Origin of the sequence: Georgenia ruanii (genome assembly GCF_009193175.1) — a bacterium.
GTDB classification, from domain to species: domain Bacteria; phylum Actinomycetota; class Actinomycetes; order Actinomycetales; family Actinomycetaceae; genus Georgenia; species Georgenia ruanii.
On the sequence record NZ_VUKE01000005.1, the window covers coordinates 172,783 to 228,499 of the forward strand.

General features: G+C 73.3%; 52 protein-coding genes, 1 tRNA gene, 1 other RNA gene and 1 pseudogene (2 of these 55 running past the window's edge). 26 read left to right on the forward strand and 29 right to left on the reverse strand.

Features of this window, described 5'->3' with window-relative positions; translation table 11 throughout:
- On the reverse strand, window positions 1-1,169 hold the start of the coding sequence (gene aceE / locus GD880_RS07400) for a pyruvate dehydrogenase (acetyl-transferring), homodimeric type (RefSeq protein WP_152230981.1). The gene continues 1,576 nt to the left of window position 1, outside the view; the window shows 1,169 of its 2,745 coding nt (coding positions 1-1,169); its start codon is at window positions 1,167-1,169; its stop codon lies off the left edge, out of view.
- Between the two features lie 452 nt (window positions 1,170-1,621).
- Between aceE and GD880_RS07405 the strand changes: the two genes are divergently transcribed.
- From GD880_RS07405 to GD880_RS07415, 3 genes are all read left to right on the forward strand, one after another.
- A complete protein-coding gene (locus GD880_RS07405; RefSeq protein ID WP_226909454.1) occupies window positions 1,622-2,044 on the forward strand; it encodes a DUF3052 domain-containing protein in 423 nt (140 codons plus the stop codon).
- Window positions 2,045-2,539, forward strand: a complete 495-nt coding sequence (locus tag GD880_RS07410; protein WP_226909455.1) for a peroxiredoxin — start codon at window positions 2,045-2,047, stop codon at window positions 2,537-2,539. It begins immediately after the preceding gene.
- A gap of 101 nt (window positions 2,540-2,640) precedes the next feature.
- Window positions 2,641-2,717, forward strand: a tRNA-Val gene (locus GD880_RS07415).
- Between the two features lie 119 nt (window positions 2,718-2,836).
- Here GD880_RS07415 and GD880_RS07420 read toward each other — a convergent pair.
- Window positions 2,837-3,652 carry a CPBP family intramembrane glutamic endopeptidase gene (locus tag GD880_RS07420; RefSeq protein WP_152230983.1) on the reverse strand — a complete coding sequence of 272 codons (816 nt, stop codon included), beginning with the start codon at window positions 3,650-3,652 and terminating at the stop codon, window positions 2,837-2,839.
- A 357-nt stretch (window positions 3,653-4,009) separates the two neighbouring features.
- Here GD880_RS07420 and GD880_RS07425 point away from each other — a divergent pair, with 357 nt between their 5' ends.
- The 3 genes from GD880_RS07425 to GD880_RS07435 are packed head-to-tail and all read left to right on the forward strand — an operon-like array spanning window position 4,010 to window position 7,160.
- Window positions 4,010-5,182, forward strand: coding sequence for a Nif3-like dinuclear metal center hexameric protein (locus GD880_RS07425; protein ID WP_152230984.1), 1,173 nt, complete (start codon window positions 4,010-4,012; stop codon window positions 5,180-5,182).
- On the forward strand, window positions 5,179-5,919 hold the full coding sequence (locus GD880_RS07430; protein ID WP_152230985.1) for a zinc ribbon domain-containing protein: 741 nt from the start codon (window positions 5,179-5,181) through the stop codon (window positions 5,917-5,919). The genes GD880_RS07425 and GD880_RS07430 overlap by 4 nt, the downstream gene beginning before the upstream one ends.
- Window positions 5,916-7,160, forward strand: a complete 1,245-nt coding sequence (locus GD880_RS07435; protein WP_226909456.1) for a bifunctional RNase H/acid phosphatase — start codon at window positions 5,916-5,918, stop codon at window positions 7,158-7,160. The genes GD880_RS07430 and GD880_RS07435 overlap by 4 nt, the downstream gene beginning before the upstream one ends.
- A gap of 18 nt (window positions 7,161-7,178) precedes the next feature.
- On the opposite strand, the gene GD880_RS07440 is transcribed toward GD880_RS07435, so the two are convergent.
- The gene (locus GD880_RS07440) at window positions 7,179-7,682 is read right to left on the reverse strand and encodes a hypothetical protein (RefSeq protein WP_152230986.1); all 504 of its coding nucleotides are present in this window, start codon (window positions 7,680-7,682) and stop codon (window positions 7,179-7,181) included.
- Between the two features lie 186 nt (window positions 7,683-7,868).
- A complete protein-coding gene (locus GD880_RS07445) occupies window positions 7,869-8,666 on the reverse strand; it encodes a YaaA family protein (RefSeq protein ID WP_152230987.1) in 798 nt (265 codons plus the stop codon).
- A 129-nt stretch (window positions 8,667-8,795) separates the two neighbouring features.
- Here GD880_RS07445 and rnpB point away from each other — a divergent pair.
- The 4 genes from rnpB (at window position 8,796) to GD880_RS07465 (ending at window position 12,387) form a co-directional block, all read left to right on the forward strand.
- Window positions 8,796-9,178: RNase P RNA component class A (gene rnpB / locus GD880_RS07450), an RNA gene on the forward strand.
- A gap of 159 nt (window positions 9,179-9,337) precedes the next feature.
- The gene (locus tag GD880_RS07455; protein ID WP_152230988.1) at window positions 9,338-10,015 is read left to right on the forward strand and encodes a hypothetical protein; all 678 of its coding nucleotides are present in this window, start codon (window positions 9,338-9,340) and stop codon (window positions 10,013-10,015) included.
- A 15-nt stretch (window positions 10,016-10,030) separates the two neighbouring features.
- Entirely contained in the window at window positions 10,031-11,770 is a 1,740-nt protein-coding gene (locus GD880_RS07460; RefSeq protein ID WP_152230989.1) for a sensor histidine kinase, read from the forward strand.
- Window positions 11,767-12,387, forward strand: coding sequence for a response regulator (locus GD880_RS07465; RefSeq protein ID WP_226909457.1), 621 nt, complete (start codon window positions 11,767-11,769; stop codon window positions 12,385-12,387). Before GD880_RS07460 ends, GD880_RS07465 begins: the two co-directional genes overlap by 4 nt.
- A 21-nt stretch (window positions 12,388-12,408) precedes the next feature.
- On the opposite strand, the gene GD880_RS07470 is transcribed toward GD880_RS07465, so the two are convergent.
- The 3 genes from GD880_RS07470 to map form a co-directional block, all read right to left on the reverse strand.
- Window positions 12,409-12,612 carry a PspC domain-containing protein gene (locus tag GD880_RS07470; RefSeq protein WP_226909458.1) on the reverse strand — a complete coding sequence of 68 codons (204 nt, stop codon included), beginning with the start codon at window positions 12,610-12,612 and terminating at the stop codon, window positions 12,409-12,411.
- A 226-nt stretch (window positions 12,613-12,838) separates the two neighbouring features.
- On the reverse strand, window positions 12,839-13,642 hold the full coding sequence (gene ppgK, locus GD880_RS07475; RefSeq protein ID WP_319593253.1) for a polyphosphate--glucose phosphotransferase: 804 nt from the start codon (window positions 13,640-13,642) through the stop codon (window positions 12,839-12,841).
- Window positions 13,639-14,526, reverse strand: coding sequence for a type I methionyl aminopeptidase (gene map / locus GD880_RS07480; RefSeq protein WP_152230991.1), 888 nt, complete (start codon window positions 14,524-14,526; stop codon window positions 13,639-13,641). Before map ends, ppgK begins: the two co-directional genes overlap by 4 nt.
- Before the next feature lie 66 nt (window positions 14,527-14,592).
- Here map and GD880_RS07485 point away from each other — a divergent pair, with 66 nt between their 5' ends.
- Window positions 14,593-14,787: an SPOR domain-containing protein gene (locus tag GD880_RS07485; RefSeq protein WP_152230992.1), complete on the forward strand. Its 195-nt coding sequence runs from the start codon at window positions 14,593-14,595 to the stop codon at window positions 14,785-14,787.
- Between the two features lie 39 nt (window positions 14,788-14,826).
- Here GD880_RS07485 and panB read toward each other — a convergent pair whose 3' ends face one another.
- A complete protein-coding gene (panB, locus tag GD880_RS07490) occupies window positions 14,827-15,708 on the reverse strand; it encodes a 3-methyl-2-oxobutanoate hydroxymethyltransferase (protein ID WP_152230993.1) in 882 nt (293 codons plus the stop codon).
- 68 nt (window positions 15,709-15,776) lie between these two features.
- Window positions 15,777-17,498, reverse strand: a complete 1,722-nt coding sequence (locus GD880_RS07495) for an NAD+ synthase (protein WP_152230994.1) — start codon at window positions 17,496-17,498, stop codon at window positions 15,777-15,779.
- A gap of 175 nt (window positions 17,499-17,673) precedes the next feature.
- On the opposite strand from GD880_RS07495, the gene glnA (GD880_RS07500) reads away from it, so the two are divergent.
- Complete coding sequence (gene glnA, locus GD880_RS07500; RefSeq protein WP_152230995.1) at window positions 17,674-19,011, forward strand: type I glutamate--ammonia ligase; 1,338 nt, start codon at window positions 17,674-17,676, stop codon at window positions 19,009-19,011.
- Between the two features lie 31 nt (window positions 19,012-19,042).
- Window positions 19,043-22,096, forward strand: a complete 3,054-nt coding sequence (locus GD880_RS07505) for a bifunctional [glutamine synthetase] adenylyltransferase/[glutamine synthetase]-adenylyl-L-tyrosine phosphorylase (protein WP_152230996.1) — start codon at window positions 19,043-19,045, stop codon at window positions 22,094-22,096.
- An 83-nt stretch (window positions 22,097-22,179) separates the two neighbouring features.
- On the opposite strand, the gene GD880_RS07510 is transcribed toward GD880_RS07505, so the two are convergent.
- From GD880_RS07510 to GD880_RS07520, 3 genes are read right to left on the reverse strand one after another with little or no spacing between them, the layout of a single operon-like run.
- Window positions 22,180-22,944, reverse strand: coding sequence for an amino acid ABC transporter ATP-binding protein (locus GD880_RS07510; protein ID WP_152231054.1), 765 nt, complete (start codon window positions 22,942-22,944; stop codon window positions 22,180-22,182).
- Between the two features lie 5 nt (window positions 22,945-22,949).
- Window positions 22,950-23,912, reverse strand: a complete 963-nt coding sequence (locus GD880_RS07515; RefSeq protein ID WP_152230997.1) for an amino acid ABC transporter permease — start codon at window positions 23,910-23,912, stop codon at window positions 22,950-22,952.
- On the reverse strand, window positions 23,912-24,832 hold the full coding sequence (locus GD880_RS07520) for an ABC transporter substrate-binding protein (RefSeq protein ID WP_152230998.1): 921 nt from the start codon (window positions 24,830-24,832) through the stop codon (window positions 23,912-23,914). The genes GD880_RS07515 and GD880_RS07520 overlap by 1 nt, the downstream gene beginning before the upstream one ends.
- Window positions 24,833-25,054: 222 nt before the next feature.
- Here GD880_RS07520 and GD880_RS07525 point away from each other — a divergent pair.
- A pseudogene (locus GD880_RS07525) lies at window positions 25,055-25,938 on the forward strand (aldo/keto reductase).
- Window positions 25,939-26,056: 118 nt separating this feature from the next.
- Here the strand turns inward: GD880_RS07525 and glnA (GD880_RS07530) are convergent.
- Window positions 26,057-27,478, reverse strand: a complete 1,422-nt coding sequence (gene glnA, locus GD880_RS07530; RefSeq protein WP_152230999.1) for a type I glutamate--ammonia ligase — start codon at window positions 27,476-27,478, stop codon at window positions 26,057-26,059.
- 216 nt (window positions 27,479-27,694) lie between these two features.
- Here glnA (GD880_RS07530) and GD880_RS07535 point away from each other — a divergent pair, with 216 nt between their 5' ends.
- Entirely contained in the window at window positions 27,695-28,057 is a 363-nt protein-coding gene (locus tag GD880_RS07535; protein ID WP_152231000.1) for an RDD family protein, read from the forward strand.
- Between the two features lie 134 nt (window positions 28,058-28,191).
- Here GD880_RS07535 and GD880_RS07540 read toward each other — a convergent pair whose 3' ends face one another.
- The 4 genes from GD880_RS07540 to lipB form a co-directional block, all read right to left on the reverse strand.
- Entirely contained in the window at window positions 28,192-28,917 is a 726-nt protein-coding gene (locus GD880_RS07540; RefSeq protein WP_152231001.1) for a DUF4191 domain-containing protein, read from the reverse strand.
- 32 nt (window positions 28,918-28,949) lie between these two features.
- A complete protein-coding gene (locus GD880_RS07545) occupies window positions 28,950-30,170 on the reverse strand; it encodes an MFS transporter (protein ID WP_152231002.1) in 1,221 nt (406 codons plus the stop codon).
- A gap of 1 nt (window position 30,171) precedes the next feature.
- Window positions 30,172-31,197, reverse strand: a complete 1,026-nt coding sequence (lipA, locus tag GD880_RS07550; protein WP_152231003.1) for a lipoyl synthase — start codon at window positions 31,195-31,197, stop codon at window positions 30,172-30,174.
- Between the two features lie 105 nt (window positions 31,198-31,302).
- Window positions 31,303-31,974, reverse strand: a complete 672-nt coding sequence (gene lipB / locus GD880_RS07555; RefSeq protein ID WP_152231004.1) for a lipoyl(octanoyl) transferase LipB — start codon at window positions 31,972-31,974, stop codon at window positions 31,303-31,305.
- A 93-nt stretch (window positions 31,975-32,067) separates the two neighbouring features.
- On the opposite strand from lipB, the gene GD880_RS07560 reads away from it, so the two are divergent.
- Entirely contained in the window at window positions 32,068-33,420 is a 1,353-nt protein-coding gene (locus tag GD880_RS07560; protein WP_193314402.1) for a protein kinase domain-containing protein, read from the forward strand.
- A gap of 60 nt (window positions 33,421-33,480) precedes the next feature.
- Here GD880_RS07560 and sucB read toward each other — a convergent pair whose 3' ends face one another.
- Together sucB and lpdA are read right to left on the reverse strand one after the other, a co-directional pair.
- Window positions 33,481-35,295, reverse strand: coding sequence for a 2-oxoglutarate dehydrogenase, E2 component, dihydrolipoamide succinyltransferase (gene sucB / locus GD880_RS07565; protein ID WP_152231006.1), 1,815 nt, complete (start codon window positions 35,293-35,295; stop codon window positions 33,481-33,483).
- Window positions 35,296-35,319: 24 nt separating this feature from the next.
- Window positions 35,320-36,699, reverse strand: a complete 1,380-nt coding sequence (gene lpdA, locus GD880_RS07570) for a dihydrolipoyl dehydrogenase (RefSeq protein ID WP_152231007.1) — start codon at window positions 36,697-36,699, stop codon at window positions 35,320-35,322.
- Window positions 36,700-36,948: 249 nt separating this feature from the next.
- On the opposite strand from lpdA, the gene GD880_RS07575 reads away from it, so the two are divergent.
- Entirely contained in the window at window positions 36,949-37,197 is a 249-nt protein-coding gene (locus tag GD880_RS07575) for an oxidoreductase (protein ID WP_319593255.1), read from the forward strand.
- Window positions 37,198-37,300: 103 nt separating this feature from the next.
- On the opposite strand, the gene GD880_RS07580 is transcribed toward GD880_RS07575, so the two are convergent.
- A complete protein-coding gene (locus GD880_RS07580; RefSeq protein ID WP_152231009.1) occupies window positions 37,301-38,776 on the reverse strand; it encodes a leucyl aminopeptidase in 1,476 nt (491 codons plus the stop codon).
- A gap of 45 nt (window positions 38,777-38,821) precedes the next feature.
- On the opposite strand from GD880_RS07580, the gene GD880_RS07585 reads away from it, so the two are divergent.
- The 4 genes from GD880_RS07585 to GD880_RS07600 all read left to right on the forward strand — a co-directional run bounded on the left by GD880_RS07585 (window position 38,822) and on the right by GD880_RS07600 (window position 41,152).
- Entirely contained in the window at window positions 38,822-39,175 is a 354-nt protein-coding gene (locus GD880_RS07585) for a hypothetical protein (RefSeq protein WP_152231010.1), read from the forward strand.
- A gap of 26 nt (window positions 39,176-39,201) precedes the next feature.
- Window positions 39,202-39,666: a hypothetical protein gene (locus tag GD880_RS07590; RefSeq protein WP_152231055.1), complete on the forward strand. Its 465-nt coding sequence runs from the start codon at window positions 39,202-39,204 to the stop codon at window positions 39,664-39,666.
- Between the two features lie 104 nt (window positions 39,667-39,770).
- Window positions 39,771-40,670, forward strand: coding sequence for an ornithine carbamoyltransferase (locus GD880_RS07595; RefSeq protein WP_152231011.1), 900 nt, complete (start codon window positions 39,771-39,773; stop codon window positions 40,668-40,670).
- Window positions 40,671-40,753: 83 nt separating this feature from the next.
- A complete protein-coding gene (locus GD880_RS07600; protein WP_152231012.1) occupies window positions 40,754-41,152 on the forward strand; it encodes a DUF2695 domain-containing protein in 399 nt (132 codons plus the stop codon).
- Between the two features lie 66 nt (window positions 41,153-41,218).
- On the opposite strand, the gene GD880_RS07605 is transcribed toward GD880_RS07600, so the two are convergent.
- The 4 genes from GD880_RS07605 to GD880_RS07620 all read right to left on the reverse strand — a co-directional run bounded on the left by GD880_RS07605 (window position 41,219) and on the right by GD880_RS07620 (window position 44,778).
- The gene (locus GD880_RS07605) at window positions 41,219-42,142 is read right to left on the reverse strand and encodes an RNA polymerase sigma-70 factor (RefSeq protein ID WP_152231013.1); all 924 of its coding nucleotides are present in this window, start codon (window positions 42,140-42,142) and stop codon (window positions 41,219-41,221) included.
- Complete coding sequence (locus tag GD880_RS07610; protein ID WP_152231014.1) at window positions 42,139-43,053, reverse strand: NAD-dependent epimerase/dehydratase family protein; 915 nt, start codon at window positions 43,051-43,053, stop codon at window positions 42,139-42,141. The genes GD880_RS07605 and GD880_RS07610 overlap by 4 nt, the downstream gene beginning before the upstream one ends.
- 166 nt (window positions 43,054-43,219) lie before the next feature.
- Window positions 43,220-44,365 carry an RNA polymerase sigma factor gene (locus GD880_RS07615; protein ID WP_152231015.1) on the reverse strand — a complete coding sequence of 382 codons (1,146 nt, stop codon included), beginning with the start codon at window positions 44,363-44,365 and terminating at the stop codon, window positions 43,220-43,222.
- Between the two features lie 5 nt (window positions 44,366-44,370).
- On the reverse strand, window positions 44,371-44,778 hold the full coding sequence (locus tag GD880_RS07620) for a YciI family protein (protein ID WP_152231016.1): 408 nt from the start codon (window positions 44,776-44,778) through the stop codon (window positions 44,371-44,373).
- Between the two features lie 412 nt (window positions 44,779-45,190).
- On the opposite strand from GD880_RS07620, the gene GD880_RS07625 reads away from it, so the two are divergent.
- The 3 genes from GD880_RS07625 (at window position 45,191) to GD880_RS07635 (ending at window position 47,968) form a co-directional block, all read left to right on the forward strand.
- The gene (locus tag GD880_RS07625) at window positions 45,191-45,796 is read left to right on the forward strand and encodes a carboxymuconolactone decarboxylase family protein (protein ID WP_152231017.1); all 606 of its coding nucleotides are present in this window, start codon (window positions 45,191-45,193) and stop codon (window positions 45,794-45,796) included.
- A gap of 399 nt (window positions 45,797-46,195) precedes the next feature.
- Window positions 46,196-47,029, forward strand: coding sequence for a sulfurtransferase (locus tag GD880_RS07630; RefSeq protein ID WP_152231018.1), 834 nt, complete (start codon window positions 46,196-46,198; stop codon window positions 47,027-47,029).
- Window positions 47,030-47,476: 447 nt separating this feature from the next.
- Window positions 47,477-47,968, forward strand: a complete 492-nt coding sequence (locus GD880_RS07635; RefSeq protein ID WP_152231019.1) for a GNAT family N-acetyltransferase — start codon at window positions 47,477-47,479, stop codon at window positions 47,966-47,968.
- Window positions 47,969-47,991: 23 nt separating this feature from the next.
- On the opposite strand, the gene GD880_RS07640 is transcribed toward GD880_RS07635, so the two are convergent.
- From GD880_RS07640 to GD880_RS07650, 3 genes are read right to left on the reverse strand one after another with little or no spacing between them, the layout of a single operon-like run.
- On the reverse strand, window positions 47,992-49,512 hold the full coding sequence (locus tag GD880_RS07640; RefSeq protein WP_193314403.1) for a recombinase XerD: 1,521 nt from the start codon (window positions 49,510-49,512) through the stop codon (window positions 47,992-47,994).
- Window positions 49,502-49,840 carry a helix-turn-helix domain-containing protein gene (locus GD880_RS07645; protein ID WP_152231020.1) on the reverse strand — a complete coding sequence of 113 codons (339 nt, stop codon included), beginning with the start codon at window positions 49,838-49,840 and terminating at the stop codon, window positions 49,502-49,504. The genes GD880_RS07640 and GD880_RS07645 overlap by 11 nt, the downstream gene beginning before the upstream one ends.
- Window positions 49,837-50,937, reverse strand: a complete 1,101-nt coding sequence (locus tag GD880_RS07650; RefSeq protein WP_152231021.1) for a tyrosine-type recombinase/integrase — start codon at window positions 50,935-50,937, stop codon at window positions 49,837-49,839. Before GD880_RS07650 ends, GD880_RS07645 begins: the two co-directional genes overlap by 4 nt.
- A 384-nt stretch (window positions 50,938-51,321) precedes the next feature.
- Between GD880_RS07650 and GD880_RS07655 the strand changes: the two genes are divergently transcribed.
- The gene (locus tag GD880_RS07655; RefSeq protein ID WP_152231022.1) at window positions 51,322-52,218 is read left to right on the forward strand and encodes a hypothetical protein; all 897 of its coding nucleotides are present in this window, start codon (window positions 51,322-51,324) and stop codon (window positions 52,216-52,218) included.
- Here GD880_RS07655 and istB read toward each other — a convergent pair.
- On the reverse strand, window positions 52,210-53,040 hold the full coding sequence (gene istB, locus GD880_RS07660; RefSeq protein ID WP_152231023.1) for an IS21-like element helper ATPase IstB: 831 nt from the start codon (window positions 53,038-53,040) through the stop codon (window positions 52,210-52,212). The two genes, GD880_RS07655 and istB, sit on opposite strands and share 9 nt — an antisense overlap.
- Window positions 53,037-54,401: an IS21 family transposase gene (istA, locus tag GD880_RS07665; RefSeq protein WP_152231024.1), complete on the reverse strand. Its 1,365-nt coding sequence runs from the start codon at window positions 54,399-54,401 to the stop codon at window positions 53,037-53,039. Before istA ends, istB begins: the two co-directional genes overlap by 4 nt.
- A gap of 392 nt (window positions 54,402-54,793) precedes the next feature.
- On the opposite strand from istA, the gene GD880_RS07670 reads away from it, so the two are divergent.
- On the forward strand, window positions 54,794-55,717 hold the 5' portion of the coding sequence (locus GD880_RS07670; RefSeq protein ID WP_152231025.1) for a S41 family peptidase. Its footprint extends 60 nt past the window's final position; only the first 924 of its 984 coding nucleotides appear in the window; it begins with the start codon at window positions 54,794-54,796; the stop codon falls past the right edge of the window.

Below are 55,717 nucleotides of genomic sequence, written 5' to 3' on the forward strand. Positions count from 1 at the left end.
TTGTAGGCGGCGTAGATCTTGCGGTAGTCGTGCCCGCCGCGCTTGAGCGCCCAGATCTCGTCGTCGCTCATGTTGGCCACGAGCGCCTTGGTGCGCGGGTCACGGCCGAAGAAGTGCTCGCGGACGTACGCGCCGTCGTTGGCCTTGTAGGTCTGGTAGTCCCCGTCCGGCGTCTCGTTCATGAGGTTGACGAGCGCGCGGTCCTTGTCGGCGTTGAGCAGGGCGTCCCACTCGCGGCCCCAGATGACCTTGATGACGTTCCAGCCCGCGCCGCGGAACTGCGCCTCGAGCTCCTGGATGATCTTGCCGTTGCCGCGGACGGGGCCGTCGAGGCGCTGGAGGTTGCAGTTGACGACGAAGGTGAGGTTGTCGAGGTTCTGCCACGAGGCGAGCTGCAGCATGCCCCGCGACTCCGGCTCGTCCATCTCGCCGTCGCCGAGGAACGCCCACACCCGCTGCTGGGAGGTGTCCGTGATGCCGCGGTCGTGCAGGTAGCGGTTGACCCACGCCTGGTAGATCGCCTCGGCCGGGCCCAGGCCCATGGAGACGGTCGGGAACTCCCAGAAGTCCGGCATCCGGCGCGGGTGGGGGTAGGACGGCAGCGGGCGGCCGGCCGGGTCGTGGGAGTACTCCTGCCGGAAGCCGTCGAGGTCCTTCTCGGTCAGGCGGCCCTCGAGGAAGGCCCGGGCGTAGTTGCCGGGGGAGGCGTGCCCCTGGAAGAAGACCTGGTCCCCGCCGCCCGGGTGGCCCTTGGCCCGGAAGAAGTGGTTGAAGCCGACCTCGTAGAGCGTGGCCAGGGAGGCGTAGGAGGAGATGTGGCCGCCGACGGCGACGCCGGGCCGCTGGGCGCGCGTCACCATGACGGCGGCGTTCCAGCGGATCCAGCCGCGGTACTTGCGCTCGACCGCCTCGTCGCCCGGGAAGTACGGCTCCTCGTGGACGCCGATGGTGTTGACGTACGGGGTCGTGACGGGGTTCGGGATGGCCACGGACCGCTCGCGGGCGCGCTTGAGCAGGTTGAGCAGGATGTACCGCGCGCGCGGGCCGCCTCGCTCGTCGATGAGACCGTCGAGCGACTCGAGCCACTCCCGGGTCTCGTCGCTGTCGATGTCCCCTACCTGGCTGAGCAGTCCGTTGATCAGGGGCGAGGACTCGGTTCGTGCACTCACGCGTTCCCTCTTCTCACTTCTGGCGGCGACGGTGGCGCACGGTGCGGCGCACCGCCGTTCAGGGTAGGACTATTGTCCGCCCTTGACCTCGCAAGAGGCCAACCTTGGGCAGGCGTGGGGGTGTGAGGCTGCCGACATCAGGCCCGTACGTCGGTGCGCCTGCCGAACCGGGTGGTGCCGGGACCCGGCGGCCGGCCACGGGACCCCCGAGGGCGCGCACCGCCGACCTGCACCGCCGGGCACCGTCGCCCCGGGCCGCCCGAGATCCGGCGCACCGTCGCCGCGGGCGCACGGCCCCCGGGGCGCCGACGCGACGCCGGCGTGGGTGCACGGACATGTGCGCTTGCGCGCCCTGTCCCCGCTACGGTGGGCTAGACCACACACACGCGGTCCCGGGCGCCCGCCCGGACCGCCGGGACGGGGCCGTGGCCCCAGGGAAAGGCAGGACACACGTGGCAGTCAGCGCGGCGGGAGCCGGCAGCAAGTTCGGCTTCGCCACCGGGCAGGTGATCCAGGAGTTCGGCTACGACGACGACGTCGACCCCCGCGTCCGTGAGGAGATCGAGGAGGTCACCGGCAACGAGCTCGTGGACGAGGAGTACGGGGACGTCTGCGACGGCACCCTGATCTGGTGGCGCGAGGACGACGCCGAGCAGGAGGACCTCACCGACCTGCTGGTCGACGCCCAGGCCAACCTCGAGGACGGCGGCGGCCTCATCTGGGTCCTCACGCCCAAGCCGGGCCGCCCTGGGCACGTGCGCCCCTCCGACATCGAGGAGGCCGCCCGCACCGCGGGGATGCACGCGACCTCGGCCGCGGCGGTGGCCGACGCGTGGTCGGGCATCCGCATCGCCTCGCGCAGCCGGGTGCGCTGAGTGGCGGCGACGACCCCGGACGGCGCGGCGGACCGGACCGCCGCAATCGTCCCCGGGCGCGCGGCGCCGGACTTCGAGCTGCCCGACATCCACGGCACGCCGGTGCGCCTCAGCGCCCTGCGCGGCACGCCGGTGACGCTGGTGTTCTTCCCGTTCGTCTTCTCCCGGATCTGCACCAGCGAGCTGTGCGAGCTGCGCGACAACCTCGGGGACTTCACCGCCCACGGTGTGCGGCTGCTCGGGATCTCCACCGACGCGATGTTCGCCCAGCGCGCCTGGGCCGAGGCGGAGGGGTTCGGCTTCGACCTGCTCTCCGACTTCTGGCCGCACGGTCAGGTGGCCCGCGCCTACGGGGTGCTCGACGAGCACAGCGGGCACGCGCTGCGCGGCAGCTTCCTGATCGACGCGGACGGCGTGGTGCGCTGGAGCGTGGTCAACCCGCGCGGGCAGGCCCGCGACCTGGCGGCCTACCGCGAGGCGCTGGCGGCCCTGTAGCCCCGCGCGGTGCGCGGGCGGGCCGCGCCGGGTGCTCTACGCTGTCCGGGGCGTACCCCGGCGCGCGACCGCGCCGGTGCGCCACGGGCGCACGCGCCCAGGGGCCTGTAGCTCAGTTGGTCAGAGCGCCGCGCTTACACCGCGGAGGTCGTCGGTTCGAGACCGGCCGGGCCCACCATCGGCTGGCTGCGGGCATCGGACCCCGCCGACGGCAGGGGTGCGCTGCTCCCGTCGGCGGCCGCGAGCCCGCACCTGGCCGGACCCCGACGATGCCGGCGAGATGCGGCCGCTCGGCCATCAGGGTTCGCCTGTCACGGGAGCTCGCCGGCGGGGCGCCAGAGCCGGGCCGAGCCCGGCGCGACCCGGGCCGACCCGACCGCCGGGCAGGGCGAGCACCACGAGCAGCAGGAGGGCGTTGCCCGCGACACCGACCCAGCTGCTCCATCCGTCCCAGCCCTCGGGCAGCGAGCCGGCGAGCCGCAGCAACGCCGGGTCGCCCTCCCGGAGCAGGTAGGCGCCGGCATTCCAGCCGGCGTGCAGCCCCATGCCGAACCACAGGGAGCCGGTGCGCACGTAGGCAACGGCGAAGGCCAGCCCCGCCAGCAGAAGGTGCAGCGCGTACGGCCCGGCCATCAGCTCCCGCCACCGGGGGGCGTGAAACAGCACGAACAGCGCGGTGGAGACCGCGATCGCCGACCGGACGGGCGCGTCCGGCACCAGGAGCGTGAAGACCGCCCCGCGGAAGACGACCTCCTCGGAGAAGGCCTGGTAGCCGGCCACGAGCAGGCCGGTGGCCAGGACGAGCCAGACCTCGTCGCCGTGCACCTCGACGACCAGCCCGCCCCCGCCCCACCACCGGATGCTGAAGACGGCCAGGTACACCAGCGCGCCGACGGCCAGGCCGGTCAGGAGGAGCGGGCCGGCGGGGCGGGCTGAGGACAGGCCCCACGTGGGCCGGATCTGAGGCGGGGTGCGCCGGATCGCCCACCACAGCACGGCGGCGAAGGCCGCGACCCCGGTGACCGCTGGGACCGGTCCTCCGACCAGGCCCGTGAGAATCCACGGCGCCCACTGGCTGACGGCCAGTGCCGCGAACAGGATGAGGCGGTGCATGCTCTGCTCGTTCTCCGGGCCGGCTACTGCACCGATGCGGCGAGCCGGGTGGGCTCACCGGCGCGACGCATGGCCGGGCAGCGGTCTGCGCGCGGCCGCGCGGGGGTCCGGAGGTTCGCCACGATCACAGCGATACCGTAGGGGACGCTGCCACCGCAGAAGGGCACGCGGGTCGGGATGTGTCCCGGGCCGCCCCCTTCCCCCGTCGCGGTGACGATCTCTCCCGCCGGCCGTGGTCGGCAGACGTGCTGGTCAGGTTCGTCAGGTTTGTGATGCACCGGGGAGCTGTCGCAGCGTCGCTCCAGGGCCCCGGCGCCCCCGGTCCCCGGCCCCTCGGGCGCCGGTAGGCTCGCCGCCATGCCCCTCACCCTCGCCGACGTCGTCGGCCTCCTCGAGCGCCGCTACCCGCCCGCCACCGCCGAGGACTGGGACGCCGTCGGCCTGGTGGCCGGCGACCCGGGCGCGCCGGTCCGCAAGGTCATGCTGGCCGTCGACCCCACCGAGGAGGTCGCGGACGAGGCGCTCGCGTGGGGCGCGGACCTGCTGCTCACCCACCACCCGCTGTACCTGCGGGGGACCTCCACCGTCGCCGCCACCACGCCCAAGGGCCGGGTGGTCCACCGCCTCCTCGCCGGCGGGTGCGCCCTGTACACCGCCCACACCAACGCCGACGCCGCCGCCGACGGCGTCGCCCAGGCCCTGGCCGACGCCGTCGGGCTGGGCGACACCCGGCCGATCCAGCCCCTCGCCGGCAACGCCCTGGACACCCTCGTGGTGTTCGTGCCGCGCGCGCACACCCAGGCGCTGCTCGACGCCGTCGCCGACGCCGGCGCCGGGCGCCTGGGCGACTACGAGCGGGCGGCCTTCACCTCCCCGGGCACCGGCACCTTCCGCCCCCTCGACGGCGCCCGGCCCGCGATCGGGCGGGTCGGGCAGGTGGAGGAGGTCGCCGAGGACCGGCTCGAGATCGTGCTGCCGCGCGAGCGGCGCGCCGCGGTGCTGGCCGCGCTGCGCGCCGCCCACCCCTACGAGCAGCCCGCCTACACCCTCGTCGCCCAGGCCACCGAGGAGGCCCCCACCGGCACCGGCCGCATCGGCGACCTGCCCGAGGCGATGACCCTGCGCGCCTTCGCCGAGCGGGTGGCCGCCGTCCTGCCGGCCACCCCGCAGGGGATCCGCGTGGGCGGCGACCTCGATGCCCCGGTGCGAACGGTGGCGGTGTGCGGGGGCGCCGGGGACTCCCTGCTCGGCCAGGTGCGCCGGCTCGGCGCGGACGTCTACCTCACCGCCGACCTGCGCCACCACCCCGCCTCCGAGCATCTCGCCGACGGGCGCCCCTACCTCGTCGACGCCACCCACTGGGCCAGCGAGTGGCCGTGGCTGCCGCGCGCCGCGGACGGCCTGCGCGCCGACGCGGCGGCCCGCGGCGCTAGGTTGGACCTGCGGGTCTCGACCCGGGTGACCGACCCGTGGGCCCTGCACCTGACCCAACAGCACAGCGAGCACACGCACGAAGGAGCACGCCCGTGACCACCGCCCCCGTGAAGGACCAACGCCGGCTCCTCGACCTCCAGGCGCTGGACACCCGCGCCGCCAAGCTCGCCCACCAGCGCCGCACGCTGCCCGTGCTGGCCACCCTCGCCGAGCTCGAGGGACGCGCCGAGGACCTCCACCGCGCCCAGGTGGAGGCCAAGACCCTCGCCTCGGACACCCGCCGCGAGCTCGCCAAGGCCGAGTCCGACGTCGAGCAGGTACGCTCCCGGGCCGCCCGCCACCAGGCCAAGCTCGACGCCGGCACCGGGCTGTCCCGCGAGCTGGTGGCCCTGCAGGACGAGGTCGCCCAGCTCGCCAAGCGCCAGGCCGTGCTCGAGGAGGCCCAGCTCGAGGTCATGGAGCGGCTGGAGGCCGCCGAGGCGCGGGTGGCCGACCTGGACACCCAGGAGAAGGCCATCGCCGCCGACGTCGAGCGGCACGCCGCGGAGCGGGACGCCGCGTTCGCGACGATCGACGGCGAGCTCGCCGAGGTCGCCGCCGAGCGGTCCCGGGTGGCCGGCGAGATCGGCGACGAGCTGCTCGACCTGTACGAGTACGCCCGCCGCCGCACCGGCGGCCTCGGCGCGGTGGCGCTGCACGGGCACCGCACCGACGGCGCGCAGGCGGACTTCTCGCTCAGCGAGCTGGCCGCCATCGACGCCGCCGCCCCGGAGGAGGTGCTCACCTCCGAGGCGCACGGCTACGTGCTCGTGCGCCTGGACGACGCGAGGTGAGCGCCGCGGGGGAGCAGGGCGACCTGTTCGCCCCGCCGCCCGCCTCCGGGGCGCCGCGCCGCCTCGTCGTCGAGACCGACGGCGGCTCGCGCGGCAACCCGGGCCCGGCCGGCTACGGCGCCGTCGTGCGCGACGCCGCCACCGGGCGGCTGCTGGCCGAGCGGGCCGCCTACCTCGGCGTGGTGTCCAACAACGTCGCCGAGTACGCCGGCCTGGTCAACGGCCTGCGCGCGGCCGCCGAGATCGACCCCGGCGCCGAGGTGGAGGTGCGCGCCGACTCCCGGCTGGTCGTCGAGCAGATGAGCGGGCGGTGGAAGATCAAGGACGCCGCGCTGCGCCGCCTGGCCGAGGAGGCCCGGGGCGCCTTCGCGCCCGCCCGGGTGCGCTACACCTGGGTGCCGCGCGCCCGGAACGCCACCGCCGACGCCCTCGCCAACGCCGTGATGGACTCCCGCGGGCAGATCACCCGCGACCACGCCCCCGGCCGGGCGGTGCCCGGGGAGCCGGACCGCGCCGAGGCGCGGGTCGCCGCGGCCGCCAACACCCCGCGCAGCTCGGGCACGCCGCTGCCCCGGGCGACCGGCGCGCCGGCCACCCTGGTGCTCGTGCGCCACGGCGTCACCGCGCTGACCGAGACCGGGCGCTACTCGGGCGGGGACACCGCCGGCCCGCCGCTGAGCGACCGCGGACGCGCGCAGGCCGGACGCGCGGCCGCCCTCGTGCGGCGGGTGGGCACCGACGTCTGGCCCGACCTGCCGGCCCCGAGCGCCGTCCTGGCCTCGCCGATGGCGCGCGCCCAGGAGACCGGCGCCGCCGTGGGAGCGGCCCTCGGCGTGCCGGTCGGGACGGACGAGCGGTTCGCCGAGTGCCGGTTCGGGGACTGGGACGGGCTCACCGTGCCCGAGATCGAGGCCGGCTGGCCGGGCCAGCTGCTCGCCTGGGCGACGACGGCCGACGTGCGCCCGCCGGGCGGGGAGTCGCTGCGCGACGTCGGCGCCCGGGTGGGCCGCGGGCTGCGCGACCTCGCCCGTCACCAGGGCGCCACCGTGGCCCTGGCCGTTCACACCGTCGTCATCCGCGCCGCGGTCGGGCTGGTGGCCCGCATGGCGCCGGGGCACTGGTCGGCCGTGCGGATCCCGCCGGCGTCGCTGACCATCGTGCGGCTGTGGCCGGACCTCGACGCCGACGGTCACCTCGTCGGCGACCTCACCGTCGTCGGCTGCCCCTCCGAGCTGGCCTGAGCGGCGCGCCGGCCACGGTCAGGCGAAGACGGTCACCCAGAGGTTCCAGCTGCGCTCGGCCAGCGCCTCGGGGGTGTAGTGGAAGGTGTGCTCGCGCGGGGGCACCCCGGTGCCGCGCAGGCGCAGGGTGTACGCGTCCGACCCCGGCACGTCGACGAGCTCGACGGTCCACAGGCACCCGTTCTTCGACGGCTGCCCGGCGCCGGTGATGACGCGGCTGTCGACGACCGTGCCCTCGGCGTCCAGGAGCGCGACCTCGGCGCCGTCGAAGAAGGAGCCGGCGTAGTCCTCGGCCGAGCAGCTCCCGTCGGTGGGAGAGCCGGCGTCGGTGATCGCCACGGTCAGCGCGCCCGGGGTCTCGTGCCCGGACACCACCGAGCTGGTGACCACGATGACGACGCCCAGGAGCCCCACCAGGGCGGCGCCCAGCGCCGCCACCCGCCTGCGCGGACGCCGCGGCCTCGCGCCGCCCGCCACGTCCGCGTTCACCGCCGGGCCGCTCTGGACCCCGACCGTCGACATCGTCTCTCCCCGTCCCCACCCGCCTCGGCAGGCCCGCCCTGCCTTGACCGATGCGCCCATTTTATGGCACAGGCGTCCACTACCGCGGGCCGGGGAGGGCCCCCGCGCGGGCGCGTGCGCAAACTCACACCCGGGGCGCACCCGTGCCGGCTCCGGCCGCGCGCCGTCGGGCACGGGCGGGGTGGCTCAGCCGCGCTCGACGAGGGTGAGGGTGCGCCGTCCGCGAGCCACCGGACCGAGCTCGACCGCGTGCACCGCGCCCGCGCCCTGCTCGGGGGAGCGGGCGAGCTCCTCCGCCGCGGCGGCGAGGTCCTCGGCGGTGCGCGGCGGCCGGCCCGGCCGGGTGAGCAGGTGGTGGGTGAGGACGCCGCGGGCGTGCTTGGCGTTGTGCGAGACCACCTGGCGGCGCCCGCCGTGCTCGCGGACCACCTGCACGACGACGTGCTCGGCCTGCGTCGGCGGGTGCCAGGCGGCGGCATAGGCGGCGGACCGGCAGTCGACGACGACGTCGCCGGCGGCGCGCTCGTCGAGCACCGCCCCCAGGTGGGCGCGCCAGAAGGTGCCGAGCTTGCCCGGGCCCGGCAGGTCGACGCCCATGGACAGGCGGTAGGCCGGGACGGCGTCGGCGGGGCTGAGCACGCCCCACAGGCCGGAGAAGATGCGCACGCTGTCCCGGGCCCGGCGCGCCGCCGTGCCGCGCAGGGCGGCGAGGCCGGCCGCGGCGTAGAGCACCCCGGTGTAGACGGTGGCTGCCGGGGCGGCGGGGGCGGTGCGGAGGGCGAGGTTGCGCCCCACCTCGTCGGCGACCTTCGCGCCCACGCCGAGCACCGCGGCGCCGTCGGGGCGGGCGGAGGCCCGCTCGAGGGCCGTCAGGACCTGGTGGCGGGCGGGGGTGAGGACGGTGCCGGTGAGGCCGGCGAGATCGACCGGCGCGCCGCGGGTGGGGGCGGTCTTGCCCGCGGAGGGTGGGAGCAGCACGAGCACCGAGGGATGCTAACGCCCGATCCGACCAGAAAACGGACGTGGCCCGCCCGGTGGGACGCCACGACCGGGGCGGTCCGCCGTCGCGTCTCCCGGGCACCGCCGTCGGCCCGGTAGACTGTCCGGCGCGGATGAGTCGGCCAGGCGGTCGCGTCGTCCCGGCCTGGCCGGGGCGCCGAGGAACGTCCGGGCTCCGCAGGGCAGGGTGGTGGGTAACGCCCACCCGGGGTGACCCGCGGGACAGTGCCACAGAAAGCAGACCGCCCTCCTGGTCCGCCAGGAGGGTAAGGGTGAAACGGTGGTGTAAGAGACCACCAGCACGGCGGGTGACCGTCGTGGCTCGGTAAACCCCACCCGGAGCAAGACCAGACAGCAGGCGTTCGAGGGCGGCCCGCCCGAGCCTGCGGGTAGGTCGCTGGAGGCGTGCGGCAACGCACGTCCTAGATGGATGGCCGCCCCCGGGGCCCGGCGACGGGCCCCGGCGACAGAACCCGGCGTATCGGCCGACTCATCCGCCTCGTCCCGCCCGCGGGCCGGGTCACGCGCCGCACCCCTCGGCCCGTGGGCTCGCCACCCGCGCGGCCTGGGAAGCGGGTGCCCTGTTCTCCCGGGACGTCGGGTTGCTTGGCTCTGCTGCGACGGCGCCGACGGGGCGCCCGTGGTGCGGAGGCGACATGATGATCACCGAGGATGTGGCGACGGTCGAGACCGACCGGTCGCTGCTGCGGGCGGCGGGCCGCGCCGCGGTCGCGGCGGCACTGTTCTACCTGTTGCAGCCGGTCGCGGTCCTGTTCTTGATTCCCGGAGCGACCGAGTCGGGCCATTACGACGCGCCCGGGGATCTGCAGCGATGGACCGGGCCGTACGAGGTGGTCACCTTCGGCGGGATCGCCGTGTGCAGCCTCGTCCTGGTCGCGGCCCTCGCTCGGTTGCTGCCGCGGGGTTCGCTGGCCGCCTCGGTGGGGACGGCGTCGGGCGTCGTCGGCGTCGCGGGCTGGCTGGGCATCGCCGGCATCTCCCTGTCCTCGGTGTCCCTGATCGGGCGGTCGTTGGCAGACATCGACGTCTCCCTCGACGTGCAGCGGGAGGCCATGCAGGCCATCGCCACCGTGGGCGGGGCGAGCGTGGGGGTGGCCGCGTTCGGCGCCGCGGGCTGGGCGGTCGCCGTGGGCCTGTCGATCCTGCGCACCGGTGCCCTGGGGCGGCGGACCGGCTGGATCGCGGTGGCGGGTGGGGTGCTCGTCGTGGCCGCGGCGCTGGTCCTGGTGCACCCGCTGTTGGGCGCCCTCGTCCTCATCCCGTTCTACCTGGTGCTCGGCGTCGCGCTTCTCGTCACCGCGCGGCACGCCTGATGGCACGATGCCAGCGTGAGCGGCGGGTTGCTGATCGCGAGCATGACGGTCGCCGGCTTCGTCTGTGCGGTGCTGGCCGTCGCGCTCGTCGTCGGCCTGCGTCGGGGACGGGTCCCCGTGCTCACCGGGGCGGCGACCGTGCTCCTGCTGCTCGGCACCGCCGGGACCGCCCTCGAGGTCGGCCCGGCCACCGTGGCGGCCGCCCCGTGGTTCGCGGCCTACCCCGTCCTGATGGCCACCTACCCGGACGGCAGCTTCGTGCCGCGCTGGAGCGGCGCCCCGGCGGGGCTCTGGGCGGGCCTGACCGTGTGGTTCGTCGCCACCGGGAGCCGGGTCGCGGACGAGCCCTGGTGGGTCTGGCTGGTCTTCCTGACGCTGTTCCCGACGCTCGGGTTCCAGGTCTACCGGTACCGCCGACGGCTCAGCACCGCCGAACGCGAGCGGGTCCGGTGGGTGGTGCTGGGCGGGATCGCCGAGTTCGCCGGCTTCGCCGTGGTCTTCGCGGTGTTCGGCGACCCCGGCGACGGAGACCCGCTGGCGCTGGCCGCGGCGAACATCGCGGTGCTGCCCATCCCCGTCGCCCTGGTGCTGGGGCTGCTCACCCCGCGGGCGCTCGACGTGGACTCCCTCCTGCGCAGCACGGTGACCGTGGTCGTGGCCGGGGTGGTCCTGGCGATCGTGTTCGGGGTGGCGCTGCCGGCGATGGGCGGGTGGCCGGCAGCGGCGGTGCTGGCGGGGTCGACCATTCCGGTCGCGCTGGGCGCGCGCCGGACGGCGCACTGGCTGGTGCACGGGCGCCTGGTCAGTCCGACGCACGCCGCCCGCGACCTCCAGGCCCGGCTGGACCAGATCACCCCGGTGGACGACGTCGCCGGGGTGATCGTCGATCAGGTGCGCGACTCGATCCGCGCCGTGGCGGTCCATCTGACGGACCGCGGGGAGGTGGTGGCGTCGGCGGAGCCCTTCCCGGTCACCTGGCACGGTGCCCAGATCGCCACCTTGTGGGTCGCTCCGCGGCGGTCGGAGACCGCGCTGACGAACCACGACCGTGCCACCGTGGCGGCGCTGCTCGCCCGTGCCGCGCCCGCGCTGCGGGGCAGCCAGGCGCTGGTCGAGCTCGCCGAGGCGCGCGCCGACGTGCTGCGCGGACGGGAGGAGGAGCGCAAGCGGCTCCGTCGCGACCTCCACGACGACCTGGCACCGACGCTGGCCAGCCTGGGGCTGGGCGTGAGCGCGATGCTGACCCTGGCGCCGCCGGATGCCACCGAGCTGCGGCGCGTCGCCGAACGGGTCCAGCACGGCATCCGCGAGGCGATCGACCAGACGCGCCGGCTCGCCCACGGTCTGCGCCCGGCCATCCTCGACGATCACGGGCTGGTCGAGGCGCTCCGGCAACGCGCCGCTTCGCTCGGCTCCGCAGGGATCGAGGTCCGGTTGACCGACGAGGTCCTGAGCCCGGTCCCGGCCGCGGTCGAGCTGGCCGCGCTGCTCATCGCGCAGGAGGCGCTGGCCAACGTCGCTCGACACTCGCGGGCTCGGCACTGCCGCATCGCGCTGGTCTCGCACCGGGCCGGAGTGCACCTCACGATCGACGACGACGGGGTGGGCATCGACGGCGGCGCGACGCACGGCCTCGGGCTGGTCTCCATGCGCGAGCGCGCCGCCGAGCTCGGCGGGCGCACGACCATCACCTCCCCGCCCCATGGCGGCACGCGGGTGAGCGTGGCGCTGCCCGCCCCCACGGAGGCCTCGTGACGACCCGGGTCATGGTGGTCGACGACCACCCTCTCTTCCGCGCCGCGCTGGTGACGTTGCTGCGGGCCTCGTCCTACGACGTGGTCGCGGAGACGGCCAGCGCGGCCGAGGCGATCGCCGTCGCCGGCAGCTGCCGGCCCGACATGGCCATCGTCGATCTCGGGCTTCCCGACGCGCCCGGCCAGCAGGCGATCGCCCGCATGTGCGCGGAGCTTCCCGAGCTGCGGGTGGTCGTGCTGAGCATGTACGAGGACGCCGCCACCGTGCAGCAGGCCCTCGACGCCGGCGCCCTGGGCTACGTCGTCAAGGACGCCCCGCCTGCCGAGGTGATCGCCGCGATCAAGGCCGCCGAGCTCGGGGCCTCGGTGCTTGGGGCGGGGCTGGTACGGACCGGGACGTCGCCCGGGGCCCGGGTGGAGCCGCCGGCCGATGGACTGACCCCGCGGGAGCGGACGGTCGCCGACCTGGTCGCCCGCGGCCTGCCCAACCGGTTGATCGCCGAACGCCTCGGGGTCAGCCAGAAGACGGTCGCCAACTACGTCTCCTCGGTGCTGCTCAAGCTCGGCGCGACGGACCGGCACGAGGCCGCCCGGATCGTCCGCGCCCAGCAGCGCTAGCGGCGCCGCCGTGGTGGCGCGTCAGTACTCGTTCGGCATGAGGATCCACAGGATGGGGTACACGATCAGCTGGCTGCCCGGCAGGATCATCAGCAACAAGATGAAGAGCAGGCGCGTGGCCCAGGGCCCGAGGCCGAACCGGCGGCCCAGCCCGGCGCAGACGCCGGCGATGATGCGGGTGTCGCGGGGACGGACGAGTCCCTGACGGCGGAAGGTGGTGTGCACGTCGGCCACGGTGAGGCCCTCTCAGGTGCGTCGGTGTGTTGGAGGTACCACCGTCCCGCACCCGAGCCGCGCGCACATCAGGGACGCCCCTGGTTCACCCCCTGATGTGCGGGGCATCCGCGATCGTCGGGGCATCCGCGCCGCCCCGGCACACGGGCTCCGGTGCGTCCGCCGCGATGGCGCGCGGCGTCCCCGCGGCGAGCGCGTCTCAGCGGTGCCCGGCGTCTCAGCGGTGCCCGGCCGCCGCGAGCCGGGCGGCGCCGACGATCCCGGCGCTGTTGCGCAGCGCGGCCGGGACGATCGGCGCCCGCGTGCGCAGCAGGGGCAGGAACTTCTCGTGCTTCTTGCTCACGCCGCCGCCCACGACGATCAGGTCGGGGGAGAAGAGCATCTCCACGGTCTCGTAGTAGCGCTGCAGCCGCTCGGCCCACTGCTCCCAGCTCAGCCCCTCCCGCTCCTTGGCGGCCGAGGAGGCGCGGTGCTCGGCGTCGTCGCCGTCGATCTCCAGGTGCCCGAGCTCGGTGTTGGGCACGAGCACGCCGTCGACGACGAGGGCCGAGCCGATCCCGGTGCCCAGCGTGGTCATCAGCACCACGCCGGGCACGTCCCGCGCGGCGCCGAAGGCGACCTCGGCCACGCCGGCGGCGTCGGCGTCGTTGACGGCGCTGACCGGCCGGCCCGTGGCCTCGGTCATGAGCGCGGGGACGTCCACGCCCTTCCACGACCTGTGCAGGTTGGCGATGAACGCCACGATCCCGTGCTTGATGGGCGCGGGAAAGGTCAGCCCGAGCGGCACGTCGGCCGGCAGGTCGAACCCGGCGACGAGGTCGGCCACGGTCGCGGCCACGGCCGCCGGCTTGGACGGGTCGGGGGTCGGGATGCGCACCCGGTCCGCGGTGAGCTCGCCGGTGGCCAGGTCCACCGGCGCGCCCTTGATGCCCGAACCGCCGATGTCGATGCCGAAGGCGACCGGCACGCTCCGGCGTCGCCGCGCCGCCGGCGCCGGCTCCGTGCGCTGCCCGGTGCTCACGGCAGCGTGAGGATCTCGGCGCCGTCCTCGGTGACCACGATGGTGTGCTCCCACTGGGCGGTGCGCGAACGGTCCTTGGTCAGCACGGTCCAGCCGTCGTCCCACTGCTCCCACTCGATGGTGCCCAGGGTGAGCATCGGCTCGATGGTGAACACCATGCCCGGCCGGATGACGTCGTCGTAGCGGGGGGCGGAGTCGTAGTGCGGGATGATCAGGCCCGAGTGGAAGGCCTCGCCCACGCCGTGGCCGGTGAAGTCGCGGACCACGCCGTAGTCGAACCGCCGCGCGTAGGCCTCGATGACCCGGCCGATGACGTTGACGGCGCGGCCGGGCTTGACCGCCCGGATCCCGCGCATCATGGCCTCCTTGGTGCGCTCGACCAGCAGGCGGGACTCCTCGTCGACCTCGCCGACGAGGAACATCGCGTTGAGGTCCCCGTGCACGCCGTCCTTGTACGCGGTGACGTCGACGTTGAGGATGTCGCCGTCCGCGAGCACCGTCGAGTCCGGGATGCCGTGGCAGATGACCTCGTTGACCGAGGTGCACAGCGACTTGGTGAAGCCCATGTAGCCCAGCGTCGAGGGGTAGGCGCCGTGGTCGATCATGAACTCGTGCCCGACGGCGTCGAGCTCGTCGGTGGTCACCCCGGGCCGGACGTGCCGGCCGACCTCCTCGAGCGCCTGCGCGGCGATCTGGGAGGCGCGCCGGATCCGCTCGATCGTCTCCGGGGTCTTCACCTCGGAGGCGGTCACCCGCTCCGGTCCCGTGCGGCCGACGTACTCCGGGCGGGGGATGGAGGCCGGGACGGGGCGCATCGGGGTGACGACGCCCTTGGTGAGGGTGCCGCGCGGGGCGCGGTCGGCGAGCATGGTGGTGTCGGGCATGGGCCGAGTCTACGGACCGGCCCGGCCGTGGGACGATCGGGCGGGCACGACGGAAGGGAGCGCGCGATGGCCGAGTTCTACTACAACCTCGCCACCGGCGAGATCGAGGAGGGCAAGGTCCACGGCGCCACCACGCGCATGGGCCCGTACCCGACGGCGGAGGCCGCCCGGGCCGCCCTGGCCCACGCCCAGGAGCGCAACGCCGCGTGGGACGCCGCCGACGCGCGGTGGCAGGAGGACGACGACGTCGACGCCGGCTAGGCCGGCGTCGACGTCAGCGCGCGTCGGGGCGCTCCGCGGTCAGCGCTCGTAGGTGTGCTCGGGGGCGGGGAAGGCCCGCTCCCGCACGGCGCGGGCGTAGGCCCGCGTGGCCCGGTAGAGCTCGGCGCCGACCTCCCCGAAGCGCTGGGCGAAGCGGGGGGACCACCCGGTCATCCCCGCCATGTCGGTCCAGACGAGGACCTGCCCGTCGCAGCCGGGCCCGGCGCCGATGCCGATGGTCGGCACCGGCAGCACCTCGGTGACCCGCTCGGCCACCGGGGCGGGCACCATCTCCAGGACGACGGCGACGGCGCCGGCGTCGGCCAGCGCCAGCGCGTCGGCCACCAGCTGCTCCGCGGCGTCGTTGTCGCGGGCCTGCACCCGCTTGCCGCCGAGCAGGTTCTCCGCCTGCGGGGTGAAGCCGAGGTGACCCACCACCGGGATGCCCGAGCGGGTGAGCAGGCGGACGTGCTCGGCGAGGTGGGCGCCGCCCTCGAACTTCACCGCGTGGGCGCCGGCCTCCTTGAGCATCCGCACGGCGGTGGCCAGGCACTGCTGCGGGGAGGCCTCGTAGGAGCCGAACGGCAGGTCCGCCACGACCAGGGCGCGGCGGCTGGCGCGGGCGACCGCGCGCACCGCGGGGATCATCTCGTCGACCGTGACCGGGATGGTCGTGGGGTGGCCGAGCATGTTGTCGCCGATGGAGTCGCCCACCAGCAGGATGTCGATGCCGGCCTCGTCGAAGATCCGCGCGGTGACGGCGTCGTAGGCGGTCAGCATGGTCAGCGCCTCGCCGCGCTCCTTGGCCTGGCGCAGGTGGTGCACCCGCACCCGCTTGGGCACGGGGACGCCCTCCGGGGCGGGCGGCGCGGCGGGGGAGATGGGCGCGCCGGCGCTGTCCGGGCGGTCGGTCTCGGTCATGTCTCGCTCTCCGGTCGGTGGTGCGGGCGCGTCGGCGCGTCCGCGGTGGGGGATGGGGGGCTCGGCGCTCAGGGGGCGTCCACCGGACGGGGCTGGACGCCGTCGGGCGTGGCGACGTCCACCGGTCCCGGCGCCATCGCGGCGAGCTGCTCGCGCCAGCGGCTGGTCACCGGCAGGCGGCGGTCGCGGCCGAAGGCCATCGCCGTGACCTTCGGCCCTAGCGGGTACTGGCGCCGCTTCCACTCGGCCCGGTCCACCAGGGTGAGCACCAGCTCCACCGTGGCCGGGTCGAACCCGGAGGCCAGCAGCTCCGCCCGGCCCAGGCTGCGCTCGACGTAACCCTGGAGGACGTCGTCGAGCAGCTCGTACTCGGGCAGGGAGTCGGAGTCCTGCTGGCCCGGTCGCAGCTCGGCCGACGGCGCCTTGGTGATCGAGGACCACGGGATCGGCTCGGTCTGCCCGGCAGCCTGGGCGGCCTCGTTGCGCCAGCGCGCCAGCTCCCACACGTGGGTCTTGAGCACGTCCTTGATCGGCGCGAAGCCGCCGACGGCGTCGCCGTAGATGGTCGAGTACCCCACGGCGAGCTCGCTCTTGTTGCCGGTGGCGAGCACGAGCGGGCCCTCGGCGTTGGAGATCGCCATGAGGATCACGCCGCGCATGCGGGCCTGGAGGTTCTCCGCGGCGACGCCGCTGAGGTGCAGCTCGCCTTCGAAGGCGTCGACCATGGGACCGATCGGCTGGACGCGGTAGTCCAGCCCGATCCGGGCGGCGAGGTCGGCGGCGTCGTCGCGGGAGTGCTCGGAGGAGTACCGCGAGGGCATGGAGACGCCGATGACGTGCTCGGGGCCGACGGCGTCGGCCGCGACCGCGGCGACCAGGGCCGAGTCGATCCCCCCGGACAGCCCGAGCACGACTGAACGGAAGCCGTTCTTGACCACGTAGTCGCGCAGCCCGAGCACGACGGCGCGGTACATCTGCTCGGTGTCGCCCTGCCGCGCGGGCACGGTGTGCCCGGCCGGGAGGAGGGGTGGGGCGCCGGCGCCGGGCAGCTCGACGACCAGCTGGTCCTCGACGAAGCCGCGGGCCGCCCCCACCAGCTCGCCGGCGGCGTCGACGACGAAGGAGTGGCCGTCGAAGACGAGGTCGTCCTGGGCGCCGACGAGGTTGACGTAGAACAGCGGGCAGCGGAGCTGGGCGGCGCGGTCCCGCGCGAGGCGGCGGCGCACCGCCCCCTTGCCGTGCTCGTAGGGGGAGCCGTTGAGCACCAGCAGGGCGTCGAGGCCCATGCCGGCCATCGCGGCCACCGGGCCGCCCTCCTGCCAGATGTCCTCGCAGATGACCAGGCCCAGCCGCTGCCCGGCGACCTCGAGCACCACCGGGTCGGAGCCGGCGGCGAAGATCCGGTACTCGTCGAAGACGCCGTAGTTGGGCAGGTGGTGCTTGGTGTAGACCAGCTCGACCTGCCCGCCGCGCAGCACGGCGGCAGTGTTGGTGGGGCGCCCGTCGGCCGCGGTGCCCAGGGAGCCCACGACGACGTGCCGGTCGCCGTGCCCGTCCTCGGCCAGCTCCGCGGCGAGCCGGGCCAGGCGGGCCGCGGCCGCGCGCTGGAAGGAGCCGCGCAGCGCGAGGTCCTCGATGGGGTAGCCGGTCAGCATCATCTCGGGCAGCACCACCACGTCCGCCCCGGCGGCCGCGGCGTCGGCGACGGCGCGGCGCACGAGGGCGGCGTTCCCGTCGAGGTCGCCGACGGTGGCGTTGACCTGGGCCAGGGCGATGCGGAGCGGTGCCATGGCGCCAGCCTATTGCCGACGGCTGACTTCCTTCGCGGCGGACCACACGCCGGGCGCCGACGCTCCCACCTGCGTCGGGTGCGCCATGATGGTCCGGTGCGGCACCCCCGGCCGCACCCGACCGCCGTTCCGGGTCGCTGGACCCGCCGGCACGCGCGCAGCCAGGGAGTGGCCGATGGACAAGCAGCAGGAGTACGTGCTCAGGACGATCGAGGAGCGCGACGTCCGGTTCATCCGGCTGTGGTTCACCGACGTGCTGGGCACTCTCAAGTCCGTCGCCATCGCCCCGGCCGAGCTCGAGCAGGCCTTCGCCGAGGGCATCGGGTTCGACGGGTCGGCCATCGAGGGGCTCACCCGCGTGTACGAGGCGGACATGCTGGTCAAGCCGGACCCCGGCACGTTCCAGATCCTGCCCTGGCGGGGGGAGGCGAACTCCGTGGCGCGGATGTTCTGCGACGTGCTCACCCCGACGGGCGAGCCGGCCCGCTCCGACCCGCGCAACGTCCTCAAGCGGGCGCTGGCCAAGGCCGCCGACGCGGGGTTCACCTTCTACACCCACCCCGAGATCGAGTTCTACCTGTTCGAACGCCCCCAGCGGCCCGACGACGCGCTGGTGCCGATCGACACCGCCGGCTACTTCGACCACGTCGCGCGCGGGACGGCGCACGACTTCCGCCGCGACGCCATCACCACCCTGGAGTCCATGGGCATCTCGGTGGAGTTCTCCCACCACGAGGCCGGCCCCGGCCAGAACGAGATCGACCTGCGCTATGCGGACGCGCTGAGCATGGCCGACAACATCCAGACCTTCCGCACCGTGGTCAAGGAGGTCGCGCTCCAGCAGGACGTGCTCGCCACCTTCATGCCCAAGCCGCTGGTCGACGCCCCCGGCTCGGGAATGCACACGCACCTGTCGCTGTTCGAGGGCGACCGCAACGCCTTCTACGACCCCTCGGGGCGCTACCAGCTCTCCGACACCGCCCGGGCGTTCATCGCCGGCCTGCTGCGCCACGCCGGCGAGATCACCGCGGTGACCAACCAGTACGTCAACTCCTACAAGCGGCTGTGGGGCGGCGGGGAGGCGCCCAGCTACGTGTGCTGGGGCCACAACAACCGCTCGGCGCTCGTGCGGGTGCCGCTGTACAAGCCCGAGAAGGGCGGCTCGGCGCGGATCGAGTACCGCGCGCTGGACTCCGCCGCCAACCCCTACCTCGCCTTCGCCGTCCTCCTCGCCGCCGGCCTCAAGGGCGTGCAGGAGGGCTACGAGCTGCCCGAGGGCGCCGACGACGACGTCTTCGCCATGAGCAGGGCCGAGCGGCGCGCCCTGGGCATCCAGGAGCTGCCCAACTCCCTTCACGAGGCGATCCAGATCATGGAGCGCTCGGAGCTGCTGGCCGACACGCTGGGGGAGGAGACCTTCGGGTACTTCGTCCGCAACAAGCTCACCGAGTGGGAGGAGTACCGCAGCCAGGTCACGCCGTTCGAGCTGCGCCGGTTCATCCCGGCGCTGTGACGGCGCCGCGGCACGGCCGAGGGGAGGCGTGATGGCACGGCAGGTGACCCGCACGAGCGTGCTGCGCCGGCTCGGCTTCACCGACGCCCCGCGCGCCGACCACCTGCTCGCCGACCCGGCGCTGGCGCCGCTGGTCGAGGCCGCGCAGGCGGCGGACGCGCCCCTGCCGGAGGCGCTGAGCGCGAGCGCGGACCCCGACCAGGCGCTGCTGGCGCTGCTGCGCCTCGTCGAGCAGGCCGGCGACCACGGCCTGGGCGACCGGGTCCGGGCGGTGCTGACCGAGGACGGCCGGCAGCGCGGCCGCCTGCTCGCGGTGCTCGGGGCGTCCTCGGCGCTGGGGGACATGCTCGTCGCTCATCCCGAGGACGGCGCGCTGCTGCGCGACCGGGCCGGTGAGCCGGGGCCGCTGGACTCCGACCCGGCCGCCGAGCGGGCCCGGGCGCTGCGGGCGGTGGGGGCGGACCCGGACGCCCCGGTGCCGGTCGCCGCCGTGACCGGGGACGACGGCGTCGGCGCCCTGCGGCGCACCTACCGCCGCCGCCTGCTCCAGATCGCCGCGGCCGACCTGGTCAGCGCGGACCCGGTGGCCGACTTCCCGCGGGTCGCCGCGGCCATCGCCGACCTCGTCGGCGCCGCCCTCGACGCGGCCCTGGCCCTGGCCCGGGCCGCGATGCCGGACGGCGCCAGGGACGTGCGCCTCGCCGTCATCGGGATGGGCAAGACCGGTGGGCGCGAGCTCAACTACATCTCCGACGTCGACGTCGTCTACGTCTGCGAGCCCGCGCCCGGGTCGGACCTGTCCGAGCCGGCGGCCCTCGCCGTCGGGACGCGGCTGGCCACCCAGCTGGCCCGCGCGTGCCAGGCGCCCGGCCCGGAGCTGGCGCTGTGGCCGGTCGACGCCAACCTGCGCCCGGAGGGCAAGGACGGCCCGCTGGTGCGCACGCTCGCCTCGCACGTGGCCTACTACGAGCGGTGGGCCAAGGGCTGGGAGTTCCAGGCGCTCATCAAGGCCCGGCCCGTCGCCGGCGACCGGGCCCTGGGCGAGGCGTACCGGGCCGCGCTCGGGCCGATGGTGTGGTCCGCCGTCGAGCGCGAGAACTTCGTCGAGGAGGCCCAGGCGATGCGCCGGCGGGTGGAGGACCACGTCCCCGCCGCCGACGCCGACCGCCAGCTCAAGCTCGGCAAGGGCGGCCTGCGCGACGTGGAGTTCACCGTCCAGCTGCTCCAGCTGGTCCACGGCCGCACCGACCCGTCGATCCGCTCGGGGACGACGCTTGAGGCGCTGGACCAGCTCACCCGCGGCGGGTACGTCTCGCGCGACCACGCCGCCGAGCTGTCCCACCACTACCGGTTCCTGCGGGTGCTCGAGCACCGCATCCAGCTGCACCGGCTGCGCCGCTCGCACGTGGTGCCCCGGGACGAGGCGGACCTGCGCCGGCTGGGCCGGGCGATGCACGCCGACGGCGTCGACTCCGCCGAGTCCCTCGAGACCCGCTGGCGCCAGGTCCGCCGCGAGGTGCGCCACCTGCACGAGGAGATCTTCTACCGCCCGCTGCTGCCGCTGACGGCCCAGCTCTCCGCCGAGGACGTCGCGCTCGCGCCGGAGGCCGCCCGGGCCCGGCTGCGGGCCATCGGCTACCTGGACCCCGACGGCGCCCTGCGGCACATCGGCGCCCTGACGGACGGGCTGTCGCGGCGCGCGGCGATCCAGCGCCAGCTGTTGCCGGTCATGCTCGGCTGGTTCGCCCAGGGCCCGGAGCCGGACTCCGGGCTGCTGTCCTTCCGCAGGCTCTCCGAGACCATGGGCACCACCCACTGGTACCTCAAGCTGTTGCGCGACTCCGGCGCCGCGGCCGAACGGCTGGCCCAGGTGCTCTCCACCAGCCGGTACGCGGCCGACGCGCTGGCCCGCCTGCCCGAGGCGGTGGCCTGGCTCGACGACGACGCCGAGCTGGTCCCGCGCGAGCAGGCGGCGCTGGCCGCCGAGCTCGCGGCGCTGCAGGCCCGGCGCACCGAGCCCGTGGCGGGCGTCATGGTCGCGCGCTACCTGCGCCGGCGTGAGCTGCTGCGCGCCGCCCTGGCCGAGGTGCTCGGCGACGTCCCCTTCGCGCGCACCGCGCACATGATCTCCACCGCCGCCGACGTGGCCCTGCAGGGCGCGCTGAAGGTGGCCGTGGCGCAGGCGACGGCGGAGGCCGGGCTCGACGCCCCACCCTCGCGCTACCTGGTGGTCGCCATGGGCCGCCTGGGCGGGGCGGAGATGAGCTACGCCTCGGACGCCGACGTGCTCTTCGTCCACGACCCGGTGCCGGGGGCGGACCCGGAGCTGGCGGCGCGCACCGCGGTGGCGGTGGCCTCGGCGGTGCGCTCCCTGCTCGGCGAGACCGGGGCCGAGCCGCCGCTGCCGGTGGACGCCGACCTGCGTCCGGAGGGCCGCAGCGGACCGATAATCCGCTCGCTGTCCTCCTACGCCGAGTACTACGAGCGGTGGGTCGAGCCCTGGGAGCGCCAGGCGCTGCTGCGCGCCCGCCCCGTGGCCGGCGACGAGGAGCTCGCGGCCCGGTTCGGGGCGCTGATCGACCGGGTGCGCTACCCCGCGGGGGGCCTGGGGGAGGCGGACCAGCGCGAGCTGCGCCGCGTCAAGGCCCGGGTGGAGGCCGAGCGGCTGCCGCGCGGGGTGCCGCCCACCCGCCACCTCAAGCTGGGCCGGGGCGGGCTGAGCGACGTGGAGTGGACCGTCCAGCTGCTCCAGCTGCGCCACGGCGGCGCGGTGCCGGAGGTGCGCACGCCCTCGACGCTGCCGGCGCTGCACGCGCTGCGGGAGGCGGGGCTCGTCGGGGCCGACGCGGCCGCGCGGCTGGCCGAGGCGTGGCAGCTGGCCTCGCGCATCCGCAACGCCATCGTCCTGGCCACCGGGCGCACCACCGGCGGGCGGCTGGACGTGCTACCGCACGAGTCGCGCGACCTGGAGGTGGTCGCGCGGATCCTCGGCTACGAGCCCGGCGGCCGGCTGGACCTCGAGGAGGACTACCTGCGCGCCGCCAGGCGGGCCCGGTCGGTCGTCGAGCACCTCTTCTACGGCTGACCCAGCGACCGACCTGCCATTCCGGTCGCAGCCACCATGACGATCTGGCTGCGACCACAATGGCGAGCTGGTCGCGGGAGGGGTCAGAGCACCTTGGAGAGGAACTCCCGGGTGCGCTGCTGGGTGGGGTGGTCCAGGACGTCGGCGGGGCGGCCCTGCTCGACCACGACGCCGTCGTCCATGAACACCACCTGGTCGCCCACCTCCCGGGCGAAGCCGATCTCGTGGGTGACGACCATCATCGTCATCCCGTCGGCGGCCAGGTCCTGCATGACCCCGAGCACCTCGCCGACCAGCTCGGGGTCCAGCGCCGAGGTCGGCTCGTCGAAGAGCATGAGCTCGGGGTCCATGGCCAGCGCCCGGGCGATCGCCACGCGCTGCTGCTGGCCGCCGGAGAGCTGGGCGGGGTAGTGCCCGGCCCGGTCCGCCAGGCCCACCCGGTCCAGCAGCTCGGCCGCCCGCGCCCGGGCGGCCGCCTTGGACCGGCCCTTGACCTGCACCGGGGCCTCCATGACGTTCTCCAGCGCCGTCATGTGCGGGAAGAGGTTGAAGCGCTGGAACACCATCCCGATGCGGGCGCGCTGCTGGGCGATCTTGCGCGGGGGGAGCCGGTAGAGCTCGCTGCGCCCGCCGCGGGACTCCTCGCGGTAGCCCACGAGCTCGCCGTCGACGCGGATGCGGCCGGCGTCGATCTCCTCGAGCTGGTTGACGCAGCGCAGCAGGGTGGACTTGCCCGACCCGGACGGGCCGAGCACCACGCACACCGACCCCGCGGGCACCGTCAGGTCCACCCCGCGCAGCACGTGCAGCTCGCCGAAGAGCTTGTGCACGCCGTCGATCTGAATCATGTCGGTCATGGGGTGTTCTCCAGGAACGGGTCGTCCTTCGTGGTGCCGGCCGCGAGGATGGCCTGCTGCTTCTTGCCCAGGCCCTTCCCGCCCCGCGGCGCGGGGCCGGCGCCGGCGAACCCGCGCCCGTAGTACCGCTCGAGGTAGTGCTGGCCGACCATGAGCACCGAGGTGATGAGCAGGTACCAGATCGCGGCGACCATGAGCAGCGGGATGGGCAGGAACAGCCGGTTGCCCACGGAGTTGGTCACGAAGGTGAGGTCGAGCGTGAAGGGCACGGCCAGCACCAGGGAGGTGGTCTTGAGCATGGAGATCGTCTCGTTGCCCGTGGGCGGGACGATGACGCGCATGGCCTGCGGGATGACGATGCGGCGCAGGATGGTCGACTCCTTCATGCCCAGCGCCCGCGCCGCCTCGCCCTGCCCGGCGTCCACGCTGGCCAGGCCGGAGCGGAAGATCTCCGCGAGGTAGGCGGCCTCGTTGAGGGCCAGGCCGATGATGGCCGCCCACGCGGCGTTGAACACGTCGTTCGTGGAGAAGACGACGAACTCCGGCCCGAACGGCACGCCCAGGCTGAGCCGCGGGTAGAGGACGGCCAGCAGCCCCCAGAAGGTCAGCTGGGTGTAGATCGGGGTGCCGCGGAAGAACCAGATGTAGAACCACGCCACCGCCCGCATGACCGGGTTGTCCGAGCGGCGCATGATGGCCAGGGCCAGGGCCAGCACGACGGCGATGGCCATGGACGCCGCTGTCAGCAGCAGCGTCCACCCCACGCCCTTGATCACCGTGACGTCGCGGGCGTACAGCCAGACCAGGTCCCACCGGAAGTTGGGGTTGGTGACCAGGGCGTTGACGGCCATCGCCGCGAGCACGGCGGCGACGACGGCGGAGACGAGCCGCCCGGGCCGGCGCACCGGGTGGGCGCGGATGAGCTTGGGCACGTCCGTGCGACGGGGGGAGTGGGACATCAGACCGTCGGGTTGAGCTCAGCGCTGTCGAGCGCGCCGGAGACGCCCCACGTGGCGAGGATGTCCTGCCAGACACCCTCGTCCATGAGGTGCTGCATCGCGGCCTGCAGGGCGGCGGTGAGCTCGGGGTCGTCCTTGGCCACGACGATGCCCTGCGGGGCGGTGTCGGTGACCTCGCCGAGCTGCTCGACCTTGCCCTGGGTCTGCACCTCGGCGTACTGGCCGACCTGGGAGTCGGCGTACATGACGTCGATCTTGCCGCCGACGAGATTCGTCGTGACGTCCGCCTGGGAGGTGTAGCGCAGCACCTCGATCGGCTCGGCGCCCTTGGCCTGGCAGTCCGCCGAGAGCCGGTCGACGACCTCGTCCTGGACGGTGCCGGTCTGCACGCCCATGGTGGTGCCGCACAGGTCCGCCGCGTCCAGGCCCTTCGGGTTGCCCGCCTGGACCGAGTAGGTCGAGCCGGCGGAGATGTAGGAGATCATGTCGACCTCCGCCACCCGCTCGGGGTTGATGGAGAAGGACGAGATGCCGGCGTCGTACTGGGTGCCGATGCCGGGGATGATCGAGGCGAACTCGGCGTGCGCGACCTCGACCTTCGCCCCGAGCACCCGGCCGAGCGCGTTGGCCAGATCGACGTCGTAGCCGGTGGGGGTCTGGCCGTCGGCACCGCCGAAGAACTCCGCCGGCGCGTACTGGAGGTTGGCCCCGACGGTCAGCGTGCCGTCGAAGTCGGCGGGCAGCTTGGCCGCGATGTCGTCGACCTTGCCGATCGTCGAGACGTCGTAGCTGGGCGCGGCGGCGCTCGCGTCGCTCGTGCCGCCGTTGCCGCCGGCACCCTCCGAGACGGCGTTGGTGCATGCCGTGAGGCTGAGGGCGCCCGCGAGGGCGGAGGTGGCAAGGACGGGCAAGCGACGCATGACAGACTCTCCGAGGACGGCTCACGTAAACGAACGGTGCCATCGTATATCCGTATCCATGCATGACTATGCACGGGGCGGTGTGGACTCAGGCACATCACGCCCCAGGCAGGATGTCGCGCGACGGATGTGGCGCGGACCTCACGCACCGGCGGCGCTCGGACCCGGTGACGCTCGGGGCGAGCGCGCGCCGCGGCGGGGGCGCGCCTAGCGTGGACGCCCATGAGCACTCCCACGCTCACGCTCAACACCGGCCTGGCCATGCCCGCCCTCGGGTTCGGCGTCTTCCAGACCCCGCCGGAGGAGACGGTCGCCGCGGTCGGCGCGGCGCTGGAGACCGGCTACCGTCACGTGGACACCGCCGCCGCCTACGGCAACGAGCGCGAGGTCGGCGAGGCGATCCGGCGCTCCGGGCTCGGCCGGGACGACGTCTTCATCGAGACCAAGGTCTGGATCACCGACTACGGGTACGAACCCACCCTGCACGCCTTCGACAAGAGCGCCGGCAAGCTCGGTGTCGACCGGATCGACCTGCTCATCCTGCACCAGGCGCTGCCGGGGGAGTTCGAGCGGACCATCGACGCCTACCGCGCCCTGGAGAAGCTGCTGGCCGACGGCGCCGTCCGCGCCATCGGCGTCTCGAACTTCATGCCGCGCCACCTCGATCGCCTGCTCGCGGAGACGGAGGTCGTGCCGGCGGTCAACCAGATCGAGGTACACCCCTACTTCCGGCAGTCCGAGCTGCTCGCCTACGACGACGACCGCGGCATCCTCAACCAGGCCTGGTTCCCGATCGGCGGGATCACCTTCTACCGCGACGGCTCGCAGGGCAGCACGCTGCAGGATCCGGTGATCGGCGAGATCGCCGCGGCGCACGGCAAGACGCCGGCCAGGTGATGCTGCGCTGGCACCTGCAGCAGGGCCGCCAGGCCATCCCGAAGTCCGTCACGCCGTCGCGCATCGCGGAGAACTTCGACGTCTTCGACTTCGCGCTCACGACCGACCAGCTCGGCGCGATCGACGCGCTCGACACCGGCGTGCGCGGCGGCCCGGAGCCGGAGCACATCACCCGGGAGAACTTCGGGCTCGAGATCCCCGAGGCCTGAGCCCGGACGCCGCCGGGGTGGGCGGAGCACCCACGACGGCACCCCCGCCGCCACGGGGGCGAGGGGGGTGCCGGCCGTGCGGGTCAGGCCTCAGGGCCGCAGCCCTGGGCCGTGCCGGTCACAGGTCGTAGTACATCTCGAACTCGTGCGGGTGCGGACGCAGGCGCAGCGGGTCGATCTCGTTCGTGCGCTTGTAGTCGATCCAGGTCTCGATGAGGTCGGGGGTGAACACGTCGCCCTCGGTGAGGTAGTCGTGGTCGGCCTCGAGGGCCTCGAGCACGCCGGGCAGCGAGTCCGGCACCTGGGCGATCTTGGCGTGCTCCTCGGGGGGCAGCTCGTAGAGGTCCTTGTCGATCGGCTCGGGCGGCTCGATCCGGTTGCGGACGCCGTCGAGCCCGGCCATGAGCATCGCCGAGAACGCGAGGTAGGGGTTGGACGAGGGGTCCGGCACCCGGAACTCGATGCGCTTGGCCTTGGGGGAGGTGCCGGTGACCGGGATCCGGATGCACGCGGAGCGGTTGCGCGCCGAGTACACGAGGTTGACCGGGGCCTCGAAGCCGGGCACCAGGCGGTGGTAGGAGTTCACGGTCGGGTTGGTGAAGGCGAGCAGGGACGGCGCGTGGTGCAGCAGGCCGCCGATGTACCAGCGGGCCATGTCGGACAGGCCGCCGTAGCCGCGCTCGTCGAAGAACAGCGGCTTGCCGTCCTTCCACAACGACTGGTGGGAGTGCATGCCCGAGCCGTTGTCCCCAAAGAGCGGCTTGGGCATGAAGGTGGCGGACTTGCCGGCCTCCCAGGCGACGTTCTTGATGATGTACTTGAACTTCATCACGTCGTCGGCGGCCGCGCGCAGCGTGTCGAACCGGTAGTTGATCTCCATCTGCCCGGCGGTGCCCACCTCGTGGTGCGCGCGCTCGACGTCGAGCCCGACCTCCTGCAGGCAGGTGACCATCTGGTCGCGCAGATCGGCCATCTGGTCGTTGGGGGAGACGGGGAAGTAGCCGCCCTTGTACCGGGTCTTGTACCCGAGGTTCGGGCCCTCCTCGCGGCCGGTGTTCCAGGCCGCCTCGTTGGAGTCGAGGTAGTAGTAGCTCGAGTGCTGGTTGGTCTCGTAGCGCACGGCGTCGAAGATGTAGAACTCCGCCTCGGCGCCGAAGTAGACGGTGTCGGCGATGCCGGTGCTCTTGAGGTAGGCCTCGGCCTTGGTGGCGATATTGCGGGGGTCGCGCGAATACGCCTCGTCGGTGAACGGGTCGACGATGGAGAAGTTGACCACGAGCGTCTTCTGCTTGCGGAACGGGTCGACGAACGCGGTGGTGACGTCCGGCACCAGCTTCATGTCGGACTCGTGGATCGCCTGGAAGCCCCGGATGGAGGACCCGTCGAACATCAGACCTTCCGTGAAGGCATCCTCGTTGAAAGCCTCCACCGGGATGTTGAAGTGCTGCATGACGCCCGGCAGATCGCAGAAGCGGACGTCGACGAATTTGACGCCTTGCTCCTTGGTGAAGGCGATGGCCTCCTCGGCGCTGGAAAACATCCGATGCTCCTTGGCTCGTGGACTCTCGTGACCCGGATGGGAACCGCCTTCGAACCTAGTGGCGGCCGGTTTCTGCTGTGTCACCCGAATGTGTCAGGGATGTTACGCGGCGTCCCGGCGGGCGGACCGCGGTGGCCGGGTCGTGGGCAGGCGTGCGCCCGCGGGCGGAGGCCGCCACCGGCGGGGGCGGTGCCGCGCGCTGGGTAGGCTCGTCTGGTGTCCGACGCAAGAACCGCTTCCCCCACCGTGGCCGGCCTGGGGCGCCGGATCATCGGCCTCGCCGTGGACTGGGCGATCGCGACGGCGATCAGCGCCGGGTTCCTCGGCAACGACCCCCTCGCCACCCTCGGCATCTTCGCCCTCATGACGTGGCTCATGCTCAGCACCCTGGGCGCGACGATCGGGCACGTGGCGGCCGGGCTGGCGGTGCGACGGCTCGACGGCGGCCTGCCCGGGCCCCGGCGCGCGCTCATCCGCACGGTCCTGCTCTGCCTGGTCATCCCGGCCGTCGTGTGGGGCGCCGACGGCCGGGGCCTGCACGACATCGCCGCCGGCACGGTCGTCACTCGGGTGCGCTGATCCCGTCACTCGGCCGACCGGCCCGCGTCCGGCGGCCCCGGACCGCGAGCCGCACTCACCGCGGGCCGGGCCGCTACGACGCCGACGCCCGGCACTGCGCGCGCAGTGCCGGGCGTCGTTCCTGGTGCTGGGGGTCAGCGCCCGCGCATGCCCTTGCGGTCGGGCCGGGCCTTCATGGGGTCCACGCCCTTGGGGATCGGCATCCGGGCCGCGCCGAGGGCCTGCAGGCGCTTGGCGACGGCGGCGACCTCGGCCGGGGTCAGCGTTCCCTTGAGCCGCTGGACGTGCCGGACGAGCTTGGCGAGGGGGACCTGGCCCTCGTCGTTGCCGTACTCGACGAGGTGCACCGGCACGTTCGGCGCCACGCGGGTGACCTTGCGGCGCTCGTCCTCGAGCAGGCGCTTGACGCGGTGGCTCGGCCCCTCGGAGACCAGGACGATGCCGGGCCGGCCCACCATGCGGAAGACGAGGTCCTGGGTGCGCGGGTTCATCGCGACCGGCTGTTCCTCGATGTTCCAGCCGCGGCGGATCTGCCCGAGCGCCGCGCCGGCCGCGCCGGGCTGGCCGTCGATCTGGGAGTAGCCGGCCTTCCGGGTCTGCTGGGCCAGGAGGATCATCATCGCCATCGACCCGAGGAGCAGGCCGAAGAAGCCCATGTACCACGGGTGGCCCCAGGCGAACCCGACCACCAGCGCCACACCCATGACCACCACGAAGACCCCGACGAGGAGCCAGGTGATGTTGGGGTTGACCTGCCGGGTCATCCGGTACGCGTCGGCGATGTTGTGATACCAGCGCCGCTTCTTCTCCTGGGGTGCGGCGGAGGAACCCTCGACGTCGCGCGTGCTCTTACGGGCCATGATGCCCAAGGATACCGGCCGTCGGCCGTGTCTCAGCCGTCCGCCGCAGTGATGTGCCGGGCCGGCGTGCGCAGCGACAGCGCGAGGACCGCCAGGGCCGCGGACGCGGCGGCCGCCACGGCGAACGCGGCGTCCGGGCCGGCGGCGTCGGCGAGGCGCCCCGCGACCGCCGCCGCGAGGGCGACACCGACGACGTTGGCCGAGCTCAGCGCGGTCATCGCCACCGCGGTGGCGCCCGGCGGCGCGAGCCGCCCGGCGGCGGTGAACAGGGTGACCAGCGCCGGGCCCACGAACAACCCGACCGCCAGCACGAGCCCGGCGAGGGCGCCGAGCGCCGTGGCCGCGGTCATGGCCGCCGACAGCGCGGCCATGCCGAGGCCGCATACCACCAGCCGCGCCCGCAGGGTCACGCCCTCGGGCAGGGCGACGACGGCGAGGGCCATGGCGGCGGAGCCCACGCCCATCAGGGCGTAGATCAGCCCGGCCCGGCCCGGTGCGCCGGTGGCAGCTGCGAAGGCGGTGACCGCCGTCTGGCTGGCGCCGAAGAAGAGCCCCACGCAGGCCATGCCGGCGACGGCGGGACCTACCCGGCGCAGCACGCGCGGCAGGGCGGGGGCCGCGGCCGGGGTCAGCGGCCGGATGCGCGGGTCGGCGGCCCCGGCGGAAGGGTGCAGGGCGAAGGCGGTGACGAAGATCGCCACGAGCGCCGCGGCCAGCAGCACCGGCGCCTCGGGGCTGCCGGCCGCGGCGGCCACCCCCACCAGCGCCGGACCGAGGACGAAGCTGAGCTCGTCGGCCATGGACTCGTAGCTCAGCGCGGCGCCGCTCACGCGGGGCTCGCTCGTCGCGCCGAGCCAGCGCACCCGCGCGAGGGACCCGACCGGCACGTTGGTGAGTCCGACCAGCGCGCAGAGCGCGCACAGTCCCGCCGCGGCGGCGCCGGCCCGGGCCGCCACCACGAGGGCCACCAGCGCCGCGGCGTTGACCGGGGTCAGGAGCAGCAGCGGCAGCCGCTGGCCGCGCCGGTCGGTCCACCGCCCGACGAGCGGGCCGGCGACGGCGGTGGACACCGCCAGCGCGGCGGAGGCGAGCCCCGCCTCGCCGACCGACCCGGTGGCGCTGGTGACCAGGGTGAGCACGCCGAGGACGACCATTGCCACGGGCAGCCGGGCGAGGAAGCCGACGACGAGGAAGGGCGCGCCGAGCAGGCGGGGAAGGTCCCGGTAGCGGCCCAGGGCGTGCAGCGCCGACACGTCAGGCCAGGGACACCGCTTCCGGCCGGGACGCGACGAGCGACGCGGCCTCCTGCCGGGAGGGGCGCGGCTCGGTCAGGTGCTCCAGCTCGGCGGGGATGGGCTGGCCCTTGCGGGTCATCGCCTTGGCCCACAGCCGGCCGGCGCGGTAGCTCGACCGGACCATGGGGCCGGCCATGACGCCGAGGAAGCCGATCTCCTCGCCGATCTCGGCGAGCTCGACGAACTCCTCCGGCTTGACCCAGCGGTCCACCGGGTGGTGGCGCACCGAGGGCCGCAGGTACTGGTTGATCGTCAGCAGGTCGCAGCCGGCGTCGCGGATCAGCTGCATCGCGCTGACGACCTCGTCGAAGGTCTCGCCCATGCCGAGCATGAGGTTGGACTTGGTGACGAACCCGTCCTCGGCCGCGGCGGTCAGCACGCTGAGCGAACGCTCGTAGCGGAAGCCCGGCCGGATGCGACGGAAGATCCGCGGCACCGTCTCGACGTTGTGCGCGAGGACCTCCGGGCGGGAGGAGAAGACCTCGGCGAGCTGGTCCGGCTTGGCGTCGAAGTCGGGGATGAGCAGCTCGACGCCGGTGCCCGGGTTGAGGTCGTGGATCTGGCGGACGGTCTCGGCGTAGAGCCAGGCGCCGCCGTCGGCAAGGTCGTCGCGGGCGACGCCGGTGATGGTGGAGTACTTCAGGCCCATCTTCTGCACCGACAGGGCCACCTTGCGCGGCTCCATGCGGTCCAGCGCGGAGGGCTTGCCGGTGTCGATCTGGCAGAAGTCGCACCGACGGGTGCATTGCGAGCCGCCGATGAGGAAGGTGGCCTCGCGGTCCTCCCAGCACTCGAAGATGTTGGGGCAGCCGGCCTCCTCGCACACCGTGTGCAGCCCGTTGCCGTGCACGAGCTGCTTGAGCTCGCTGTACTCCGGCCCCATGACGGCCTTCGTCTTGATCCAGCTGGGCTTGCGCTCGATGGGGGTCTCGGCGTTGCGCGCCTCGATCCGCAGCATGCGGCGGCCCTCTGGTGCGATGGTCACGGTCGGCTACCTCGTCCTTCGTTCGGCTGCCCGGGGGCGGTTCCGGTCGATCCTACGTCCCTGGCCAGGGGCTCACACCGGCGGTTCAGGTGCGGGCCGGACCGGTCAGGGCCGGACGGCGACAGCCGGCCGGGCCGGGCGGGTCCGGGCCCCCAGGGCCCGGGCCAGCTCGTGCTCGGTGGCGTCGACGATGTCCAGCGGGGTGATGGTGCGGCCGGTCTCGGCGGACAGCGAGGTCACGTCGGCGTCGTCGATCCCGCACGGCACGATCCGGTCGTAGGCGCTGAGGTCGGGGCAGGCGTTGATGGCGATGCCGTGCATCGTGACGCCCTTGGCGACCCGCACCCCGACCGCGCACAGCTTGCGGTCCCGTCCCCGGGCGTCGGCGGCGACCCAGACGCCCGAACGGCCCGCCACCCGGGTGGTGGCGACGTCGCAATCGGCCGCGAGGTCGATCACGGCCTGCTCGAGGGCCCGCACGTAGGCGACGACGTCGACCGGCTCGCGCAGCCGGACGATGGGGTAGGCGATCAGCTGGCCCGGGCCGTGCCAGGTGATGCGCCCGCCGCGGTCGACGTCGACGACCGGCGTGCCGTCGGTGGGCCGGTCCCAGGATGCGGTGCGCTTGCCGGCGGTGTAGACGCCGGCGTGCTCGAGCAGCAGCACGGTGTCCTCGCGCTCCCCGGCGACGACCTCCGCGTGGACGCGCCGCTGCAGGTCCCAGGCCCAGTGGTAGTCGACGTGCTCGGACCCCAGTCGCACCCGCTCGAATCGCACCCGTCGATGCTAGACCCGCGCCCGGGACCTCGTTGTCCACAGGTCCGGCGGCCGGGGCGGCGGCGCCAACGCCGCCGGTGCTTCGCTGGCGCCATGCGCACCCTCCGCCGCCGTCCCGCCGGCCCGTCGCGGGCGCCGGTCGTGCCGGGCTACGACCTGCTGGCCCCGCTGGCCTTCGGCGCCACCGGCGCGGTGTGGTCCGGGCGCGACGCGGCTGGTCGGCCCGTCGCGGTGTCGGTGCTGCCGCTGCCGGCGGGGCCGCGCGGCGCGGCGCAGCTGCGCCGGCTCGGGCGGCTGCGGGAGGGACGGCACCCGCACCTGGCCCGGGTGCTCGACGTCGTCGGGCTCGACGCCGACCGGTGCGCGGTGGTCGCCGAGGTCGTCACCGGCCCCACGCTCGCCACGGTCCGGGCGGCACGCGGGCCGCTGCCCGTCGCCGAGGCGGCCGGGCTGCTCGCGGCGCTCGGGGCGGGGCTGGGGCACCTGCACGAACGGGGCCTCATCCACGGCGACGTCTCGCCGACGAACGTCGTCCTCGCCCCCGGCGGGGTGCCCGTGCTCGTGGACCTGGCCGGAGAGGGGGTGGTGGAGCGCGGAACCGCGGGCTTCGTCGCGCCCGAGCGGACGGGCGGCGCGCCGCCGAGCGCACCGGGGGACGTGTGGGCCCTCGCGCGCCTGGTGCTGTGGGTGGCCGGGGACGACGACGCGGTCGCCGCGGCGGTGGCGCCAGCGCTCGCCGCGGAGCCCGCGCGGCGACCCGGCGCCCGTGACCTGGCCGCCCGGGCACCGTCGCTGGCGCGGGCGGCGTCCGTGCGCCTGCCCGACGACGCCGACCTCGCCCAGGCGCAGCTGCGGGCGGGCGCGCACCAGGTGCCCACGCAGCTGACCGCCCCGCGGCGGCCGCGTCGGCGTCATGCCGCCGGGCGCCGGGGGCGGGTCATGGTGGCGGCCCTCGCCGCGCTGGCCGCGGTGGCGGGCGGCGTCTGGTGGACCGGGGCGCGGACCGACGCCGGCGCCGTCGACGCGTCCCGCGGCCCCGACGAGACGCAGCTGCGCCAGGTCGTCGCCGGGCTGCTCGAGCGGCGCGACCGCGCCCTGGCGGCGGGGGATCGCGCCGCCCTCGCCGCGCTCACGGTCGCCGGGTCGCCCGCCGCGCAGCAGGACGCCGCCCTGCTGGCACGGTTGCGGGCCGCCGGTGTGCGTGTGGAGGGACTGGGCACCGCGCTGGTGGCGCTGGAGGAGCGAGGGCGCGCCGGCGCCGGTGCCGGGCGCGTGCGGGTCGACGTCCAGGTGGTCACCCGCCAGGGCGGCTACGCGCTCGTGCCGGACGGGTCGGTACCGGTGACCGGCGGCGGCGGCTCCGAGGTGCCCGCGCAGGCGCCCCGGTGCGCCGTCCTCACCGTGCTGGGCCCGCCGTGGCGGGTGGAAGAGGTCGGCAGGTGCTGAGGTCGCGGGCACGAGCGGAGCCCCGCACCTGTGGGGTGCGGGGCTCCGGGGGTGTGTGGCTCAGAGGCCGAGCTCGGCCTCGAACGCGCCCTCCTCCAGGCGGGCCTTGACGGCCGTGAGGTACCGGCCGGCGTCGGCGCCGTCCACCAGGCGGTGGTCGTAGGTGAGGGAGAGGTACATCATCGACCGGATGCCGATGGTCTCGTTGCCCTCGGCGTCCTTGACCACGGCCGGGCGCTTGACGATCGTGCCCACCCCGAGGATCGCGACCTCCGGCTGGTTGATGATCGGCGTGTCCATGAGCAGGCCCGCCGAGCCGGTGTTCGTGATCGTGAAGGTGGAGCCGGACAGCTCGTCCGGGGTGACCTTGCTGTCGCGGGTGCGGGCCGCGAGGTCGTTGATCTTCTTGGCGATGCCGCCGATGGTGAGGTCGCCGGCGTCCTTGATGACCGGGACGAGCAGCCCGCGCGGGGTGTCGACCGCGATGCCGATGTGCTCGGCGCCGTGGTAGACGACCTGCTCGCCGTCGATGGTGGCGTTGAGCTTCGGGTGCGACTTGAGCGCCTCGGTCGCGGCCTTGACGAAGAAGGGCAGGAAGGTGAGCTTCGTGCCCTCCGCCGCCTGGAAGGCGTTCTTGGCACGGGCGCGCAGGGCGGCGATCCGGGTTACGTCGACCTCGACGACCGAGGTCAGCTGGGCGGAGGTGTCCAGCGACTCGCGCATGCGCTTGGCGATGACCTTGCGCAGGCGCGACATCTTCTCGGTCGTGCCGCGCAACGGGGAGACCTCCACCGGAGCCGGGGCGGCCGGGGCGGTCGGCGCGGCGGGCGTGGCCTGCGCGGCGGCGGCCTTCTCGGCCGCGGCCTTCTCCGCCGCCGCCTCCACGTCCTGCTTGCGGATGCGCCCGCCGACGCCGGTGCCGGTGACGGTCGCGAGGTCGACGCCCTTCTCGGCGGCGAGCTTGCGCACCAGCGGGGTGATGTAGGCGGTGCCCGCCGCGGCCGGGGTGGGCTCGGGCTGGGCCTGCGGCTGCGGGGCGGGCTTCGGCGCCGCGGGGGCCGCAGCCGGCGCCTCGGCCTTCGGGGCGGGGGCAGGAGCCTCGGCCTTCGGGGCGGGCGCGGGGGCCTCCGCCGGTGCGGCCGGAGCCTCCGCCTTCTCCTCGGCCTTCGGAGCCTCCGCGGCGGGCGCCGCCGCACCGGGCTGGCCGACGATCGCCAGGTCGGTGCCGACCTCGACGGTCTCGTCCTCCTGGACGAGGATCTTCACCACGGTGCCGGCCACCGGCGAGGGCACCTCGGTGTCCACCTTGTCGGTGGACACCTCCAGCAGCGGTTCGTCGACCTCGACGGTGTCACCCTCGGCCTTGAGCCAGCGGGTGACGGTGCCCTCGGTGACGGACTCGCCCAGCGCGGGCATCTTCACCGGCTCGCCGGAGGCCGCGCCGCCGTCCCCGGAGGGGGCTGCCTCGGTCGCCTCGGCCTTCGCCGCCTCGGGCTCCTTGGGCTCGGCGGCCGCGGGCTGGGCGGCCTCGACCTCCTCGGAGGCCGGCGCGGCGGTGGAGGTGGAAGGGGCGGTGTCCGGCTCACCGGAGGTGACCGTCGCGCCCTGCTCTCCGCCGCCAGCTTCGCCGGCGCCGGAGCCGTCGCCGATGATCGCCAGCTCGGCGCCGACCTCGACCGTCTCGTCCTCCTCCACGAGGATCTTCTCGACCACGCCGGCGACCGGCGAGGGCACCTCGGTGTCCACCTTGTCGGTGGACACCTCCAGCAGCGGCTCGTCGACCTCGACCGACTCGCCGACCGCCTTGAGCCACCGCGTGACGGTGCCCTCGGTGACGGACTCGCCCAGCGCGGGCATCTTCACGGACTCAGACATGTCCTGGGGTCTCCTTCGATCGGGTCAGTTGTGAGCGTGCAGCGGCTTGCCGGCGAGTGCAAGGGCGGCCTCGCCCAGCGCCTCGTCCTGGGTGGGGTGGGCGTGGACGAGGGAGGCCACGTCCTCGGGGTAGGCCTCCCAGCTCACCATGAGCTGGGACTCGCCGATCAGCTCGCCGACCCGCGCACCGAGCAGGTGCACGCCGACGATCGGGCCCTCCTTCTGCCGGACGAGCTTGACGAAGCCGGCGGTCTGGAGGATCTGGCTCTTGCCGTTGCCGGCGAGGTTGTACTCCACCGTCTCGACGCCGTCGGCGCCGTAGGCGTCCTTGGCCTGCGCCTCGGTCAGGCCGACCGACCCGACCTGCGGCTCGCAGTAGGTGACGCGGGGGATGGCGGTCTCCACCAGCGGCGCCGGGTTCAGCCCGGCGATCTCCTCGGCGACGAAGATGCCCTGCTGGAAGCCGCGGTGCGCGAGCTGCAGGCCGGGGACGATGTCGCCGACGGCGTAGACGTTGCCCACGCCGGTGTGGAGGCGCTCGTTGGTGAGCACGAAGCCGCGCTCCATCGGGATGCCGTTCTCCTCGTAGCCGAGGTTGGCCGTGGCCGGGCCGCGGCCGACCGCGACGAGGAGCACCTCGGCCTCGAGGGTCTTGCCGTCCTGGGTGGTGACGACCACGCCGTCGTCGTTCTGCGTGACACCGGCGAACATCGTCTTGGTGTGGAAGGCGATCTTGCGCTTGCGGAAGGCGCGCTCCAGGCCCTTCGACAGCGCCTCGTCCTCGTTCGGCACGAGGTGGGGGAGGCCCTCGATGATCGTCACGTCGGCGCCGAAGGAGTTCCACACCGAGGCGAACTCCACGCCGATGACCCCGCCGCCCAGGATGATCGCGCTCTTGGGCACGAAGTCGAGCTGGAGGGCCTGCTCGGAGGTGAGGACCCGGCCGCCGAGGTCGAGGCCGGGCAGGGACTTGGAGTACGAGCCCGAGGCCAGGATGACGTTCTTGCCGCGGTAGCGGGTGCCGTCCACCTCGACGGTGTCGGGGGCCGCGAGCCGGCCCCAGCCGGTGATGAGGTCGACCTTGCGCGAGGACACGAGGCCCTGCAGGCCCTTGTAGAGGCGGGCGACGACGCCGTCCTTGAAGCTGTTGACCCCGGACATGTCGATGCTGTCGAACGTCGACTGCACGCCGAAGTTCTTCGACTCGCGGATGGTGTCGACGACCTCCGCCGAGTGCAGCAGGGCCTTGGTGGGGATGCACCCGCGGTGCAGGCAGGTGCCGCCGAGCTTGTCGCCCTCGACCAGGGCCACCTTCAGGCCCAGCTGCGCCCCGCGCAGGGCGGCCGCATAGCCACCACTTCCCGCTCCCAGGATGACGATGTCGTACTCCTGCGTCTCTGCCACGTACCTCTCCTTGAGCGCTTTCGAGCCAGGCAGACCCCTCGTGGGCCATGGGCCTCGGTCATTGTTCCACCCCCCGCCCCGGAAGCACGAACCGTTCCATGCCAGGCCGGTCACAAATGGGCCGGGGGTGTGGGGCGATTCCCAGCGGTGCCCCAGGTCTCGCTCGTAGGCTGAGCGGCCATGCGGTTGTTCTCCCGGCGGCGCCGGCGTCCGGACCCCTCGGCGGGTCGGGAGGCGCGCGCCCGGACCATGGCGCACTTTCACGAGTTCGTCGCCACCCGGATCGGCGTGGAGGCGTACATCGAGCCGCCCACCGCGCACGACCCGCACACCGTGGTGCTCGTGGCCAGGTCGGGGGAGTGGACGCGGCGGCGGGTGCCCGACGTCCGGTCCGCCCGCGCCCTCGCCGCCGAGCTGGGCATCCCCATCTACGACGTCCACCTCACCGGCTACCCCGCGAGCATGCGGCGGTGGAGCTCGGCGAACCGGCGCCGCTGAGCAGCCGGGTGGCCCGGGCGCGCTCGGCGAACCGGCGCCGCCGAGCCGGGGCGTGGCCCGGGCACGCTCGGCGAACCGGGCCGGCGGCGTACCCGCCGCGCCGTCAGCGGGCGGCGGCGGCCTCGAGCAGGCCCAGGAGGGTCCGCAGGCCCATCCCGGTGCCGCCCTTGGACGTGTAGCCGTAGGGCGCCTTCTCGTTGTAGGCGGGACCGGCGACGTCGAGGTGGGCCCATGGGGTGTCGCCGACGAACTCCTGGAGGAACAGGCCCGCGACGAGCATGCCGCCGAACCGGTCGCCCATGTTGGCGATGTCGGCGATCGAGGACTTGAGCGACGGGCGCAGCTCCTCGGGCAGCGGCATCGGCCAGAACTCCTCGCCCACCGCCTCGGCCGCCGTGACGACGGCGCCGCGCAGGTCCTCGGTGCCCATGACGGCGCCGATCCGGGTGCCCAGCGCGGCGACCTGGGCGCCGGTGAGGGTCGCGATGTCGACGATGGCGTCAGGGCGCTCCTCGCGCGCGGCCACGAGGGCGTCGGCGAGGACCAGGCGGCCCTCGGCGTCGGTGTTGAGGACCTCGACGGTGGTGCCGTCGAGCATGGTGATGACGTCCGAGGGCCGCTGGGCGCCGCCGCCGGGCATGTTCTCGGCGAGGGCGAGCCAGCCGGTCACCCGCACGGGCAGGGCGAGCGCGGCGGCGGCCAGGACGGTGTGCAGGACGGTGGCGGCGCCCGCCATGTCGTCCTTCATCGTCTCCATGCTCTTGGCCGGCTTGAGCGACAGGCCGCCGGAGTCGAACGTGATGCCCTTGCCGACCAGGGCGTAGTGCGCCGCCGCCCGGGCGGGGGCGTAGTCGACCTTCACGAGGCGCGGCGGGCGGGCGGATCCCATCCCGACGGCGAGGATCCCGCCGTATCCGCCGGCCACCAGCTCCTGCTCGTCGAGCACGGTCACGGTGACGTCGGTGCCCGCGGCCGCCGCGCGCGCCGCCTCGGCGAAGGTCTCGGGGTACAGGTGCCGCGGGGAGGCGTTGATCAGGTCGCGGGTGGCGCGCACGCCGTCGCCCACGGCCACGGCCCGGGCCAGCGCCGCCTGGGCCTCCTTGGTCTTGGCGGCCGGGGTGGCCAGCTCGAGGCGGGCCACGGGGGCCGGGTCGCTGGTCTTGTAGTGGTCGAAGCGGTAGGCGCCCATCAGCGCGCCCTCGGCGACGGCGCCCACCTGGGCGGCGTTCTCGGCGGGCAGCGCGAGGACGGCGTGCTCGGTGCCAGCCAGGCTGCGGGTCGCCGCCCCGGCCGCCCGGCGCAGCGCCTCGAGGCCGGGCCGGTCCGTCACCTTGCCGACGCCGGTGAGCACGACGACGGTCGCCGCCAGGTCCTCGCCGGCGGGCACGCGCACGACCTCGTCCGCCTTGCCGGTGACGCCGAGCGCAGGCAGCAGCGTGTCCAGCGCCGCGACCGCCTTGGCCGGCATGGGCTCGGCGGTGAGGATGCGGGCGCCGTCGTCGGTGCCAGCGACGGCGAGGACCAGGGCGTCGGCGTGCGCGCGGGCGGGGTTCTTGGGGCTCAGATTCAGGTCGGTCACCCCCCGGATGCTAGTCCGCGCCCGTCCGGGCGGTAATCTCCCGGGGTGCAGCTGACGGTCACCATCACCGCGGTCCTGGTCGGTCTCCTGGGCATCTGGGCCCTGTGGTTCACGATCGTCGACCGCGCCGTCATCCTGCGCCAGCTGCTCGCCGGCGCGGTCGTCGAGCTCGCGCTGCTCGCCCAGGTCGTGGTCGGCCTGGTCAGCCACGCGCAGGGGCACCAGGCGGCCGACCCGTGGACGTTCTGGGGCTACGTCGTCACCGCGCTCTTCCTGCTGCCGGTGGCGGCGGCGTGGGCGTTCGCGGACCGGACGCGGTGGAGCTCGGTGGTGCTGCTCGTCGCCTGCGTGGCGTTGCTCGCCATGCAGGCCCGGGTCTGGCAGGTGTGGACGGCGTGAGCGCGAAGGACGAGGACGGGGAGCACATGGGCGAGCAGACGACCGACCGGCTGGTCACGACGCCGACGACGGACACCCGGCGGCCGGCGTACGGCCTGGGGCGGGTCCTCATCCTGGTCTACGGCATCTTCGCCGTGGCCGCCTCCGCCCGCGCCAGCGTGCAGCTCCTGCGGAACGCCGCCGAGGCGCCGCTGGCCTACTCCCTCTCGGCCCTGGCCGGCGTGGTCTACATCGTCGCCACCGTCGCGCTGGCGCACAACGGCCGCCGCATGCGCCGGGTGGGCTGGATCGCCGTCGTCTTCGAGCTCGTCGGGGTCCTCACCGTCGGCACGCTGAGCCTGTGGCACCCGGAGCTGTTCCCGCACGACACCGTGTGGTCGCGCTACGGCAGCGGCTACGGCTACGTGCCGGCCGTGCTGCCGCTGCTCGGCATCGCGTGGCTGTGGCACTCCAGCCCGGCGCGGGTGGTCGCGCGCGCCGAACGGGCCTGAGCCCCGGCCCTGCGCGCCAGGGTGCAGACCCTCGGGGCTGGGCCCGGTCGAGCCCGGCCCGCCCCGGCCTGAGAACCGGACGGGGGCTGCGGTAGGTTGCTCCGGTGCCGCACGCCCGGACCCTGCTCTCGCTCCTCGACCTCCCCCGTACCGAGATCGAGCGACTGTGGCTCGCGTCTGCCGGCTGGAAGGAGCAGCGCTCCCGCCGCCGCGAGCGCTTCGCCGACCGCAGGGTGGCGACCATCTTCGACGGTCCCGCCCTGCGCACCCGCCTCGCCTACGACACCGCCATCGACGCGGTGGGCGCCCACCGCGTCGACCTGCCGCTGGTGCTGGGCGAGCGCGAGCCCATCGCCGACACCGCGGCGATCCTCTCCGACGCGGTGGACGCCGTCGTCGTGCGCGCGCCGGAGCACACCGACGTCCTCGCCCTGGCGGAGGCGTGCCAGGTGCCCGTCATCAACGCGATGACCGACCGGGGACACCCGGTCGAGGTCTTCTCGGAGGCGTTCAGCGTCCTCGAGCGCCGCGGGCCGATCGACGACGTCGTGCTCACCTTCGTCGGCGAGGACTCCAACGTGCTGCGCTCGTGGTGCGAGCTCACCGTCGGGTTCGAGCTGCAGGTGCGCCAGGTGTGCCCGCCCGGGCACTCCCTGGCGGAGGACTTCCTCGACGCGCTCGACGAGCGACGCCCGCGCGGCAGTGTGACCGTCACCCACGACCTGACCGAGGGGCTGGCCGGCACCGACGTCGTCTACACCGACGCCTGGCCGCGGGCGGCGCGCAAGCCCGGCCGGCGGCGCACCACCTTCGAGCCGTACCGCATCACCACCGACGTGCTCGACGCCGCGGGCGCGGACGTGCTGTTCATGCACGCCATGCCCGTGCACCGCGGGGACGAGGTGACCGCCGAGGCGTTCGCCGACCGGCGGTGCATCACCCTGGCCGCCAAGCGGAACCTCGCCCCGACCCACGCCGCCATCGTGGAGCGGGCGCTGGCCTGAGCGCCCCGATGTCAGTGCCCCGCGCCACTCTTGACACAGGCGTTCGAGCAACGGGCTCGGCGGCGGCGCGGGGAGGGACGGCCATGTCGGTCGACGAGGGCGTGCACATGCTGGAGCTGGAGCTGGCGGGCCTGGCGGAGTCACTGACCGCGCCGCGGCTGGGGGAGTGCCTCATGTGCTTCGCCAACCGGATGGTGGCCGAGTTCGGCTGCGACCACACGCTGCGGTGGTCGCGCCGGTACCAGCAGCTGCAGGCGCCGCAGGCGTACGGGCTGCGCCGCCGGCTCCTGAGCCAGGGCATCTGCTGCGACTGCGACATCTTCGCGCGCGGCTGGGACGTCACGGTCGCGACGGTGGTGGACCGGGGGACCGGACAGGAGTGCTGGCCGCCCGAGGTGACGGGGTGCCGCCGGGTGCGGCGGGGGTCGACGCGGCCGTGCACGCTATGGGCGCCGCGCGGCGGGGTGTCCGGGCGCTGGTAGGCGGACCCGGCCGGGGTGCCGCACCCACTCGACAGCACGGCGTGGGCACCGCAGCGACGGGCCTGCTCAATCGGTGAGCCGGCGCGCCCGGTTCGCCTCGCGGTTGACGGCCCAGGCGTCGGCCACCGGGCCGAGGTGCCCGAGCTTGTCGGGATTGACGACCCCGCGGATCGCCTGGATGCGTCCGTCGAGCACCTCGAGCGACAAGGTGGCGACCACCTTGCCGCCGCCGTCGCGCACGATGGCGCCCGGCTGGCCGTTGATCGTGTGCGGCTGGAGCCCCCCGCCGATCCGGAGGAAGCCGGGGACGGTCCCGGCGAGCACCCTGACCACCTTCTCGGCGCCGAAGATGCCGCTGCCCCACATCGGGGCCTTGCCCCCGCCGTCGCCGACCAGCTGCACGTCGGCCGCGAGCAGCTCACGCAGCCCGTCGACGTCGCCCACCCGCAACGCGTCGAAGAACCGGGCCGCCAGCTCCTCACGTGCCCGGCGGTCCGCCTCGAACCGGGGGCGGCCCTCGTCCATGTGTCGCCGGGCCCGCTCCGCGAGCTTGCGGCACGCCGTCTCGGACCGGCCCACCACAGCGGCGACCTCGGGAAAGCCGAACCCGAACACCTCCCGCAGCACGAACACCGCCCGCTCGAGCGGGCTCAGCCGTTCGAGCAGCAACAACGCCGCCATCGACACCGAGTCGGCCAGCTCGGCCGACCGGGCGGGGTCCTCGTACGGGTCGGCCAGCAACGGCTCGGGGAACCACCGGCCGACGTAGTGCTCGCGCCGGTGGCGGGCTGAGCGCAGCACGTCGATGGCGATCCGGGTGACGACAGCCGAGAGGTAGGCCTTGGTCGAGATCGGCGGCGTCACGACGGCGTAGTAGCGCAGCCACGTCTCCTGCACCGCGTCCTCAGCCTCGCTGACGCTGCCGAGGATCCGATAAGCGATCGCGAACAGCAGCGGCCGCAGCTCCTCGAACTCCTCGGCGCGGCTCACGCCAGCTCCGCCCGGAAACCCTGCCGCCACGAGGGGTAGCGCAACGTCCAGCCCAGCTCCCGCTTGGCCTTGGCGTTCGAGAAGGCGCGCCCCTCGGTCATCATCTCGACCGCCATCTTCCCGGCCAGCAACCGGGCCAGCCAGGCCGGCACCCGCCGCGGCGGCCGCGCCCCGGCGCACTGCGCCAGGTAGGGCAGCCATTCGCTGACCGGGGCCGGGTCGTCGTCGACGACGTTGAACACGCCCCTCGCTTCCTTCTCCACCGCCAGGGCGGTCGCGCTCGCCGCGTCGTCGAGGTGCACCCACGAAAAGTAGCCGGTGCCGTCGCCGACCAGTGGCAACAGCCCCTTGCGCACCATGGCGACCTGGTCGTCGTTGGCGCCGGGTCCGTAGAACCCGCCGTAGCGCAGCACCGTGCCACCGGCGCCCGCCACCGCATCCTCGAGGTGGTTGATCGCCGTCGTGCCCTCCACCACCTCGAGCGGATCCTCCTCGCTCTTGACCCATCCGCCGGTGCGCACCCCGTTCATGCTGGCGTGGCCATGCGTGATGACATGGGCGACGCCGGTCGCCTCCGCCGCCGCCAAGAGGTTGTCGATGCCCTCCGTGCGGAGGCGGTTGGTGAGGGCGAAGAAGCGGTCGGCCCTCCGCAGGTTCGGCTTGCCCGCGTGGGCCGCGGACAGCGCCGTCATCTGGTTGACGATCACGTCCGGCCGGGCCGCGGCCACCAGCTCGCCGACCGAGGCAGCGTCCAGCCCGTCCATCACCACACCCTCCGCACCCAGCTGCCGCAGCAGCCCCAGCTTGGTCGGGCTCGTCGTCGTCGCCGTGACCTCATGGCCCCGCGCCACCAGCTGAGGCACCAGCCGCCGTCCGAGGACCCCGGACCCGCCTGCCACGAACACTCGCATCTCGTCACCCTCCCGATCTCGTTTCTCGTTTCTCGCTGGTCGCCATCAGGACGAGACAGCCGGCCCGGGTGTGACATCGGGTGTGCCTGCGGGATGTCGCCTGGCCGGCGGGGCGCTCGATCGTCCCGCCGGGACCGCCCTGGGCAGGCGTGGGCGCAGGTGTCACTCAGCCGCGGAGCACCGCGTTGAGCCGGGCGGCCTGGAGGGTGAGGTGGTCGCGCTCGGGGAGGTTCGGCGCGAGCCGGGCCGCCTCGGCGTAGAGCCGCGCCGCCGTCGCCGCGTCGCCGGCACGCTCGTGCAGGTAGGCCGCGGCGGCCGCTCGGCGGGGCAGGGCGGGGTCCAGCCCCGCCAGGGCCGCCAGGCCGGCCTGCGGGCCGTCGGCCTCGCCGACGGCGACCGCCCGGTTGAGCCGCGCCACGGGACTGCCCGTGAGCCGCACCAGCTCGTCGTACCACTCGACGATCTGCACCCAGTCGGTCTCCTCCGCGCTCCGGGCGTCGGCGTGGAGCGCGGCGACGGCGGCCTGGGCCTGGAACTCACCGAGCCGGTCCCGGGCCAGGGCCCGTTGGAGCACGTCGACGCCCTCGGCGATCAAGCCGGTGTCCCACAGGCTGCGGTCCTGCTCGACGAGGGGGACCAGGCCGCCGTCCGCGCGGGTGCGGGCCGGGCGGCGCGCGTGATGGAGCAGCATGAGGGCCAGCAGCCCGGCCACCTCCTCGTGCTCGATGTGCGCGGCCAGCTGGCGGGTGAGCCGGATGGCCTCGGCGGCGAGGTCGACGTCGCCGGAGTACCCCTCGTTGAAGACGAGGTAGAGCACGCGCAGCACCGTGGCAACGTCACCGGGCCGGCCGAGGCGGACGCCGGCGACGGTCCGCTTGGCGCGGCTGATGCGCTGCGCCATGGTCGCCTCGGGCACGAGGTAGGCCTGGGCGATCTGCCGGGTGGTGAGCCCGCCGACGGCGCGCAGGGTGAGGGCGACGGCCGAGGCCGGTGTGAGGGCCGGGTGGGCGCACAGGAAGTACAGCCACAGGGTGTCGTCCATCTCCGCGGCGGGACCCGGCAGAGGCTCGGCCTCGACGCGCGCTTCGCGCCGACGGCGGGTGGCGTCGGCGCGGGCCGCGTCGAGGAACTTGCGCCAGGCGACGGCGACGAGCCAGCCCTTGGGGTCCCGGGGAGGGGCGTCCGGCCAGACGCGGAGGGCCTCGATGAGGCTGTCCTGCACGGCGTCCTCGGCCGCCGCGAAGTCGGCTCCGCGGCGGACGAGGACAGCGATCACCTCGGGGCTGAGGGTTCGCAGGTGGGCCTCGTCCACTCAGGTCACTCCGTGACGGTCGGCGGGGCCATGAGGAAGGGACGCAGCTCGAGCCACTCGTGGATCGGCTTGCCACCGGCGCCCGGGGCGGCGGACAGCTCGCCCGCCAGCTCAAGCGCACGCTCGTAGCTGTCGACGTCGATGACCATCCAGCCGGCGATGAGATCCTTGGTCTCCGGGAACGGGCCGTCGGTGACCGGCGGCCGGCCCTCGCCGTCGTAGCGGACGAACGTGCCCTCGGGGGAGAGGGCCTGTCCGTCGACGAACTCGCCGGTCGACTCGAGCCGGGCCGCGAAGTCGTTCATGTACTGGATGTGGGCGGCGACCTCCTCCGGCGTCCACTGGTCCATGGGCACGTCGTTGACCGCTGCCGGGGCGCCGCGGTAGTGCTTCAGCAGTAGGTACTTGGCCATCGTGTTCACTCCTTCGTGCGGTACGGCCCATTGTGGGCCGCGTTCACCCTGGGACGGAGCGGGGCGCGGGTTCTCGACATCGGATAGCCGGGAATCTCCCGGCGGCGATGCGTCCGCGCGCTCGCGGCCAGCGGGAGCCACGCATCTGCTCCAGGGAGAAGGAACCGTAGACGGCGTGGACTGACTGCCTCCGCCGCCGCCCATATCTCGTCCAGACGGTGCCTCTGCGCGTACGTGTGGGCGTGGCGCTCCCACGGGCCGATTCTGACCGCCAGTGACCACGCCGGGACCGCGGCCGCAGCGGGCCCAGCGCCGGCATCGCGTGAGCTGGCGCTTCGACCGGCTCGGGACTGTCACAATCCATCGTCGTGATTCGTCTTGGTGTCGAACCCACCGACAACTGGAGGCGATCATGACCAGCGACACCCGCGTTCCACGCACCGACCTCACCGGCGTCTACGGCCTGCTGCTCAAGCTGGGGATGCGCAAGATGCTCGGCGACGTGCCGGCAGGCGCCGAGGTGATGTGGCACCATCCCGCCGTCTTCAAGGACATGATGCGGGTCGGCGGACGGACGGAGAAGTGGGACCGTCTCGACCGCAACCTGGCGTCCTTTGCGACGATGGCGGCCGCATCCGAGATCGGCTGCAGCTTCTGCCTGGACTTCGGATACTTCATGACCCACAACAAGGGCCTCGACGAGGTCAAGGCGCGTGAGGTCCCGCGGTGGCGGGAGTCCGACGTCTTCACGCCGCTCGAGCGACAGGTCATGGAGTACGCCGCGGCGATGTGCCAGACGCCGCCGACCGTCACGGACGCGATGTCGGCGGCGTTGCTCGAAGCTCTCGGGGCGGCGGCGCTGGTTGAACTGACCGCCAGGGTCGGTTTCATGAACCTGAGCGCACGGACGAACGTCGCCCTCGGTATCCGCTCGGAGGAGTATGCCGCGGCCTGTGGCCTGCGTCCGCTGGCGGTCCCGGCGACGCCTGGAGGGTCCGCGACATACTCGTCCCGTTAACGGGCTTCGTACGTCGTTCGGAAGCGGGCGGGCGGCACAGCACCCAGGCGAAGCCGACGTGTTCTGCCAGCTCTGTGATCAGGTATCGCCGCCTTCCTGCGGGCCCGCCGACGATCACCATCGTCGGCGGACCCGCAGGCGCCTGGCCGGACGGCCATCGGCGTCCAGCACAAGGACGCCACCAGTCGAAGTGCCCTGATGCGGTCGAGATCGGGGCGCTTCAGCGGGCTTCTCTGGGCGCCGGATTCGGGATCGGTGTCCGCACCGGCCAAGCATCGAAATCGCGGGGCCGCGGTCGGACCCGAGCTGCGGCCGGCGGGGCTAGCTGAGCGAACTCCGCGTCTCACATAGTGCGATGGTGTTGCTCACCATGTGGACACCGGGTCTATTGTGCACCGTATGGACGACGGCCGAATGTGCCAAGACCTTCCGCCTTTCGTTGATGTGGAGTGGCTCGAAGCGCGGGGGAGCGACGTTGTCACCGCGGACGCTCGGTGGTATCTCGACGGCGCGTCAGGACGTGCCGCATACGACGATGGCCATCTTCCGGGTGCAGTGTTCGCCGACCTCGACGCATCGCTGTCGGCAAGTTCCGGATCACGCGGACTGAACCCGCTTCCTGACCCAGAGGTGTTTGCACACGGAATGTCCTCCCTGGGCATTGGCGACGACACGACCGTCGTCGCCTACGACGATGCCGGGGGAGTCATCGCCGCGCGGCTCGTGTGGATGCTACGAGCGCTCGGACGCCGGGCGGCACTTCTCGACGGCGGCCTCGGCGCATGGAGGGGGCCGCTGGAAACGAATCCCGCGGAGCCGACGCCGGCGACCTTCACGCCGTCTCCATGGCCCCGGGCCCGCATAGCCGAGCTCGAGGACATCACGGCAGGGGCCGGCATCGTCATCGACGCCCGCAACGCCGACCGCTTCGACGGCAGGCACCAGCTGCCCACTGACCCCCAAGCCGGCCACATCCCCGGCGCCGTGAACGTTCCGTGTCGTCAGAACCTCAGCCCTGACGGACGCCTGCGCCCGATCGCCGAGATTCGAGCAGCGTTCGCGAACGCAAGGGTCGAGGACGCCACCACCGTCATCTCCTACTGCGGTTCCGGCGTCACGGCGTGCCACAACCTCCTCACTCTTGAGCAAGCAGGACTCGGTCTCGGCCGCCTCTATGTGGGTGGCTGGTCAGAGTACGCGGCCGATCCTCGCCGCCACGCCGAGCTGGGCTGACCGAGACCCGCGCACCGCATGGCGCGACTACGGGCTGCAACCTGCAGGTCGGGGCCATCGCACGGCCGTCCCGGGGAGGGTCATCCAGGGTGACGTGAGCGCCGCCATCAGGAACCCGGAAGTTAGCTATTCCGGGTGCAGCGGGCCTAGTCGAGCGTCAACCACGCGTGGCTACGCAGGGAGCTGCGTCCCTGGCTGGGTAGTAACGGCGGCGCGATCGATATCGCGGTTCCGCGCAAGCCAGGCCGCGCGACATGACGGACCTCCCGCCTCACGGGTCCGCGGAGGAGGGGCGGAGGTCGCGAGCGACTCAACCAACCGAGGTCGGCCATTACTGGCACCCCTGCGTATCAGCATTCGTCGGATTCGAGGTGTGACGATGAGTGGGGAGAGCCGAGGATGCCGCCTTCCTAGTTCGCCGGAGGTGATTTCCGTACTGTCGGCTCCATGAGTGGCACGTTCGCTATCCGTGAGCCGAGTGTCGATGACGCGGACGGCGTGGCTGAGGTACATAACCGTGGGTGGCGGGAAGCCTATGGACAGCTTCTCCCCGAGGAGTTCTACGACGATGCGGCGCTCCAGAGGCGCAAGAAGTCTTGGCGCAGCCTGCTGGGCCAAGGTGAACCATCGCTGCGGTTGTTCGTTGGCGAGGCTGAGGGACGGATCGTCGGGGTGGGGCTCGCAGGCAAGAGCCGGGAGCAGAACCCGGCTCGCGACCTCGAGCTCCGTACGCTCTATGTCATCTCGCCCTACTACGGCAGCGGTGTTGCGCAGGCGCTTCTCGACGCTGCCATCGGCCAAGAACGCGCCCAACTTTGGGTCGCCCGCGATAATCCTCGAGCGCAGGCCTTCTATCGCCGCAACGGTTTCACCATGGATGGTGCCGAGAAGGTGGACAAGGACATCGACAACCTCGTTGAGGTGCGCTTCGTGCGTTGACCTGGTCTCTGATTCCGACGCCGCTACTGCGGTTCGTAACTGGGCGCGCGGCGTCCCGCGTAACGGGCCCAGGACTCAGCCGCTTCTTGGGCGTGTTTGAAGGCGACTTGGTGGCTGTAGCCGAGGGCGTCGGCGACGACTGGCGGTGGGACCTCGGTGACCAGGTCGGCGAGGGCGCGGTTGCGGGCGCCGAGAAGGTTGACGCCGAGGTCACGGAGCCTGTGCATGAGCGTGTCGGGGTGGAGGTGGCCGCCGGCACGTGTGCTCGGGAAGAGCCAGGGGCTGTCGGGTCCGGCGGCTGTGTTGAGGTTCGGCCGGTTGTTGAGGTGGTCGCGCAGCAGGTCGGCGAACGGAGCCGGCACGGGTGTGGCGTGCTTACCCAGGGCGACATAGAGCTGGTTGTCCCGGGCCGAGAGGTCGCTGGCGCGGAGGGCGGCGACCCGGACGAGGGGTTGGGCGTAGAGCAGCAGGAGGATGCCGGCGGCGCGGTAAGGGAGGGACTCGCTCGTTCCGGTGAGCAGCTCAGCGAGCCAGGCCAGCCGCTGGTCCTGGGTCAGTGAGGGGCTGGTGCGCGCCTTGCGGTGCCCGATCTCGATGCGCGTATTGATGCGGGTCTTCTTGGCGAAGACGAAGAAGGTGCGGATGAGGTGTCGGGTCGTGGGACCGGGGGCGAGATAGGCGTCGACGTCCTGCTGGGTGCAGGTCGCCGCGGTGCGCTGGTGGGTGGTGTCGAGCCAGGTGAGGAACTTGATGGTCTCGGTGATCTGCTGCTTGGCCGCGTGGACCGGGCCCCGCGTGGCAGCCCCGGCGGCGGCCTTGTCGCGGATGCGGTTGAGGTGGTGCCAGGTGGCGAACTGCTCGACCGGTTGGGCGACGTGGCGCGGCAGCGGGGCGAGCTTGTCCCGGATCCAGGTCTCGAAGCGCGCGAGGTAGGGGTCGCGGTGGGGGAGCAGGCGGTGGTGGACGAGCAGGGCGCGGAGGTGCTCGACGTGGTGGCCGTGCCCCTGTGTGTCGAGCCCCTCGTGCGTCATGGGTGTCTGGCCGGTGGCGAGGGAGCGGAGGAGAGCGTGGACCTTGGTCGAGCGCTTCCAGGTGAAGATGCTCTCTGGTCTCTCCGAGGCACAGAGTGCGTCGACCAGCCGTCGCATGAGGTCTGGTTCCGCCGCTGGGGTGACGAGTTCGGCGGTGAGGTCCTCGCGCAGGGCGCAGCGGGCGCAGAGACCGCCGCGGCGGTAGAACTCGCCCTCGTGCCCGCACCGGGTGCAGTGGAAGTCCTGGGCGATGCCGGCGCAGGGTCCGCACGTCGGCGCGCCGCCGTCGGTGGGAGGACCGGGGAGCAGTCGGTCCTCGCCGCAGGTGGGGCAGGTGCCGCGGGTGCGGGTGGCCCGGTAGAAGCAGGTCCCGCAGATGGGTCCCTCGGGCCACTGGGTGCGGGCCTTGCCGGCGGCGCGGTGGCAGCGGGCGCAGGTGACTGCGCCGGTGGTGCGGGGCCGGCCGCGGGTGGTTGACCGGGGCGTGAGCCCGGCCGGCTGCTCAATGGTCATCGTCGATCACTCGGGCGCGGCGGGGCCTGGCCGCGCGGGCCAGGTCGACGACGTTCGGCGCCGGGGAGGTGCCGGTCTTCCTCTTCCGGGCGTCGGCGGCGGTGACGGTGATGAGGTCCTCGGGGCCGCAGCCGAAGATGTCGCAGATCGCGGCGATGAACTGCAAGGAGACGCGTTCCGGACGTTGGTTGACCAGCCGGTAGACCTGTGGGCGGGAGAGCTCGACGCCGCGTTCGGCGAGCAGGGGGATCAGGTCGGTGGTGCTGTGCAGGCCGCGAGCGGCCATCAGCTCGGCCAGGCGCCAGGTGTAGTCGACCGTGCGTCTCATGAGGATCCTCCCGGGGTGCCGACGGCCTCGCCGACGGTGCGCTCCAGCGCGGCCTTGAGGGTGGCGTTGCGGAAGTCGGAGCTGACGAACTGGTAGATCCCGGTGGTCGAGGCATGCTCGTGGCCCATCTGGTGCTGGACGAACATCGGGTCCCAGCCGTCCTCGAGCAGGTGGGTGGCGTAGGAACGCCGCAGGGAGTGCAGGTCGAGCCCGTCCGGCAGGTCGAGCTCCTCGCAGTAGCGGCGCAGCCGCCGGATCAGCGTCGACTCCGAGACCAGGCCGCCGCGTTCGCTGGGGAACAGGTCGTTCGTCTCGAGCGCGCCGCGGCCGTTGGCCAGCCAGTCCTCGAGGATGCCGGGGGTCCAGGAGAAGACGGTCAGGACGCTGCGGGGCTTGTGCGGGGAGGCGCGGCGGGACTTGCCGTAGCGCACCTTGCACACCCCGTACCGCCCGAAGCGCCGGGCGTGAGGGTTGGTGGCGAAGTCGACCGTCTGCAGGTGGCGCAGCTCGTTGAACCGCAGCCCATAAGAGTAGGCGACCTTGAGCATGACGGAGTCGCGGTAGGCCGGCTGCCAGCCCTTCCGACCGGAGGCGGCGATGCGCGCGACCTCGTCGTCGGCGTGGTCGAACAGCCGCTGCAGCTCCTGTCGGGTGTAGGGCCGCTTGCTGGGCCGGCCCTCGTACTCCTGAACGTGGGGAGCGGTGTTCCACTCGAAGAAGACCTGGGCCGGGTGGGTGCCGAAGAGCTGCTCGCAGACCCGGTCCCAGCCGTAGTCCGGGTTGGCGATGTAGGAGGTGAAGTGGCGCAGCGCGGACTGCTGGCCCCGCAGCGTGGAGTGGCTCAGTCGTCTGACGGAGCGCAGGTCGGCGAAGTACTCCTCGACCATCGCCGGCGTCCACTTCCAAGGGAACTCGTTGACGTGGTCGATGAAGCGTCGGACGTAGCGGATGCGCTGGTCGATGGTGCCGAACTGCAGGTTCCGGGACAGCTGCTGGTTGCGCCAGCCGTCGAGCATTTCCTCGACCGTCTGCTGCTCCGGATGGAGCAGGGGGACCGAGCCCACCAGCCGCACCCGACCCGCCTCATCGACCGCCACGCGAACCCCGATTCCTGTATCAGCAGATGCATCAATGCTTCATCAGATGCATCATTGCCGCAACACTGCAGGTCAGCGCGTTGCGCCACGCCACGCAATGACCGTCGTCAACGTGGGGCCATGCCCACGCCGCCGGCTGGCTACACGAGGTCACGCCACAGCAAAACCGCAGGTCAGCGGGGCGTCAGCCGACCATCGAGGGGAGCGGCAGAGGGGAGGGCGAGCCGCCCCGGCAATGATGCATCGGATGAGATACGCAGACTATGGTCTGACATAATGCACATTATCGGATCGGAACCAGGACGAGCCAGAACACATGAGAGTGTCGGTCCCGGCGCGCTCATGACTGGCGTCGGTGGGCTGGCGCGGTGCCAGTATGTCTTCGTGCCCGATGTCGCCGACTTCTTGCGTGCCCCGGTGGCCGCGCTGATGTTCGTCCTTGCCAACCGTGCCGGACTCGGTGCAAATGACCTGGCCAATCCCGCCACCGCGTCGGTCCTGGCGTCCACGGCGTTCGACGAGCTCAATCCGTGGTCCGGGAGCGATGATCGGCCGGCTGCGCGTCGAGCCCGCGCGCTGGAGCTGGTGAAGCCGCTGCGCCCCTTCGTCGACACCGTCATCAACGATTCCCGGAACGCTTGGTGGTCGGCTCCTGGGAGCCGCTCCCGCCAACTCCACCTCACCGATGACGACCGAGTCGATCCCATGCGTGTCGGCACCCCGACTGGGCCGGTAACTGGTTGGGAGATCTACGCGCAGAAGCCGGAACACCGAGTTGAGACCTCTACCGAACTACCCGTGGCTCCCGGCGAAACCGTCATCTCCGGTGCCCATGCCGGGCTCGCCTATGGGCCTGGAGACTGGTTCCCCGACTACCCGGTGAAGCAGACGCGACTGCGCGTGTCCGACGACGCGCGGGTCTACGAGATCAACCGCCCGGAGGACTGGCACGGCCTCGTGATGCGATACGGGGACCCGGACTCATACCGGGGGGCGAGCGAGCAGCTGCTGGATGCCGCGGGCGTCGATCACGGACTCGCACCGACCTGGAGCGCCGTCGCTGCAGACTGGGACGGCGTGCATCTGACGTTGGCGGGCATGCTCACCAGCATCTACGTGCCGGTGGGCGCCGCTGGCACCACAACGACCCTGTGGGCGTGGGAGTTCGAGCGCACCCTGTGGCTGAAGCCGGTGTTCACCGCGGCCACTCTGATGCCGCTCGCTGATCTTCCCCAGGGGTGCTCGTTGAAATTCCCCACCCGGAGGCGGGTGTCACTGTAGCGGTCGTGCGGTGCCGGTGGTGGCTCGGCGGAGGGTGTCGGTGGCGGCGTGGTGGGCGCGGAGGCGGTAGGAGTCGCCGTCGAGGTTGAGCACGACGGAGCGGTGCAGGAGCCGGTCGAGCATGGCGGCGGCGACGGTGGTGTCGCCGAGGACCTCGCCCCAGGAGGCGACGCCCCGGTTGGTCGTGAGGATGATCGAGGTCTTCAGGTACCGCTGGGAGACGACCTGGAAGAGCGCGGAGGCGGCCTCGGCGGGTAGCGGGAGGTAGCCCAGCTCGTCGATGACGAGCAGGGTGGGGCCGGCGAAGAAGCGCATGGTGTAGGCCCAGCGGCCCTCGATGGCGGCCTTGTGGCATCGGGCGGCCAGGTCCGCGGCGGTGGTGAAGTAGGTGCGGTAGCCGGCCTCGGCGGCCTTGCGGGCGAGCCCGACGGCGAGGTGGGTCTTGCCGACCCCGGGCGGGCCGACGAGCAGGACGTTGGTGGCGGTCTCGAGGTAGCGGCAGGTGGCGAGCTCGTTGATCAGGGCCGGGTCCAGGCCAGGGGCGGCGTCGAGGTCGAAGCTCTCGAGGGTGGCCGGGGAGGGCAGGGAGGCGAACCGGAGCCGGCCGGCGAGGCGGCGGGCCTCGGTGTCCTCGACCTCGAGGGCGAGGAGGCGCTCGAGCGCGGCGGTGACCGTGAGGCCCTCGGCGGTGGCCTGGTCCAGGACGGCGGGCAGGTGCTCGGCTGCGGCGGTGAGCTTCAGGGCGGCGAGGTGGCCGCGGAGCTGCTGGTAGAGCGAGGCCTGGGAGGGGCTCATCGGCTCGGTCGTGGTCGTGGTGGTCATGTCAGGGTGTTCCTTCCTTCGGCAGCTTGGGCGTAGCGGGACAGGTCGATGACCACCGCGCCGGCCTCGGCACCGGCGGCAGTGGTCTGGGTGGTGCGGAGCTTCTCGGCGGCGGCCAGGGCGGCCGGGCCGGGCGGGATGCGGACCTTGCTCCGGTGCGGGACCTGGGAGGTGGCGGCCTTCATCGCCTCGGTGTTCAGCGCGGTGACGTGGCCGTGGTCGCGGACCATCACCCCGGCGCCGGGGGCGGCGAGGCGGTGCCGCGCCACCACGACCGCGGCGGCGCCCTCGTCCTTGCCGGCGGGGGCGATGTCGAGGTGTCCGGCGCCGAGCCGCACGGACACGGTCACGGTGGTGCGGGCGAGCTCGGGCGGGACGGAGTAGAAGTTCCCGGCGTAGGCCACCAGCGCCTGCGCAGAGACCCTCCGCGTCACGGTCACCGTCGCGGGGAACGGCGCGGCGGGGACCGGGGCGAGCGGCTCGGCGGCGGCGACGGTGGCCACCGAGGACCGCCCATCTGCGGTGGCCCGCAGGCGGGTGTCGCCGCGGGCCTGGCACCACTTGTCCAGCCGCGCCTGGGCATCCTCGATCGTGACCTCGTCGGGCAGGGTGCGCCAGAACCGCTGCGCGGCGACGTGGACGGCCTTCTCCACCACGCCCTTGCGGTTCCCGCGCCGCGGCGGGCAGATCGAAACCTGGACCCCGTAGTGCTTCGCCACGGCGGCAAAGGTCGCGGTGACCCTCCCGGTCGGGGGGTGGCACACGGTGGCCATCCGGTCGAACCGCCAGGACCGGCTCACCCCGCCCAGGGCGCGGGTGATGCGGTCGATCCCGGCGATCAGGTGGGCCTGCTCCTCCGACTCCAGCAGCACCCCGCGCCACCTGCCGGAGTGGGCCAGCACGCCGACGAGGAGGTGGGCGTTCTTGCCCCATCCCCACGACTTCGGCGGGTCGGGCAGCTCGACCCAGTCCCACTGGGTCTCCTCCCCGGCAGGGTGCTCGATCACCGCCACCGGGCGACCCTTCGTGGGCCGGCACGCCTCGCACTTCGGGCGCAGCGCCCTCGTGCGCAGCTGCCGGGTGAAGGTCGGATACGACCCGGTGTAGCCGAGCTCGACCACCTCATCGAACAACGTTGTCGCCCACAGGTGCGGGTCCTCGGCCAGGCGCCGGCGGCAGTACTCCACGAACGGCTCGAACGGGTCCGCGGTGGTGCGCTTACGCACGCCCGGCTCGCGGTCGCCGGCGAGGTAGGCGCGGATGGTCTTGCGGTCACGGCCCAGGTGCCGGGCGATCGCGGAGATCGTCCAGCCCTGGCGGTGCAACGCGTGCGCGTCGATGTCGTCCTCCCGTGTCAGCATGACGTGGGGCTCCCTCGAGGTGATGGCTGGTGGTCAGAGACCGCCATCGTCGAGGGGGCCCCGCCGTCGTCGGCGGAGCCACACGGGTGGGGAATTTCAGTGAGCAGGTCTGGGGAGATTCATCTGAGCGTCATCAACTCCCCTGCCCCCGCTCGAGGAAGCGCCGTACGGCTCCGTCGTCCTCAACCCCTGGTAGTCCAACGCCAGGTCGCTCCGAAGCCTCAGTTGCACGGGCACGCGTGCGGCCGGCCGGCTACTCGTCACCCTCGAATACGTCGCCTTACCGGTAACCAACGGGAGTTGCAGCAGATGCAAGAACTCCCGGCTCCCGTCGATCTGAGCGTCATCGTCAACTCCCGCACCTGACGCCAAAAGCCCGTAGAATTAGACTGATGACTGGCGGGCAAAGACGACTGATTCCAATTGCGGTCGCTGCATGTGCCATGTCAGCAGCATTGGTAGCGACTAACAGCGCGCCCCGCCAGGATGCCCGCGAGTATCTTGCCGAAGTTCTGCCGGTGCTCGAGCAAGGCATCTACGCCGAGGGCGAGCAATGGCAGGACGTTCTAAGTGCCGCGTCGCGGGAGGCCGCCAATGCGGCCGAACCGCAGGACCTGTACCGGATCATCTCCATCCTGACGAGGACGGCCGGCGGTAACCACAGCCGCTTCGAGCCGCCGACAGAGGACGGCTTCATCGCAGCCTTGGGCACCAGTACGTCCGAGTTCATCGCACCGACGGTTCGCGTGGAAGACGGCATAGGAATCATCACCATCCCCGCCGTAACCGCCCTTGATCAACGGCTTTTCAGTATCTACGTGCACGACGCGCTCGCCGGGATCATGTCGCACCAGCATGAGGTGACGCGTGGGTGGATCATCGATCTCACCGCGAATACGGGCGGAGGTTTTGCCCCCATGCTCCTCGCGCTGTCGCCTCTGCTGAACGCCGGGGACCTGCTCGAGGTGGCCTACCCGGACGGGAAGGTCGATCCGGTGACCAAGAGCAGCCTGCGGGATTACTTGGTTTGGAATGGCGACCCCTATACGTCAGGCCTTCTCGACCTCCACGTCGAACAGGCTCTACCGATCACTGTCCTCCAGTCAGGGTTCACAGCCAGCGCGGCGGAAGGGACCCTGTTCGCACTGATGACTCAGCCGAACACACGCTCGTTCGGCCAGCCCACAGGCGGATTCACCACGGCCAACGACGTCGTGCCACTTCCAGACGAAGCCTTCATCGTCATCTCGGTCGGATACATGCGCCCGCCACACGGTCTCGCTCTCGACGCACCGATCAACCCAGACGTGACCACC

What these genes read in the sequence shown, in the direction of transcription:
- GD880_RS07420 (WP_152230983.1), bottom strand. Translation starts at nt 3,652, where the DNA reads ATGCACCGCCTCATCCTGTTCGCGGCACTGGCCGTCAGCCAGTGGGCG.
- GD880_RS07425 (WP_152230984.1), top strand. Translation starts at nt 4,010, where the DNA reads ATGCCCCTCACCCTCGCCGACGTCGTCGGCCTCCTCGAGCGCCGCTAC.
- GD880_RS07440 (WP_152230986.1), bottom strand. Translation starts at nt 7,682, where the DNA reads ATGTCGACGGTCGGGGTCCAGAGCGGCCCGGCGGTGAACGCGGACGTG.
- GD880_RS07455 (WP_152230988.1), top strand. Translation starts at nt 9,338, where the DNA reads ATGATGATCACCGAGGATGTGGCGACGGTCGAGACCGACCGGTCGCTG.
- map (WP_152230991.1), bottom strand. Translation starts at nt 14,526, where the DNA reads ATGCCCGACACCACCATGCTCGCCGACCGCGCCCCGCGCGGCACCCTC.
- GD880_RS07485 (WP_152230992.1), top strand. Translation starts at nt 14,593, where the DNA reads ATGGCCGAGTTCTACTACAACCTCGCCACCGGCGAGATCGAGGAGGGC.
- panB (WP_152230993.1), bottom strand. Translation starts at nt 15,708, where the DNA reads ATGACCGAGACCGACCGCCCGGACAGCGCCGGCGCGCCCATCTCCCCC.
- GD880_RS07495 (WP_152230994.1), bottom strand. Translation starts at nt 17,498, where the DNA reads ATGGCACCGCTCCGCATCGCCCTGGCCCAGGTCAACGCCACCGTCGGC.
- glnA (WP_152230995.1), top strand. Translation starts at nt 17,674, where the DNA reads ATGGACAAGCAGCAGGAGTACGTGCTCAGGACGATCGAGGAGCGCGAC.
- GD880_RS07505 (WP_152230996.1), top strand. Translation starts at nt 19,043, where the DNA reads ATGGCACGGCAGGTGACCCGCACGAGCGTGCTGCGCCGGCTCGGCTTC.
- GD880_RS07510 (WP_152231054.1), bottom strand. Translation starts at nt 22,944, where the DNA reads ATGATTCAGATCGACGGCGTGCACAAGCTCTTCGGCGAGCTGCACGTG.
- GD880_RS07515 (WP_152230997.1), bottom strand. Translation starts at nt 23,912, where the DNA reads ATGTCCCACTCCCCCCGTCGCACGGACGTGCCCAAGCTCATCCGCGCC.
- GD880_RS07520 (WP_152230998.1), bottom strand. Translation starts at nt 24,832, where the DNA reads ATGCGTCGCTTGCCCGTCCTTGCCACCTCCGCCCTCGCGGGCGCCCTC.
- glnA (WP_152230999.1), bottom strand. Translation starts at nt 27,478, where the DNA reads ATGTTTTCCAGCGCCGAGGAGGCCATCGCCTTCACCAAGGAGCAAGGC.
- GD880_RS07540 (WP_152231001.1), bottom strand. Translation starts at nt 28,917, where the DNA reads ATGGCCCGTAAGAGCACGCGCGACGTCGAGGGTTCCTCCGCCGCACCC.
- GD880_RS07560 (WP_193314402.1), top strand. Translation starts at nt 32,068, where the DNA reads ATGCGCACCCTCCGCCGCCGTCCCGCCGGCCCGTCGCGGGCGCCGGTC.
- sucB (WP_152231006.1), bottom strand. Translation starts at nt 35,295, where the DNA reads ATGTCTGAGTCCGTGAAGATGCCCGCGCTGGGCGAGTCCGTCACCGAG.
- GD880_RS07575 (WP_319593255.1), top strand. Translation starts at nt 36,949, where the DNA reads ATGGCGCACTTTCACGAGTTCGTCGCCACCCGGATCGGCGTGGAGGCG.
- GD880_RS07590 (WP_152231055.1), top strand. Translation starts at nt 39,202, where the DNA reads ATGGGCGAGCAGACGACCGACCGGCTGGTCACGACGCCGACGACGGAC.
- GD880_RS07600 (WP_152231012.1), top strand. Translation starts at nt 40,754, where the DNA reads ATGTCGGTCGACGAGGGCGTGCACATGCTGGAGCTGGAGCTGGCGGGC.
- GD880_RS07610 (WP_152231014.1), bottom strand. Translation starts at nt 43,053, where the DNA reads ATGCGAGTGTTCGTGGCAGGCGGGTCCGGGGTCCTCGGACGGCGGCTG.
- GD880_RS07620 (WP_152231016.1), bottom strand. Translation starts at nt 44,778, where the DNA reads ATGGCCAAGTACCTACTGCTGAAGCACTACCGCGGCGCCCCGGCAGCG.
- GD880_RS07625 (WP_152231017.1), top strand. Translation starts at nt 45,191, where the DNA reads ATGACCAGCGACACCCGCGTTCCACGCACCGACCTCACCGGCGTCTAC.
- GD880_RS07630 (WP_152231018.1), top strand. Translation starts at nt 46,196, where the DNA reads ATGGACGACGGCCGAATGTGCCAAGACCTTCCGCCTTTCGTTGATGTG.
- GD880_RS07635 (WP_152231019.1), top strand. Translation starts at nt 47,477, where the DNA reads ATGAGTGGCACGTTCGCTATCCGTGAGCCGAGTGTCGATGACGCGGAC.
- GD880_RS07640 (WP_193314403.1), bottom strand. Translation starts at nt 49,512, where the DNA reads ATGACCATTGAGCAGCCGGCCGGGCTCACGCCCCGGTCAACCACCCGC.
- GD880_RS07645 (WP_152231020.1), bottom strand. Translation starts at nt 49,840, where the DNA reads ATGAGACGCACGGTCGACTACACCTGGCGCCTGGCCGAGCTGATGGCC.
- istB (WP_152231023.1), bottom strand. Translation starts at nt 53,040, where the DNA reads ATGACCACCACGACCACGACCGAGCCGATGAGCCCCTCCCAGGCCTCG.
- istA (WP_152231024.1), bottom strand. Translation starts at nt 54,401, where the DNA reads ATGCTGACACGGGAGGACGACATCGACGCGCACGCGTTGCACCGCCAG.